Genomic DNA, 48,699 nt, shown 5'->3' on the forward strand with positions numbered 1-48,699 from the left:
TTGTGTTGCCACAAATAAACCCCTGTGGGGGGGGCCTAAAAAAACCAACCGGGGGTGGGCCCCCCCCCCCCGCCCCCGTCGCCTGGCCGGAGCACAGGCACTCGAGGCATGATGTGGCTCAGTGCTTGTCGTCCTTGACTTCCTCGAACTCGGCGTCGACCACATCATCGGTCTGCGCTTTCGCGCCCTCACTGGCACCAGCATCACCCGCCGGACCGGCGCCGGCCTCACCGCCCTGATCCTGGGCATAGAGCCGCTCGGCCATCTTACCGGAGGCCTCGCCCAGAGCCTTGGTCAGCGACTCGATCTTGTCCTTATCCTCGCCCTTCATGGCCTCCTCGAGTTCACTGATAGTGCTCTCGATGCGCTCCTTTTCGCCCTCTTCGAGCTTCTCGTCGCCGAGCTGCTCCATCGACTTGCGCGTGGCGTGGATGATCGAGTCGGCCTGATTGCGCGCGCCGACCAGCTCGTGGAACTTGCGATCGTCCTCGGCATGCGCCTCGGCATCCTTGACCATCCGCTCGACCTCGTCGTCCGAGAGGCCCGAGCTGGCCTTGATCACGATCGACTGCTCCTTGCCGGTCGCCTTGTCCTTGGCGTGCACGTTCAAGATGCCATTGGCGTCGATGTCGAACTTGACCTCGATCTGCGGCACGCCGCGCGGCGCCGGTGGGATGTCCGAGAGATCGAAGCGCCCGAGCGACTTGTTATCGACGGCCCGCTCGCGCTCGCCCTGCAGCACATGCACGGTGACCGCAGTCTGATGGTCGTCGGCGGTCGAGAACACCTGATTGGCCGAGGTCGGGATGGTGGTGTTCTTCTCGATCAGCTTGGTCATGACGCCGCCCAGCGTTTCGATGCCGAGCGACAGCGGGGTCACATCGAGCAGCAGCACATCCTTGACCCCACCGCCCAGCACACCGCCCTGGATCGCCGCGCCGACCGCCACGGCCTCGTCCGGGTTGACGTCCTTGCGCGGCGCCTTGCCGAAGAACTCCTCGACCTTGGCCTGCACCTTGGGCATGCGCGTCTGACCGCCAACCAGGATGACCTCGTTGATGTCACCAGCACCAATCCCGGCATCCTTCAGCGCCGTGCGGCAGGGCCCGATGGTGCGATCGACCAGATCCTCGACCAGCGACTCGAGCTTGGAGCGCGTCAGCTTGACGTTGAGATGCTTCGGCCCGGTCTGATCGGCGGTGATGTAGGGCAGATTGATGTCGGTCTGCTGGCTCGAAGACAGCTCGATCTTGGCCTTCTCGGCGGCCTCTTTCAGGCGCTGCAGCGCGAGCGGATCATTGTGCAGATCGACGCCCTGCTCCTTCTTGAAGGTCTCGGCGAGGAAGTCGATGATGCGCAGGTCGAAGTCCTCGCCGCCGAGGAAGGTGTCGCCATTGGTCGAGAGCACCTCGAACTGATGCTCGCCCTCGATCTCGGCGATTTCGATGATCGAGATGTCGAAGGTGCCGCCGCCGAGGTCATAGACCGCGAGCTTTTGATCGCCGCGCTTTTTGTCCATGCCGTAGGCGAGCGAGGCGGCCGTCGGCTCGTTGATGATGCGCTTGACATCGAGACCGGCGATGCGCCCGGCATCCTTGGTCGCCTGGCGCTGCGAGTCGTTGAAGTAGGCCGGCACGGTGATCACCGCCTCGGTGACCTTCTCGCCCAGGTAATCCTCGGCGGTCTTCTTCATCTTCTGCAGGATCTTGGCCGAGATCTCCGGCGGCGCCATCTTCTTGCCGTTGGCCTCGACCCAGGCGTCGCCATTGTCGGCCTTGACGATCTTGTACGGGACCATGTCCTTGTCCTTGCCGACCACCTGATCTTCGAAGCGGCGCCCGATCAGGCGCTTGATCGCGAACAGGGTGTTGGCCGGATTGGTGACCGCTTGACGCTTGGCCGATTGGCCCACCAAGACCTCATCATCATTGGTGAAGGCGACGATACTCGGGGTGGTGCGATCGCCCTCGGCGTTCTCGATCACTTTGGGTTTGTCGCCCTCCATGACGGCGACACAAGAATTCGTCGTACCGAGATCGATACCGATGATCTTTCCCATGGTTTCTCTCCAAATCTAGTTAAATTGCTTTGATGTTCGTGGTCGGTTGGCTCGCCCCAGCCCACTCATTGGCGCAGGATTTGGGGCAAAACCCTGTGATTCTCAAGCGTTCTCACGGTTCTGCCGCCGGCGCGGCATCAAGCCGCTCGCGACACCATGACCAACGCCGGGCGCACCAAACGGCCATTCAAGAGGTATCCGCTCTGTACGACGTTGACCACAGTATTCGGAGGCATATCGGAGCGCGGCTGCATCGACATCGCCTGATGATAGTTCGGGTCGAAGGGCTCACCCTCGGGGTCGATGCGCTCGACGCCGAACTTGACCATGACGTCGCGCAACAATTTCAGCGTCAGCTCGGTGCCTTCCCGCAGCTTAGCGACATCGGCATCCGGGGCCTCGGCGGCAGCTTGACCGAGTTCGAGACTGTCGCGGACCTGCAGCAATTCCTTGACGAAGCCCTCGAGCGCAAACTTGTGCGCGCTCTCGAGCTCCTTGGCCTGGCGCCGCGACATGTTTTCCATCTCGGCGCGCAGACGCAGCAGTTGGTTGTTGGCCTCATCGGCCTTCGCACGCGCGTCCTCCAGCAGCATGGTCAGCTCGGCCGGATCGCCCGGTGCGACACCGGCTGACTCGGGCTGACCCGAGTCGGACTGATGCACATCGGACGGGGACTGATCAAACGCGAGCGTCTCCTCGTCGAAGTCCGAGGCCTCGCGCTCACCGTCGACGTCCGCCACCACGTTTACCTCGGGTTGCGCTGCGTCGTCTTGCTCCTTCGTCATCTCTAACCTCTCCGGGCCACCAGGCGGATAGCGACCGCGCCGCAGACGCGCCCTTGGCCTCTCGCATTGAATGTAGGTTGTCGCCAATCAGCGCCCGCGCAAGGCTGCCGCGAGCAGCTTCGCTGTCACATCGACCACCGGAATCACTTGCTGGTAATTCATGCGCGTCGGGCCGATCACCCCGAGCACGCCCAACACCTGATCCTCGACGCGGTAGGTGGCGGTCACCACGCTACAGTCGTCGAGCAATTCGTAGCCCGACTCCTCGCCGATGAAGATCTGAACCCCCTCGGCCTCGATGCAGCGATCGAGCAGATCCAGGATCTGCCGCTTCTCGGTGAAGGCGTCGAACAACGCCTTGAGCCGATCCATGCTGGAGAGTTCGGTGAACTCCATCAGATTGGTCTGACCCGCGATCATCACATCGTCCTTGTGTTCGGCGGCCTCGATGACGCGCTGCGCCATCATCACCGCCCGCATCATCAGCTCGTCCATGTGCGCATGCGTCTGCTTGAGATCGGCCATCAACTGCCGGCGCACCTCGCGCATCTCATGGCCGTTGAACAATTGCGTCAGATAATTCGACGCCTGCTCAAGCTGCGAGGCCGGCAGTGGCTGCTCGGTCTCGAGGATCCGGTTGTGCACCTCGCCGTCACCAGTGACCAAGATCGCCAGCACCCGCCGCCCCGAGAGGCCGACGAATTCGATCTGGCGAAACACCTCGCGCTCGTGCCGGGGCACCATCACCAGCCCGGCCAGATGGGTCACGCCGGACAGTGCCCGCGAGGCGGTTTGGATCAGCGTCGCAGTATCCGTGCTGCGTGCGAACTGATCGCGCAGCATGGTCACATCCGACTCGGTCAGCGGCGCGACCTTGAGCAGGCTATCGATGAAGAGGCGATAACCCGACGCGGTCGGCACCCGCCCCGCCGAGGTGTGCGGCGAGGAGACCAGCCCCAAATCCTCGAGGTCCGACATCACATTGCGCACCGTCGCCGGGCTCAGATCGAGCCCGGTATCGCGCGCCAAGGTGCGCGACCCGACCGGCTGGCCATCGCGAATGTGGCGCTCGACGAGCACTTTCAAGAAGTGCAGCGCGCGCTCGCTGACCTGGCCTTCGGCAAAGCGACCACTGGCTCTGGAGTCCATCGACACGAGATTGTCACTCACTGGCGGCTAAACGAAACCCTTCACATCCGGGATCTCAGGCGGTCAATCGGTTGTTAGCACTCTTATCTGGCGAGTGCTAATGCGTTCAATCTAAGGGGCTCACCGGATGATGTCAAGAAGCGTCCCGGCGATCAGTCCAGCGATTTCCCCAGCAATCCCCCCAGCAATCCCCGTGGCGATCACCTGGCGATGATTGGCGTGCTCGGTGCCGCATGCTAACGTTGAGCCTGGTGCGGGTCCGCGCAGGCGGGCACTCGCCAGCCCCATTCTTCCTCATCCTCGTCTCCTAGGGAGTCGCGCGCCATCGATGGCCTGGTTCCAGCATATCGGCATCATCGCCAAACAGCATGACGACCCGCGCGTCGCAACCACGGTCGCCCGCGCCGTCAGTTACCTCGGCGCGCAAGGGGTGCGGACCTCCTTCGAGCAGGCCACCGCAGCCCTGCTGCAGCGCAACGATGGCGTCAGCATCGACAGCATCGGCGAACGCTGCGACCTGGTGCTGGTGGTCGGCGGCGACGGCACCTTCCTGCACGCGGCGCGGGTGCTGGCCGAGCACGATGTCGCGCTGGTCGGCATCAACCTCGGCCGCCTCGGCTTCCTGGTCGACATCTTGCCCGATGAGATCGAGCTGCGCCTGGAGCAGATCCTCAGCGGCGCCTACGAGGCCGACACCCGCATCCTGCTCGACGCGCGCATGGGCGAACAAGCCGCCCCCGAGCGGGCGCTCAACGATGTGGTGATCCACAAATGGAACTCGGTGCGCATGATCGAGTTCGAGACCTACATCGACGGCCAGTTCATCAATGCCCAGCGTTCCGACGGCATGATCATCGCCACCCCGACCGGCTCCACCGCCTATGCCCTCTCCGGCGGCGGCCCGCTGCTGCATCCACGGCTCGATGCCCTGCTGCTGGTGCCGATCTGTCCGCACACGCTGAGCAATCGGCCGCTGGTGGTGCCGGGCAGTAGCCGCATCGAGATCCGCATCTGCAACCTGGAGCCGGAGCAGGTGCGCCTGACCTGCGACGGCCAGGTCGACCTTCCCCTCGAGTCGGGCGCCACCATCCGCATCGAGCGAAGCCTGCGTCGCATCCGCCTGCTGCATCCGCACGATCACGATCATTACCGCATCCTGCGCGCCAAGCTCGGCTGGGGCGGCCATACCCATTCCGATCTACCGTGCTGAACCTCATTACCGTCCAGGACCTGGTCATCGTCAGCCGGCTCGAACTCGAGTTGGGGCCGGGCCTGACCGCGCTCACCGGCGAGACCGGCGCCGGCAAGTCGATCCTGATCGACGCGCTCGGGCTGGCCCTGGGCGACAAGGCCGACGCGAGCCTGATCCGCAACGGCCGCGAGCGGGCCGAGATCAGTGTCGATGTCGACATCGCCAACAACCCGCCGGCACGCGCCTGGCTCGCCGAACAGGCGCTCGACGACGGCGACGAGTGCCTGATCCGGCGCGTGCTAGTGTGCCGTGGACGCGCCCGCGCCTCCATCAATGGCCGTGCCGTCAGCAGCGCTCAGCTGCGCGCGCTCGGCGAGCGTCTGGTCGACATTCACGGCCAGCACGCGCATCAGTCCCTGCTGCGGCCAGCCGCGCAGCGCGCGCTGCTCGATGGCTATGCCGCGCATCAATCGCTGACCAGCGCGGTCGCCGAGCACTATCGGCAGTTTCGGACGCTCGATCAGCGCTGGAAGACCCTGACCGAGGCGCGCACCGAGCGCGAGGAACGCCTGGAGCTGCTGCGCTTCCAGCTCGAGGAGCTGGAGGCCCTCGAACTCGGCGAGCACGAACTCGATGAGCTGGACGCCGAGCAGCGCCGGCTCGCCAATCAAGGCGAGCTGCAGGCCACCGCAGCAACGCTGGTCGAACTGCTCTACGAAGGCGAGCAGTCATTGCGTGATCACCTCGGCCGCGCTAGCGCCGATCTCAGCGACCTGAGCACGATCGATCCCAGCTTGGGCGAGACCCGCGAGCTGATCGACGGCGCCACGGTTCAGATCGAGGAAGCAGCCGCGAACCTGCGCCATTACCTGGATGGGCTCGAGATGGACCCGACCCGCCTCGGGGTGGTCGAGCAGCGTATCGGCCATATCCATGACCTCGCCCGCAAGTACCGCGTCGCGCCCGAGCAGCTGCTCGCCTTCACCGCCGAACGCCGCGACGAGCTGCAACGTCTCGAGCAGGCCGATCAGTCGCTCGAGGCGCTGTCCGCTGAGCGCGAACAGGCCCGCGCGGCTCTGCTCGAACGCGCCAAAGCCCTGAGCGCCTCGCGCCGCGAGGCCGCTCGGCGCTTAAGCGAGACCGTGACCACTGCGATGCAGGAGCTGGGCATGGGCGGCGGTCGCTTCCAGGTCGAGGTCGATTCTGGCGATGCCGAGGCGATCAGCAGTCAAGGACTCGATCGCATTGCGTTTCTGGTCAGCGCCAACCCGGGCCAGCCGCTACAGCCGCTGGCCAAGGTCGCCTCCGGCGGTGAACTCTCGCGCATCAGCCTCGCGATTCAGGTCGCGACCGCCGAGGTTGGCGGTATCCCGACCCTGGTCTTCGATGAGGTCGATGTTGGCATCGGCGGCGGTGTCGCCGAGATCGTCGGCCGCTTGCTGCGTCGCCTCGGCGAGAACCGGCAGGTGCTCTGTGTCACCCATCTAGCGCAGGTCGCGGCGCAGGCGCATCAGCATCTACGGGTGCAGAAGTCCGCGCGCGAGGATCAGACCTTCACGCGTATCGATCCACTGAATGCCGAGCAGCGCATCGACGAGGTCGCGCGCATGCTTGGCGGCACCGAGATCACCGAGACCACGCGCGCGCACGCGGCGGAGATGCTGCGGCTCAGCGAGCGCGAGTGAGTCCGTCGCGCGGCAACCGTTCAGAGATCCAATTCGTGGCGATTAAGCGCCATGCTGCAATGGCGGCTCAGCAGCGCAATGCAGCCGCTCCAGATCGCGTCTCAGATGATCGGCGACCTGCTCCGGGGTCGGCTGCCTCAGCCAGGGGATCACACCCAAACAGGGCTCTGGCAACAGATCGCGGAGCGTGGCCAGATTGTCATCGGCGGCAGCCATCGCTGGATCGACGCGGTTGGCAATCCAGCCGGCCAGTTGCAAGTCCTCAGCTTGGATCGCCTCGGCACTCAGCAGCGCATGGTTCAGACAACCGAGCCGCAGGCCGACCACCAGCAGCACCGGCAGCCCGAGCGCTCGCGGCAAGTCCGCCAGGGTGAGTTCCGTCCCAAGCGGAACGCGCCAGCCGCCGACACCTTCGACGATCACCCAGTCGGCCCGCGCCGCCAGACTGTGATATGCGGTCTGGATCGGCGCGAGTTCGATCTCGACACCGGCTTGCGCGGCGGCGATGTGCGGCGCGATCGGCGGCGCGAAGGCGTAGGGATTGATCCGCGCATAGGCGACCGGCAACGAACCCTGAGCTTGGATGCGCAGCGCATCCTCGTTGCGCAGACCATCCGCCGTGACCGCACAACCAGCGGCAACCGGCTTCATCCCGAGCACGCGCTGGCCGCGCTGCTGCAAGGCGGACATCAGCCCGAGCGTGACTTCGGTCTTGCCGATCTCGGTATCGGTGCCAGTAATGAATAGTCCCTGCCCGTGCGCCTTTGCAGGCTCCGGCGCTGGTCTCGAGATCAATGCCATAGGACTGACAATCTCGTCATTCACGGCATGGATCTCATGGACATAGGCAACCGCTTAACCCACTCACCGCGCGGCCCGCCGTGGGATCGCCGACAGCGGGATCGCGACCCCGTCGGCGATCTGCCGCTGCGCCGGCGCCTTGACGCCAGCCGGCATCCAGGCCTGGCCATAGACCACCTCCCAGGTCGAGGGCAGGCGCCCGTCGCGCCGTGCCTGCTCATAGGCGGCTTCCATCGCCGCTAAGGTCGCACGGCCGGTCAGCGCGCGCGGGCGCTCGTGCAGCGCGTTGCGCCCGCCGATGGCCTTGAGGTCGCGCATCAGGTCGCGCACGCTGGCATAGGTCATGGTGATGCGCTCGGCGTCCATCACCGGATCGGCGAAACCAGCCTGGACCAACGCATCGCCGATATCGTGCATATCCAGAAACGGGCTGACATGCGCATGGGCACCGCCGTCGGCCGCAGCCCAGGCGCGGCGCAGCTCGATCAGGGTGTCCGGGCCGAAGGTGGTAAACATGAGCAACCCTTCGGGGCGCAACACGCGACGCAGCTCAGCGAAGGCGTGCGCGAGATCGCCGGCCCATTGCAGGGTGGCGTTAGAGATCACCAGATCGACCGAGTCGTCAGCCAGCGGCAGCGCCTCCAGGTCAGCGCAGAGTGGGCGCGGCCGGTTGCGCCAGGTGCCACGGCGACGGGCACGCTGGAGCATCGCCTCGGCGAGGTCGAGGGCGATGATCCGGGATTGGCGCCAGCGCTTGGCAAGGGCTTCGATGCCCTGCCCGGTGCCGCAGCCGAGTTCGAGGATGGTCTCTGGGCGCAGGCGCACATAGTCGAGCCGCTCGAGCATGCGCGTGCTGATCTCGCGCTGCAGCACGGCAGCCTCGTCATAGCTGGTCGCGGCGCGCTCGAAGGCACGGCGGGTGGCGCGTTTGTCGATCGGGCTCATGGGGCGGTCTCGTCGAGAAAAGCGGTGATCCTGCCGGCGACCTCATCGCCGTGCGAGAGCAACGGCGCATGGGCGGCACCGGCGATGGTTCGACACTGGGCCTGCGGCATCAAGAGCGCAATCCGCTCGGCCACCGCAGCCGGAACCAGGGTATCGCGCTCACCGAACAGCCAAAGGGCAGGTTGCTCGAGATCGGCGAGGCGCGCGCGCAGGTCTTCCTCGCGCAGCAGGTCAAGGCCGGCGAGCAGCGCCTCGGGTTGCGGCTGGGGTCGCTTGGCGATGCCAGCGCGCAGGCGACGCAGGGTCTCGCGGGCGTCCTGACTGCTGCGGACCTGGAGCGAGAGGAAACGCTCGAGGGTGGTGCCGGGGTCGTCGCGCAGCGTGCCGTGGAAGCCGTCGAAGGTGGCGGCGGGCATGGCGGCGCGCCAGTCGGCGGCTTGCACGAAGCGCGGCGTGGCGGCGACCAGGATCAGGGCGCGGATGCGGCTGGCGGGCGGGCGTGGGCTGGTGGCGAGGCTGCGGGCTGGTGTGTGCTGAGCGGGTGTGTGTTGGCCGGGGCCAAGGGGTCGGCCTGGACTGCGCGTCTGGAGCGCGGCCTGCAGCGCGACCAGGGCGCCGAGCGACCAGCCGAGCCAGATGGCTTGTTCGGGGGCTTGGGCGAGCACGGCGTCGGCCCAGTCCGGCAGGTCGCGCCAGTGCGGTTGGAAGGGCGCGTGGCCGTGGCCGGGGAGTTCGATGGGGTGCAGGTGGAAGCGCTCGCTGAGCGCCGCTGGGAGTGCTTCCCAGACGCCGTTGTTCATGCCCCAGCCGTGGAGCAGGACGAGAGTGGGTCGGTCGTGGTGCATCGTTGTTGGTGAGCTTGGTGCGTGTAGGTTGGCAGCGGTGTGCCGCTTGTTTCTGAGCCTTCTGAGCCGTTCCCTGCTGATTGTCTTGCTCGCGTTGGTCGAGTGTGTCGCGGTTTTGGTGCGATGGCCTAACTTGGCGCTCGTGCCGGCGTCGGCTGGCGGGCGCTGGGGGTGTGCACAGCAAGGATGCTGTGCGCAAGCCGTCCAAGGACGGATTCACGGCGTCCCCCGGCGCCCGCCAGCCGACACCAGCACCTCTGGGCTATTGCTACTCCTTGGGGGTGCTGTTTGGAAGTCTCGCCAGGGTGTCGAGGAGGCGATCGACATCGGCGTCTTCATGCATGGCCGAGAAGGTGATGCGCAGGCGCGCGGCGCCTTGGGGGACGGTCGGCGGGCGGATCGCGGTGACTAGGATGTCGTTGTCTTCGAGGAAGCGACTCCAGCGCAGGGCGGTGTCGACATCGCCGGCGATCAGCGGTTGGATCGGGGTCGGCGAATCGGCGAGGGCTAGCCCGAGCGTTTCGGCACCGGTGCGGAAGCGTTTGATCAGGCGCTGAAGATGATCGCGGCGCTCGTGCTCGTGCGCGGCGATTTTGAGTGCCGCAAGGCTGGCGCTGGCGAGCGCGGGCGGCAGCGCGGTGGTGTAGATGTAGCCGCGCGCGCGCTGGATCAAGAAATCGGTCAGCTCGGCGCTGCCGGCGACGAAAGCGCCGAAGGTGCCGAGGGCCTTGCCGAGGGTGCCGACGAGGATCGGGACTGCGGTGTGTGCCTCGTCGCCGTGAAGGCCGGCGTGTTCGAGGGTGCCGCGGCCGTTGGCGCCGAGGACGCCGATGCCGTGGGCGTCGTCGATCATGAGCACGGCGCCGGTTACGTTGGCGATGGCGGCTAGCGCGGGTATCGGTGCGAGATCACCGTCCATGCTGAACACGCCATCGGTGACGATCAGGCTGCCGCTGCCATCTTTGCGGGTGCTGCCGAGCAGGTCCGCTAGGCGCTCGGTATCGGCGTGTGGATAGCGGCGCAAGCGGGCTTGGCTGAGCTGGGCGCCGTCGAGCAGCGAGGCATGGTTGAGCCGGTCGGCAAGGATCTGGTCGCCACGTCCGCAGAGGGCCTGGATGACGCCGAGGTTGGCCATGTAGCCGGTCGAGAACAGCAGCGCGCGCTCGCGCCCGACGAAGACGGCAAGCGCTTCTTCGAGGGCTTCGTGGGCTTCGTGGTGGCCACTAATTAGATGCGAGGCACCGCTGCCGACACCGTCGCGCACAGCGCCCTCGCGCAGGGCTTCGATCACCGTCGGATGCGCGGCAAGGCCAAGATAGTCGTTGCTGCAGAAGGCAAGCAGCTCGCGGCCATCGATGCGCGGGCGCACGCCCTGCGGCCCGGCCAGCAACCGCCGCTGGCGATGCAGGCCGGCTTGGCGTAGACCGGCGAGTTCAGCGGCGAACTCGATCATGGGCGCGCGGTCTCGTGGGCCTGGCAAGGTGGTGCGTGGCGCCATCGGCATCGGGCGCCGTAACGCTTAGCCGCCGTGATCTCGCTCACGGTCTGGCGCCTGCTGCAGTGTCGCTCGCCGGAGCCTGACGGTCGATCGACTTGTGACAGGCGCCGGGCTGGTCGCGCCCCTCGAGTTCGGCGACCTCGGGCTGCAGCCCGAGGCGGGCGAACAGGTGCTGGTCGCGCGCGGCCTCGGCGTTATCGGTGGTCAGCAGCCGGTCGCCATAGAACACCGAGTTGGCCCCGGCGGCGAAGCAGAGCGCTTGCAGCTCGTCGGAGAGGCTGGCGCGACCGGCCGAGAGGCGCACATAGGAGGCCGGCATCATGATCCGGGCGGTGGCGATGGTGCGCACCAGTTCGAGCGGATCGAGGGCCTCGGTGCCGAACAGCGGGGTGCCCTCGACCTGCACCAGCAGGTTGATCGGCACCGATTCCGGATGCGCCGGCAGATTGGCGAGCTGACAGAGCATCGAGGCGCGATCGCGGCGCGATTCGCCCATGCCGAGGATGCCGCCGCTGCAGGTCTTGAGGCCGGCCTCGCGCACGTATTCCAGGGTCTGGAGTCGGTCTTGGTAGGTGCGGGTGCTGATGACCTGGCCGTAGAATTCGGGCGAGGTATCGAGGTTATGGTTGTAGTAGTCGAGCCCAGCCTCGCGCAGACGCCGGGCCTGGTCGTGCTCCAGCATCCCAAGCGTAACGCAGGTTTCCAGGCCCAGTGCCTTGACCCCGCGCACCATCTCGATGACCTGCTCTAGGTTCTTGTCGGTCGGGTTGCGCCAGGCCGCGCCCATGCAGAACCGGGTCGCGCCCTCCTCGCGCGCGGCGCGAGCGGCTTGCAGCACCTCGCCGACCGGCAGCAGGCGCTCGCGCTCGAGACCGGTGTCGTGCTTGGCGCTCTGCGAACAGTAGCCGCAGTCCTCGGGACAGGCGCCGGTCTTGATGCTGAGCAGAGTGCTGACCTGGATGCGGTTCGGATCGAAGTGCGCACGATGGGCCGATTGGGCCGCGAACAGCAGGTCATTGAATGGTTGTTTCAGGCACGCGCTCGCCTCGTCGATCGACCAGTCGTGACGGATGGGGACCGCGCCCTCGAGCGAGACGGGGGCGCACTGTAGGGATGGCGACATAACGGAGGTCCGGCAGCGGATTTCGGGAGTTGCGGCGCTGGAGTGCCGCCACGATCTAATCTGCTAGCCTAACCATCGGCTCGGCGCTGTCAACCAAATGCAGCACTCGCAGTTGACAAGCGATCGCTCCGAGCGACCGAGACTCGGCCATACAGCCAGGTGCGCCTTGCTCAAGCGAGGCTATACTCGGGCTCTGCCCGACTTGAGGATTCAGCATTTGGAACCCCGGATCGCTGGCGCTTTGCGACAAAATGCCCGCGTTCCTGCTTTGCATCATTGCGTGGAGCGGGCCTTGGCCCTCCTCTATCCGCCTACTTGCGTGCTCTGCGGCGCGCCCGGCGAGGCCGGTCGCGATCTCTGCGCGGGCTGTCATGCCGATCTGCCACTCATCGGCGCGCACTGCGCGCGCTGTGCCCAGCCGTTCTCGACCTCGGCTGCACCGACGCTCGCATCCGAGCGCATGGCGAATGTCATGGTCTCGAGCGCGAGCCCGAGTGCGGATATGAGTGCCGGGATGAGCGCGGGCACGGGTGGTATCTGTGGCCGCTGTCAGCAAGCCCCACCACCCTTCGCGCGCTGCACGGCGGCCTTTCGCTATGAAGAGCCCCTGTCCTCGCTGGTCGTCGAGATCAAGTTCCGCTCGAGACTGAACCTGATCCGCCTGCTCGGCGAGCTGTTGACCGAGACGCTGAGCGCCGACAGCGAGCATCCCGACTGGCAGCCTCCGGCGGCGATCGTGCCGGTGCCCCTGCATCCGCGACGCTTGCGAACGCGCGGTTACAACCAGGCGTTGGAGTTGGCGCGCGTGGTCGGGCGCCGCCTGGCCATCCCCGTCAACCACCGCTGTTGCCGGCGTACCCGGGCGACCCAAGCTCAAACTGAGTTGGACGAACGCTTGCGTCTCACCAACATCCGCGATGCCTTCGAGGTCACCGAGCCACTGCCTCAGCACCTGGCGATTCTCGACGACGTGGTCACCACCGGCGCCACGGTCTCCGAGTTGGCGCGGAGGCTGACACAGGCCGGTTGCGAGCGGGTCGATGTCTGGGCCTTGGCGCGCACCCCATGATAGAGCAGCAGGTGCTCGTGCTTGGCCGCTGGGCCTGTGCCCATATCCATATAGCCATATCCTCATTTGCCCGTCTGAGGGGAGTAGATTTCGCTACGGGCGTCTTGACTGTAGACTAGCCAACAGCATGAAGTGGACGCACCACTGGACTTCACCTAACCGAGAGGAAACGCAGCATGGCCATTAGCTTGCAAAAAGGCGGTAATGTCAGTCTCACCAAGACCGACCCGGGGCTCACCAATGTGCTCGTCGGCCTCGGCTGGGACGCCCGTTCCACCGATGGCGCCGATTTCGACCTCGACGCCAGCGTCTTCATCGTCGGCGATGACGACAAGGTCCTCTCCGACGCCCACTTCGTCTTCTACAACCAGAAGACCTCCCCCGACGGCGCCGTGGTGCATTCCGGGGACAACCTCACGGGCGAGGGCGAAGGCGACGACGAGTCGGTGTCGATCAATCTGCCCGGCGTCAGCGCCGATGCCAAACGCATCGTCTTTGCCGTCACCATCCACGAGGCCGAGAGCCGCAAGCAGAATTTCGGTATGGTGCGCAACGCCTTCATGCGCGTGCTCAACAAGGACTCCAACACCGAGCTGGCGCGCTACGACCTCTCCGAGGACTACTCGACCGAGACGGCGATGATCTTCGGTGACATCTACCGCCACGGCGAGGAGTGGAAGTTCAAGGCCGTCGGCCAGGGCTTCGAGGGCGGATTGCAGGCGTTGGCCAAGGATCACGGCGTCAACCTCGGCTGATCCGAGACTCAGTCCCATCCGCTGGAGGAGGCCCACATGCCCGCCTTTACGATCACTGGTGACATCGATCCGTTCTTGCATGTGAGTCTGCGCAAGGGCGAGAAGATCTTCTGCGAATCCGACGCCATGGTGATGATGGAAGCACCACTGCAGGTCAAGGGCCAGATGCGCGGCGGCCTCGGCAATGCGGTGATGCGGCGCTTTGCCACCGGCGAGTCGTTCTTCCAGCAGGAGATCGAGGCCGTCACCGGCGACGGTGACTGTCTGCTCTCGCCGGCCCTGCCCGGCTCCATTGAGCTGCTCGACGTCAGCCCGAGCATGTCCTATACCCTGTCGGACGGCAGCTTCGTCGCCGCCGAATCGGGCGTTCAGGTGCGCCCGAAGCTCAACACGGTTGGCGGCGGCTTCTTCGGCGGTACCGGCGGTTTCGTCATCATGGAGGCGGTCGGCACGGGCAAGCTCGCCGTGTCGGGCTTCGGCTCGATCTTCACGCTCGACATCACCCCCGGCCATGAGACGGTGATCGACAACAGCCATGCCGTCGCCTGGTCGTCGGACCTCTCGTTCGAGGTCGGCATGCCACAGACCGGGGGCGGCTTCTTCGGCAACATCGTCAATTCAGTCACCTCTGGCGAAGGGCTGGTGATCCGCTTCCGAGGCCAAGGCAAGGTTGTGATCTGCTCGCGCAACCGCAGCCTGTTCCAACCTCAGAAGGGCAACTGAAACCTCCACATCTCGATAGCGGCGCCCTCCAGTCACCACAACGACATCATCATTCACCCGAAACGAGGACAACCGAGATGGGCATCAGCCTTCAAAAGGGTCAGAAAATCTCCTTAGACAAGGAGGCCGGTGGCGGCTTGAGCCGGATCATCATGGGCCTTGGCTGGGACGCGGGAAACAGCAAGAAATCGGGCATGTTCGGCGGCCTATTCGGCGGCGGTGGCGCTAGTATCGACCTGGACGCCTCCTGCCTGCTGTTCGACGAGCAGGGCAATCAGCTCGACGCCATCTGGTTCCGCCAGCTACGCAGCAAGGACGGCAGCATCCAGCACACCGGCGACAATCGCACCGGCGAGGGCGAGGGTGACGACGAGCAGATCAAGGTCGATCTCGCCGCGCTGCCAGGCAACGTCAAAAGCCTGGTGTTCACCGTCAACAACTACACCGGCCAGGATTTCTCGCAGGTCGAGAACGCCTTCTGCCGCATCGTCAACGGTGCCAATAACAGCGAGATCGCGCGCTACGACCTCTCCTGCCAGGGCGGGCACTCGGCGATGATCATGGCCAAGGTCTATCGCCACAACGGCGAGTGGAAGATGCACGCGATTGGCGAGGTGGGTCGCGGGCGTACCTTCGAGGAACTGCTGCCGCAGATCAAGCCGCATCTGTGAGGTGACGACGGACGCGCCCGATCGCTGCTGTCGCCCTCTCGGGCCTCGATATCGGCCACCGGCGACTTCAGCATGCGCTCAGACAGCAGCCTGGACCTAAACCCACCCCGATGCATCGAGCTGGCCACCGGCAGGCTCGAGGTTCGGGTCACGCGCGCGGCATTCCCGCTCGACCAACTCTGCGGCTTTGCCGCGCGCGCCAATCCCAAGCGTGGCTTCCTGTTCGTTAGCAAGGTGTTGGGCAAGCATTGGCCGGCCCGACCAGCGACGATGGAGCAGATCCATCGCCATCTCGCCCACGCCCTCTCGCTGGGCCAGCAGGGGCCTTGGCTGCTCGTCGCCATGGCGGAGACCGCCACCGGGCTAGGTCAGGGCGTGTTCGAGGCCCTGCTCGAACAGCACCCGGACGCCGCCGCCCTCTTCCTGCACTCGACCCGCTATCGAGTGCCGGGCTATCGCGCGCTGGATTTCCAAGAGGCCCATTGTCATGCCCCGGATCAGATCCTCTACGAACCGCTCGACCCGGAGCACCAGCGGCGCTTCGCCTCGGCCCGCGAGCTGGTTCTGATCGACGACGAGATCAGCACCGGCTCCACGCTCTGCAATCTGGCCGCCGCCTACCGGGCACGCAATCCGCACTTGCAGCGTGTCCACTTCGTCTCCATCACCAATTTCAGTGGGGACAAGAGCGCCGCCGCCTTCAGCGACCGACTTGGTCTGCCGGTGACCCTGGTCAGCGCGCTGGATGCCGAGATCGACTTCAGGCCAGCACCTCGGCTCGCCGAGCAGCCAGCCCCGAGCGCGGTCGGCGACAATCGGCGGCAGCTGGATCAGCTCGCAGCTACTGGCGGGCGTTTCGGCATCAGCCAACGCTTGCCGCTCCGCGAATCAGAAGTGGCCGCGCTGGTGGACGATCTGCCTCTGGAGGCACCGCTCCTGGTGCTCGGCACCGGCGAGCTGATGCACCCGGCATTTCGGATGGGGCGTGTCTTGGAGCTTGAAGGACGTCATGTGCGTGTGCAGTCGACGACCCGCTCGCCCATCCTCCCTGGCAGGGACATCACCCAACGTCTGGTCTTTACGGACAATTATGGCGAGGGCATCCCGAACTATCTGTACAATGTCGATCCCAATGCCTATGCGCGTATCATCCTCTGCCACGAAACCCCGAGCGACAGCCTAAACGATGTGTGCGCGCGGCTCGGCGCACGCTGCGTGCCTTACCAGATGCTGCCCGCTGGGGTCTGTGTTTAGTCGTCTGCCCCAGGGTGTCTGCCCCCAGCGCAGCGTATCGAGCGTGACGCTGGCCATCGCCCTATCCTAGCTAGCCCTTAACCAACCCACACTCAACCCTAAGCGGAGGCACTAATGGCAATCAGCTTGAACAAAGGCGGTAACGTCAACCTGAGCAAGGAAGCACCCAATCTTGAGAATGTGCTCGTCGGCCTGGGCTGGGACGCGCGGGCGACCGACGGCCAAGATTTCGACCTTGATGCCAGCCTGTTCATGGTCAAAGAAGACGGTAAGGTGCCTGACGATAGCCACTTCATCTTCTATAACCAGACCACCTCGCCGGATAAATCCGTCGAGCACACCGGCGACAACCTCACCGGCGAGGGCGAAGGCGACGATGAAACCATCCATGTCACCCTGTCGAAGGTGCCGGCCACGATCCAGCGCTTGGTCATCGTCGTCACCATTCACGATGCCGAGGCCCGCCGCCAGAACTTCGGTCAGGTGAGCAACGCCTTCGTGCGCATCGTCAACCGTGACAACAACCAAGAGGTGGTGCGCTTCGATCTGTCCGAGGACTACTCGACCGAGACCGCGATGATCTTCGGCGAGATCTATCGCCACAGTGGCGACTGGAAGTTCAAGGCCGTCGGCCAAGGCTTCGCGGGCGGCCTCAAGGCACTCGCCCAGCAACATGGCGTCAACGTCGGCTAGCCGCAGATGGACCTGACACGCGGACAACGCGCCAAGATCACGGACCTGATCGCCAACGGCGAGCGCTTCAGGCTCGGCGTCGCCATTCAGGCGCCGGGCTTGGGCATCGACTATGCCTGCTTCGGACTGGACGCCGAAGGCAAGCTCGCCGACGAGCGCTATATGACCTTCTTCAACCAGCCCAGCTCGCCCTGCGGCGGGGTGCGGCTGAGCACGCCTGCGGGTGATCCTGCAGACGCTCTCTCGGGTGACACGGCCAGCTTCACCATCGATCTCGGCAAGCTGCCGCTGAGCATCGAGTGCTTGACCCTCACCGCAGCGATCGAAGGCACCGGCGCCATGTCGAACATCGGCCAAGGCCATGTGCGGCTCCTCGACGGCGCCACCGAGACCGGACGCTTCGCCTTTAGCGGGGCCGACTTCGCCGCCGAGCGGGCGCTGATGCTGCTCGAGGTCTACCGTAAGGGCGGTGTCTGGCGCACTCGCGCCATTGGCCAGGGCTTCAACGGTGGACTCTCTGCCCTGGTCGAGCATTTCGGCGGCACGGTCGCCGAGCCGACGCCGGCTGCCTCGCCGCCGTCAAGGTCTCGGGCGACACCGCCTCCACCGTCTCAATCACCACCGCCTCAGCCCAAGACGCCGCCGGTCAATCTCAGCAAGATCACGCTGGAGAAGAAGGGCAACCGCGTCTCACTCGAGAAGCCAAGCAACGCCGAGCATGGCGAGATCCTGATCAACCTGAGCTGGCGCCCAGCGGTATCCGGCCCGGCCAAGCGCGGCCTCTTTGGCGGCGGCAAGCGATCCAATCAGATCGATCTCGACATCGGCTGCCTCGTCGAGCTGCGCACGGGGGACAAAGGCGCGATCCAGGCGCTAGGCAATAATTTCGGTGATCTGCTCAATCCGCCCTACATCGCGCTGGATGCCGACGATCGCAGCGGCACCCGCAGCGAAGGCGAGAACCTGCGCATCAATGGCAAACATTGGGATGCCATCCGGCGCGTCCTCATCTATGCCTTCATCTACGAGGGTGCCCCCAACTGGGCCGAGGCCGATGCCAAGATCAGCCTGAAGACGCCAGGACAGCCCGAGATCGAGGTCCGTCTCGACTCTCGGAGCAACGACCAGCCCATGTGCGCCATCGCCCTGCTGGAGAACGACACCGGCGCGGTACGCATCACCAAGCTGGTGGATTACTATATCGCGGCCACCGCGAGGTCGACCAAGCCCATCAGTGGGGCTTGAAATGGGTTCGCGGCAGCAAGGACTGAATACCCAAAGCGCCCTGTCAGAACAACTCACCCCCTGAGGAAGACATCCCATGAGCTTTCAAAACTTTGTCAATAATCTCAAAAGCAAGGCCTCGGAGCTGAAGAACGAGGCCCTCAAGTTCAAAAACAAGGACTTCATGAACGCCGCCGTCAGCGGCTCGGTGCTGATCGCGATGGCCGACGGCCACATCTCATCGGATGAGAAGCAGAAGATGATGCGCTTCATCGAGAACTATGAGGCGCTGTCGGTGTTTTCGAGTAAGGAGCTGATCGACAGCTTCCAAAACGTCGTCAGCCAAATCGAGTTCGACAAGGATCTCGGCGAGACCAAGGCTTACGAGGCGGTGCGCAAGATGAAGAGCAATGACTCGGCGGCACGTCTGATCATGCGTCTGATCATCGCTATCGCTGGCGCCGACGGCGTCTTCGACGACGACGAAAAGCGCGTCGCCCGCAAGCTCGCGATGGAACTCAACCTCAATCCCGCCGACTTCGAGCTGGCCTAACCTGATGTAAATCGCTTTGACCACAGAAGAAAGCGCCTGTGTGAGTCCGTGTGAATCTGTGGTGAACGATCAAGGCCTTTGAACCCAAAGTGCGCAAGCTCGTGTTCCTGGATCTGGACGACACCCTGTTCCAGAGCCATCGCAAATGCCCGCCGGACGGCGCGCTGCACCCGGTGGCCAGACTCCGGGACGGCAGCGCGCACTCGTTCATGACCTGCAAGCAGCGTGCGTTCTGGGATTGGCTGGCGGCCGACGCCACACTGGTGCCGACTACGGCGCGCGACTGGGATGCGCTGCGCCGGGTCGATCTGCCGTTCGAGAGTTGGTCGATCCTTGTTTATGGCGGCGTTTTACTCGATCCGAGTGGCATGCCCGACCCTGAGTGGCTGGAACGCATGCGCGCGGTTTCCGAGGTCGCACGCGCCGATCTCTTGGATCTGCTCGAACGCGCGCAAGCGTACATTCAAGATGAGAACCTCGCGGCACGGGTGCGTCTAGTCAGCGAGTTGGATCTGCCCTTCTATTTCGTCGCCAAGCATCGCGACGGTCGTGACGAGGATCTGGCACGGCTCGACGCCGAGTTGATCCAGCCGTGGTTGAGCGCGCATGGCGACGCCTACCGCGTGCATCGCAATGACAACAATCTGGCAGTGATCCCGCGAGAGGTCGGCAAGGAGCACGCCGTGCGCCACCTGATCGACCGCTTCACCAACGGCGATGAAGAGTGGCTAACGATCGGCATCGGTGACAGCCTCATCGACGGTGCCTTCATCGCTGCTTGTGACTACTGCATCACACCGCGCGATACGCAACTCTTCGCCGCGACCTTTGGCCGCCCGCTGTTCTAGGCCTCGCGGCCCGGCCTTCTCATCTCATCCTTATCATCCCATCGCCGCGCACATCCCATGGACCGAGATCCGCTGGAACAACAACCCCAGCCGCTGCGGCCGCAGCCTGCTCAAGGTCGCTGCTTTCGCGGCAGCTATCGCCCCGAGGATGTGCGCTTCCTGCTCACGCCGATCCAGCTCGAGCCGACCCCGGTAGCCGAGAAGGAACGGTTGATCCAGAGCGGTCAGCGCCATTACAGCGAGATGCTCAGCCGCGAGTCGCTGCCCTCGCCGCGCTACATGGCCCTCTTCGAGCAGGCCTGGGCGATGAATCGTGCGCGCATGGCGCAGGGGCTGCTTGATCTCGCCGCCATCATCGCCGATCAGCGAGCCGATCAGATCACCCTACTCTCACTGGCGCGCGCCGGCACCCCGGTCGGCGTGGTGCTCAAGCACACCCTAACCGACCTCTTCGCGCGCTCGGCGACGCATTATTCGCTCTCGATCATTCGCGATCGCGGCATCGATCAGCAGGCGCTGCGCTATGTGCTCGAGGAGGCTGGTCATGATCCGGCCAGCGTCGTCTTTGTCGACGGCTGGACTGGCAAAGGCGTCATCGCGCGAGAATTGCGGCGCGCCATCACCGATTTCACTGAGCATCACTGCCAGGGCGAGAACGAGGGCGCTTTAGACCCAAACCTTTATGCCCTCACCGATCTCGCTGGCGTCGGCATCGCGCCCTCGGATGCCGACTATTTGATCCCCTCGAGCATCATGAACGCAACCCTCTCGGGGCTCGTCAGCCGCTCTATCCTCAATGAGCGGATCGGCCCTCGGGACTTCCATGGCTGCGTCTATTACGCCGACTTCGCGCCCCAGGATCGCTCCGTCTGGTTCGTCGACGCCCTGCGCGATGCTATTCGCGAGCAGCTGGCCGCAGGCTACCGGCCTAACCCCAACCCGATTGACCCAACCCCGGCGAGGACTCGCTCACAACGCCTCATCGCCGAACTCAAGACCCGTTTCGCCATCCGCGACGAGAACCTGATCAAGCCCGGCATCGGCGAAGCCACCCGCGTGCTGCTGCGGCGCGTGCCCGACCTGCTGATCCTGCGTGATGCCGAGATCCCCGAGGTTGCGCATCTGCGCCAGCTCGCCGACGAAAAGGCCGTCCGCTGGGAGGTCGACCCCAGCCTGCCCTATCAAGCCGTTGCGTTGATTAAGGGGGTCACCGATGCTTGAAGCCTATCGCCTGGGCGGTTCCCTGTATGTCCCCGTGACTCATAAGGACTGCCTACAGATCGCCAATGGCAGCAAATGGCCTGAGCTGCGTTCGGTCATCTTCTGCACTGAGGACGCGGTCGCTGCCGAGGCCCTCGGCCCGGCGCTCGATAACCTGCGCTACTGCCTCGGCACGATGCGCCCGAACAGTGAGACACTCCGCTTCGTGCGGGTGCGCAACCCCGAGATTCTGAGTTGGCTGCTTAATCTACCCGGCGTCGACAAGCTCGACGGCTTCGTCCTACCCAAGCTCGACATGGGCAGCATCGACGCCTACATGGACCAGCTCGACGGCAGCCGGCGCCACTACTACTGCATGCCAACCCTCGAGACCCACGACGTATTCGATCCCGCGCGCATGACCGAGCTGCGCGACTACATGCTCGAACGCGACTATCAAGACAAGATCCTCGCGCTACGCATCGGCGGCAACGATCTCCTCGCGCTCCTCGGTATCCGACGCCCACGCGACCGCACCCTCTATCGCACCCCACTCGGGCTGACCATCGCCAACCTGGTCACGGTCTTCAAGCCGCATGGCTTCCAGCTCACCGCACCCGTGTTCGAGCATCTAGACTGCCCTGAGATGCTCGAAGAAGAGCTCGGCGAAGACCTCGCCCATGGCCTCTGCGGCAAGACCGCGATCCATCCCGATCAGCTGCCACTGATCGATAGCCGCTTCCGGGTCTCACCCAGCGATCTCGAGGTGGCCCAGCGCATCCTCGACGAAGACCGCGCCGTGTTCAAATTCGGCGGCTCCATGTGTGAGCTTGCCACCCACAGCACCTGGGCCGAGCACATCGTCGGGCGCGCAGCGAGCGAGAAGCACTGGCATGGGACGCTCACCCGGTGATGATGGCTGAGTCATCTGGTGGTGGGTGATTGCGAAGGTAGTCTCTGACCTCGGTGATGATCTGTTCCGCCGTCTCCTCGCGAGATTGACACCGATCCGCCCACGAACGCCCTGGATGCAGCATGTCCGCACTATCGAGGTTGATGGCCTCTTCAATACTTCGCTTGTGCTGCAGGAGGCGATTGGAGAGTACCTTTCCGGGGGCTGCGTCAAGATCGCCGCCCTTTCTCGCACCTTTCGGCACCGCTTTGCCCACGTAAATGGGCACAACGAAATTCTCTCTCTGGTTTTTTTCGCTGATTGCTGCGTAAGCGGGAAAATCGCCCTGATAGTAAATCGCGTAGATGCCAGCGCCATCGAAACTTGCCAAGTCGGTCATGGGGATGACCGACTGCCGTAGCATCGCCTGGCCAACGCTCTCGCCAAGATGACGTTTGTCTAACGGATTGAAGGGTATGACCCTAACGCCCGTCATGCGATCTTTCGCATGCGCAGATTCGCAAGCTTGCGAAATTCGCTTTCAGCGAGACGCATGGCCACGGACGCCGCCACCTGACGTCCAAGCACCACAGGCACGGCATTGCCGAGTTGCCGCATGGTTTCCGTCCAAGAGCCATGGAACACATAGCCGTCGGGAAAGGTCTGTAACCGCGCTGACTCTCTAACGCTAAAGTACCGCACCTGTCCATCGTCGAGAACCATCATATTTTCGCCACCAGGAACACCGTGATCACCGGCCTTTAGCGTCTTGGCAGGCATATCCAGCAGACTGCCCGTATGCCCTGGATACATTTTCGCTCCGTCCTGAAAGGCGTGATTCAAAAATCCGCTTGCTTCACGCTGGCGTGGGTCTGGCAGATCTACCAAGGCATCACGAACTGTTCGCCATGGCTTTCCGTGGAACAAAGGGAAACTAGACGATAATTGACGAATTCTAGCTTCCGATTTTCTGGGAACCTCTGGGCGCCGGTGTTTGGCCACACCATGACGTTCCCAATAGTCACCCGTGACCCACTGGGAATAAAGCAAGGCATCCAAGCCATGAGTCGGACGGGGGAAGGACCATTCGATACCAAGATCGGAACGGAAGCCCACCATGAAAACGCGCTCCCGTTTTTGCGGCACCCCGTAATCCGCTGCATTGACCAAGGTGGAAACAACATTGTAGGCGAGTCCCGATGCACGAAGCGCGCCAGAGGTCTTTTCAATCTGCAGACGCTTGAGATGATCGAGCCAGCTTTCATGATTCCTGTGGGTGACCTCTGGAAATTCCAGTTGTAGCAGGATGTACTGGTAGTAATTGGCGAAACTCGAGCGAGTCAATCCTTTCACATTCTCGATAATGAAGGATTTCGGCCGCAAGGCTCGGACGACATCAACGGTTGCGGGAAACATGTCGCGCTTGTCGCCATACGCCTTGTGCTTCCCGCCCATCGAAAAAGGCTGGCATGGCGGCCCGCCGGCCAGAAGATCAATGCCCTCGGGAATGGGCGACCAGTCGAACTCACGGACGTCACCCTCCCATAGGGGCCAATCGGCAACCACCGGATAACCGCGTTTTTGATTCTCCCTGATGGTGTCGCAAGCCCAGCGATCCCACTCGATCACTGCTAGAGATTCAAAACCCGCAAGGGACACGCCCATGGCGAGTCCCCCACCCCCGGCGAAGAGTTCAACCGATTTCATTTCTAATGGAGGCTAGCGCTTCTCAAACGTCTCCACTGGATGCAGGCCCAGCTTATCGCGAATCGTCTTGCGCGCCAGGTCGATCGGAATGATCAACACTGAGAACAGCAACACCCAGATCCACTCACCCAGGCTCAGCCCGACGGTACGCAGCACTTCGCCACCGAAGTAGGTGAAGATGATCTGCAGGGTGAAGATCAGCGCGACGACGATCATGAATAAGCGGTTCTCCGTCAGATGCTCGAACAGATCGACGTTCTCGGTGCGCGCGTTGAACTTGTTGAAGTTGTTGATGAATACGAAGAAGGCGAAGAAGCCGGTCAGGAAGGCCGCCTGGTCGAACTCACCAACGTCATCACGGAACAACGACTTGATGGGATCGAAGGTCAAAAAGATGATACTCAACGCGGCGATCGCAAAGCCGTTGATCAGGATCGAGGACCACATATCGCCGCTGATGATCGGCGTATCGCGCGGGATCGGCTTCTCGCGCATGTAGCGCTCCAACGCGGCTTCTCCCGAGAAGGCCAACGCCGCGAGCGTGTCCATGATCAGGTTGATCCACAGCAGCTGCACCATGGTCAGCGGCAGATCGAAGCCGAAGAACGGCCCGAGGAAGGCGACCAGGATCGCCGAGATATTGACCGTGAGCTGGAAGATCAAGAACTTCCGGATCGACTTGAACAGCGTCCGTCCATAGAGCACCGCGCGCGTCAGCGACGAGAAGTTGTCGTTGAGGAGGACGATATCCCCGGCCTCCTTGGCCACCTCGGTGCCGCTACCCATCGAGAAACCGACATCGGAGCGCTTCAAGGCACCGGCGTCATTGACCCCATCGCCGGTCATCCCGCCGACCAGGCCGATCTCCTGCGCGGCCTGGACCAATCGGCTCTTGGTGTGCGGATAGGCGCGCGAGACCACCTGCAGGCGCGGCAGCACCGCCTTCAGCTCCTCATCCGAGAGATCCTCGATCTCCTTCGAGGTCATGGCCACCCCAGTCCCGGCGTCGAGCAGACCGACATCGGTCGCGATCGCGCGCGCAGTCTCGTGTCGGTCACCGGTGACCATGACCACATGCACCCCGGCCTCGCGCGCCACGCGCACCGCATCGCGGGATTCCGGTCGCAGCTCGTCACGCAGGCCGACCACCGCCACCAGCGTCATCTGCTCGGGCAGCGCCTTATGCTCGCCGATCGGCGCATCCGAGACGGCCAACGCAAGCAAGCGCATCGAGCGCTCAGCCAGCGCGTTTAGGGTCGGCTCCAGCTCGGCCGGCGTTAGCGGCTGCGGCTGACCATCGGCATCGAGCATCTGCGTGCAGCGGGCCAGGATCAGCTCGGGCGCGCCCTTGATCAGGGTGGTTGCCGGACCACCCTCGAGCTGCACTGCCGAGAACTTCCGCGCGGTACTAAAGGCCACCATGTCGACCACGGAGGCCGGGTCCGGCTCGCGCAACACCGGCTCGACAAAGCGCAACAGGGCCTGCTCGGTGCGATCCGCGCCGATGATGTTGACCGCATCGGGCTTACTGACATCGAGCACGGCCATGGTATTCAGCCGGATCGAGGTGCCGACCGTCGCGCGAATCGGCTCCGGCAGCGTCGCGAAATCCGACCACTGTTGGCCATCGCCAAGCACCACCGTCGAGACCTGCAGATGGCCGCGAGTGAGCGTGCCGGTCTTATCGGTGAACAGCACATTGAGGCTGCCGGCCGCTTCGATACCGAGCAGCTTGCGCACCAACACCCGGTCCTGCAGCAGCTTGCGCATATTGATCGACAACACGATCGCGACCATCATCGGCAGCCCCTCGGGCACGGCGACGACGATGATCACCGCCGCCAGGATGATCGCGGTGACGAAATCGCTCACCAAGGCGCCCCAATTCGCCCAATCGGCAAGGAAGGGGCCAATGGTCCCTAGCGTCAGACCGCGCTCCATGAACAGCTTCTGGCCCATGAACGCAAACGCGATCGCGACGCCGCCGAAGAGGCCGAACTTGCCGATCTGACCGGCGAGGATCGACAATTTCGCCTGCAGCGGGGTCTCCCGCGCCTCGCTACTCATCTCCTGCGCCAGACGCCCGTAGAAGGTCTTATCGCCCACCGCAGCCAGCTCGACGACGGCCTCCCCGTCCTCGATCACCGAGCCTCGGAAGACCCAATGCGGATCATGCAGATCCGCCACCTCGGCGGCGACCTCCTGATTCGGCACCGCGTTCTTGTTCACCGGCTCGGACTCGCCGGTCATCGAGGCCTGATCGACCGTCAGCTCACCGGCGAGGACGATGCCATCCGCAGGCACCTTATCGCCCGGCTGCAACAACACCATATCGCCGACGACCAGGTCGTCGATCGGGATCTCCAGGCTCGAGCCATCGCGGAACACCTTGACCTGGATCTGCGAGGCGTCGGTCAACAGCCGCTGAAAGGCGCCCTCGTTCTTGTACTCCGACCAGGTCGCCACGCCCACGGCGACGAGCACCGCGATGGCGATGCCGACCCCTTCGTACCACTCGGCATAGCCGAACAGCGCCAGCGCTGTAATCATCACCAGGGCGACCATTAGCACGATGATCGTCGGGTCCTTGAAATTCGCCGTCAGTTTCTCCCAAAAGCCTTCGCTCTCCTGCGGGGTCAGCGCATTGCTCCCCCACTGCGAGCGCGAGGCCTTGACCTCGTCGGTGGTCAGGCCCGGATAGTTATTTTTCATGAGTGATTCCTGTTCTTAAAAAGCGGGGCGTCACGGATGTTAGACGGACGATTGCCTAGCCGCAGGAGCCGATGAGCGCTGCTCGCGCAGATCCGCGAGACACAGCGCGAGCGACTGCCGCCAATCCGGCAGGGCCAGCCCAAAGGTCTTGCGGAAACGCCCGGTGTCGAGCACCGAATAGGCTGGACGCGGCGCGGGTGCCGGGTATTCGCTGGTTGGGATCGGCGTGAGCCGGCACTGACTGCCGGTGGCCTCGCGAATCGCCTCGGCGAAACCGAACCAGGAGGTCGCCCCACCCCCGGTCACATGATAGAGCCCCTTGATCTGCTCGATATCGAGGCTGCCATGGAAGACGCGATAGGTGATCTGAGCGGTCACCTCGGCCAGCATGCGGCTCCAGGTCGGGGTGCCGATCTGGTCATCGACGATGCGCAGCTCGGTCCGTTCGCGAAAGAGATTCAACATGGTCAGCAGAAAATTACTGCCGCGCACGCCATACACCCAAGCGGTGCGAAACACCAAGGCCGGCGCGCCGGAGTGCAGCAGCGCCTGCTCGCCAGCGAGCTTGGTGCGGCCGTAGACACTCCTGGGCTCGGCCGGATCCTCCTCGCGATAGGGGTGATTGGTGATGCCGGAGAAGACGAAGTCGGTCGAATAATGAATCACCGGGATGCGGGGCGCGGTGCAGAGTTCCGCCATCAGTGCCAGCGCATCGGCATTGATGGCCTGCGCGCGCTCGGGCTCGCTCTCGGCCCTGTCGACAGCCGTGTAGGCGGCGGCATTGACCACGGCATCCGGCGCGGTCTCGTGGAACAGCCGGCGCAGCGATGCCGAATCGGTCAGATCCACCGCTGGCCCGTCCGCACCATCGAACGAGGCGGCAATGACCTGACCAACGGGCGCGAGGGTCCGGCGCAGTTCCCAGCCGACTTGTCCGTCGGAGCCAATGAGGAGGATGCGGGGGGTATCGGTCATGGCTCAAAACGGAATATCGTCATCGAAATCGGTGTCTGAGCCGGTCGGGGCTCGACTGCTGGGGGCTTGACCGGCGGAGGCTTGATTGTCGAAGCTCGGACTGGCGGCGGGCGCATCCTCACCGCGCTCAGGGGCCGACGCACTGGATGCCGCAGTGGGCGCTGCGGCACGACCATAGCTGGCTTCGCCGCCACCAGCGCCGCCACGCCCATCGAGCATCTGCATCGAGCCGTTGATATCCACCACGATTTCCGTGGTGTAGCGGTCTTGGCCATCCTGCCCTTGCCATTTGCGCGTGCGCAGCTTGCCCTCGATATAGACCTTGGAGCCCTTGCGCAGATACTGCCCGGCAATCTCGGCGAGTTTGCCGAAGAGGGCGACCCGGTGCCATTCGGTGCGCTCCTGCGGCTCGCCGGTCGTCTTGTCGCGCCAGCTCTCGCTGGTTGCGATGCGTAGGTTAGCGACCGCGCTGCCACTGGGCATATAGCGCACCTCGGGGTCCACGCCCAGGTTGCCGATCAGGATCACCTTATTGACGCCGCCACCTGCCATCGCATTCACTCCAAAAGGGTCGAGCTATCGAGTCTTCAATCGAAGCTTCAATGGTGCCCAAAGGGGCGCGGGCTTGTCCACCGCGCCAGTTGGTCCACTGCACTTACCGCACTCCAGCAACACGTGCGCCTGTTTGCCGCTCGTCTCCGTCTGCAGGCGCGCCGCACTGTGCTAGCATCCGGTGGCACGATAACACCCGGAGCGCGATGTGAAGCAGTGCGTTTACTATGGTCTCCTTGTTTGCGCCAGTCTGCTCATCGGCGGCTGCGCCTCGCAGCCCCCTCGCCAGAGCAGCGAGGCCAGCGTCGGAGCGGTTGGGCCGGAGATCCAGCTACCAGGCCCTGGCGTCGAGGAAGCGCGGCTGCTGGCGATGGGCATGGCGCGCAGTAAAGGTTGGCGGATCATCGAGGCCGGCGAGCGCCGTTTTTTGCTCGAACGCCCTCTGCCGCCGGACTCACCACAGACCCGCATGCTCAACCCCGAGGGCCATCCCAGCACACCCAGACTGCAAGTCGAGACCCGGCTGAGCGAGCGCGGCCGCGATGTGCTCGTCGGCTTGAGCGCTTATGTAGTGGTCAATCCCGGCACCGAAACCGAACGCCGCATCGACTACACCAGCGACTACGAAGACGCCCTGCTGATCTCGCTGAACGCCCTCGCCAACGCCTGGCTCGAGAATCGCACCCGTATCGCCTCCGAGATCCCGCTGCCGCCCGATCCCGATGCCGTGGTCATCGCCGAGGCCAGCACCAATGCGCTGCCCGAGATTCCCACCGAGCCCACACAGGATGCGCCCACCGGAGCCGGAGCCAGTGCCGAAACCGGAGAAACCGGCGCTCATACGCGTACTGATGCACCAGCTGCCGCGCCCGCGCCAGCCTCCTCGGTGACGCTCGAGCAGCCCGCCTTGCGACGCCCGGCCGGCCGGATTCGAGACGAGTTCGCAGCCGCCGAGACCAGCGAACCCAACGAGATGCTGGTGCTCGACAACCCCTCCCCGCGCGGACTCTGGACCTTCTATGCCGAGGCCTCGGCCCGCGAGCGCGGCTGTGAGCCCGATGAACGCGGCGCCGTGATGCTCAGGGCCACGCCGGCCTTCGAGTTCTACGAGATCCAATGCACCGACGGCGGCAGACTGATACTCAGCTGTCAGGGCGGCGTCTGCCGGGCTCGTCCCTAACCTGGCCTCCAGGGCCCAAGCATCGCTCCCAGCCCCCAGCCACAAACCCTGCGGCATGAAAGCGCTCAGTCCCCTGCTCCTGGCCCTCCTGCTTATCGCCCCCAGCGCGGCCACAGCCGCGAGCGCCGGCCCCAGCGTCCTGATCGGCAACTCCACCGTAGCCCGCGTCAAGGCCCTCGCCCTCGACACCGCCCTCGCGCGCGGCTGGACGCTCATCGAGAGCACGGCTGACCGCATCATCTTCGAGACCCCGTTGGAACAACCCGCCAGCGACGGCCCGCCCGGAGCCGCGCCCCCCGAGACCACCCACTTGCGCATCCGCACCGACCTCGAGCAACTGGCCGGCGGAACCCGGGTCTCGATCCAGGCCGAGGAACGCTGGTGGCGCGGCAGCGCGCGTGAATGGCGCGCCGACGTCACCCGCCTCTACCACGACAACCTGCAAGACGCCCTGCGCTCGCTGCAGCAACGCTGGCAACGCTATCTCCAGACCAGCCCAACCTTTCCGGAGGCCGCGCTCACTGCCCCCGCCATCGAACCGAGCTTCAACGAGACCCCGGTCGGACTCTGGGCCTACTATGCCGAGCGCTACGCAAGAGCCGCTGGCTGCATGCTCGACGATCAGGGCGCCACCCTGGTCAGCAGCAACCGCCGCGAAGAACTCCATCGCGTCTTTTGCACCAACCAGACCCCTATCATGGTGCGCTGCAGCAATCAGGGCTGCGGCCGGTCGCGTTGAACAGCGTCCGGCAAGGCCAAATAATGCAGGCGTTTCAGCTCCCGCCGACCCTGCGCCACCGAGTCGAGCACCAAGCCGCTGGTGAGCAGTAAGAACCCGAGCAGCATCATCCCCGTGGCCAGAATCGCAGTCGGGAAACGCGGCACCAATCCCGTCTGCATGAACTCGATCACGATCGGCACCGCGAGCAGGATCGAGCCGCTCGCGAGCAGTGCGAACAGGACCGAAAAGAACCACAGCGGCCGTTCTTCCTTCACCAGCAGGCCAATCGTGCGCAAGATGCGCAGCCCATCGCGAACAGTGCGCAATTTACTCGGTGAATGCGCCGGGCGCGCGTAATAGGGCGTCTCCAGCTCGGCCACCCGCAGGCGCATCTGCAACGCATGCACACTGAGCTGGGTCTCGATCTCGAAACCGTCCGACAGCGCGGGAAACGACTTCACGAACCGCCGCGTAAAGACCCGATAGCCGGTCAGCAGGTCGCGGAAGCGATTACCGAAGAGCGCCGCGATCAACCCCGTCAACACCTGATTGCCCAAACGATGCCCGCGCCGATAGGCATCCTCGCCACGCTCGACGCGGGCGCCGCAGACCATATCCAGCCGTTCTGCGATCAGCTGCTCGATCAGCATTGGCGCGCTCGCCGCATCATAGGTGCCATCGCCGTCGACCAAGAGATAGAGATCCGCCTCGATCTCACTGAACATCCGGCAGACCACATGCCCCTTCCCCCGGCGCTCCTCGTGGCGGACGATCGCCCCCGCCTCGGCTGCGACCGCTGCGGTCCGATCCGAGGACTGATTGTCATAGACATAGACGCTCGCCGCCGGCAACAGAGCGCGAAAATCACGCACAACAGTTGTAATCGAAGCCTCTTCATTCAGGCACGGGATCAACACCGCCACCCGCAGGTCGGGCCGCAGTGACGACGCCATGACAGTAGAATCAGGCTCAGTGGGATCAGACATGGACTCAACCTTAGATGTTCGGGACAGAAGCGACGGACCGCATCATCCAGAATGAACGTGATACGCTCATTAACACTGATTTGGGATCAGGATGCAGCAGTGACACTGTCGGCAAATCGCATTTCGCGGCTGAGGCTCCTCGGGCTGGGACTCATGCTCGCCCTTCCACCCGCTGGGCTAGTCCGCGCCGCCACCGCCGAAGAGACCGCCGAGGCGCGCCAGTTGATCGCGCAAGGCAAACGCTTCGAGCACGGCGTCGGCGCCCCGCAACAGCTCGACCAAGCCCTGACCTTCTATTGCCAGGCTGCCGATCTCGGCCTGGGCGAGGCGGGTTTTCATCTCGGCTGGCTCTATGCCAGCGGGCGCCTTGGCGCCGTCGACGAAGTCATGGCCGCCGCCTGGTTCCAAAGCGCGCACGCCGCTGGATATCCACAAGCGGAATCGCAACTGCGCCGGCTCAGGGCGCTCGATCGCCCACTAACCGAGCAGCCGCGCTGTCTGCTCACCGACGCGCTCGTGGAACGCCGCCTGCCACCTCCGGGCAACACCGATAGCGCCAACGCGTCCCCGGCAACCCAAACACCGGCCGGGTTTCAGGTCCGCAAGCTCGCCCGCGCCGATATCATCGCACTGGTCCGCCAACTCGCGCCCAACTTCCGGCTCGATCCCGAGCTGGTGCTAGCGTTGATCCAGGCCGAGTCCAATTTCGACCCCACCGCCCACTCACCCAAGGATGCGCGCGGGCTCATGCAACTGATTCCAGCCACCGCCGAGCGGTTCGGCGTCCAGGACATCTGGGACCCGGTGCAGAACATGCGCGGCGGCATGGCCTACCTGCGCTGGCTGCTGGATCATTTCGACGGCGACCGCGAGCTGGCCCTCGCCGGCTACAATGCGGGCGAAGGTGCCGTCCGCCGCCATGGCGGCATCCCGCCCTATCCCGAGACCCAAGCCTACGTCAAGCGCATCACCGCGCGGCTCGACGCCACTCCTGTCACTGCCGAGGCCCGCGACCGGGCACAACGCTGATCTTGAAACTCATCATCCAGATCCCCTGCTACAACGAGGCCGAGACCCTTGGCCTCACCCTCGACGCCCTGCCGCGCCAAGTGCCCGGCTTCGAACACGTCGAATGGCTCATCATCGACGACGGCAGCCAGGACCAGACCGTGCAGGTCGCACAGCGCTGCGGCGTCGACCACATCGTGCGCCACAGCCGTAACCTTGGCCTCGCGCGCGCCTTCAGCAGCGGCCTCAGCGCCTGCCTGCGCCAAGGCGCCGACGTCATCGTCAACACCGACGCCGATAACCAATACGATGCCCGCGATATCCCCGCCCTCACCGCCCCAGTGCTCGCCGGCGAGGCCGAGCTAGTCATCGGCAGCCGACCAATCGAGCAGATCGCCCACTTCTCGCCGCTGAAAAAACGCCTGCAACGGCTCGGTAGCTTGATCGTGCGCCTGGCCAGCGGCACCCAAGTGGACGATGCCACCAGCGGCTTTCGCGCCATCAGCCGCACCGCCGCCCAGCGTCTGATCGTGTTCAACAACTACACTTATACCCTCGAGACCATCGTCCAGGCCGGCCATCGCCAGATGGCCATCGCCACGGTGCCAGTGCGCGTCAATCCCGACCTGCGCCCCTCGCGGCTGCTGCGCAGCATCCCCTCCTACGTTTGGCGCAGCATGGTCACCATCGTCCGCATCTTCGTCATCTACCGGCCGTTTCGGTTCTTCGCCAGCATTGGGGCTTTGCTCTTCGGCCTCGGTTTCCTGATCGGGTTGCGCTTTCTCGGGTTCTACCTCAGCGGCAGCGGCTCCGGGCATGTGCAGTCGCTGATCCTCGCCGCCGTGCTGCTTGGGATGGGCTTTCAGACACTCTTGGTCGCCTTTCTCGCCGATTTGCTGGCGGCGAATCGGAAGTTATTGGAGGATATTCGTTTTCGTGCTGGGGTCTGGCAACTGCGCAACAGGGGTTATTAGGCATGACCAGCTTTAATCTTATACGTTTTTGCTGAAATCCAAGACGCGGTCACAAAGAACAGCAGATCACCAACAACTGTTACTAAACGACCGAGCAGGATAGCTAGGATTAAATCAGCCTCAGCCACAAGCCCCTTAAGCAATAGTAGCAGTATCAATTCACGAACACCTAAACCTGCTGGAGCCCCAGGGGTCAGCAAACCAACCAACCAGGCAGCAATGTAAGCAGATCCGATTATCAGCCAGTAACGAAATGACAAACCCTCAGCGTCGGCAATCAGATCAAGCGAGGCAACAAATATGGCTCCAGAAATAACTAAAAAGAGCATTTGCCACCCAAACGTCCACACAGGCTGGCGACCAACGCAATTTATTGATAGAGCCGTTATCAATGTGACAGAGCCAACGAGAAGGAACACAACTTCCAACTCTAGAAAATCTGGCAACACAACTGGCAGTAGCAACAGGCTAAGCAAGCTTCCAGCAACGGCCAATGTGCCAAGTTCCAAAATGATAGATTTAGCCAGAACCCCAGCCGCCATGCCGGTAGCCATGCCAAGCGCCTGCCTCCCGGCAAGGTGAAAAATATTCCCTGGTATGTACTTGGCCAGCTGTGAAATGCCATAGATTCTGAACGCGTTGATGCGCGTCACCGAAGCACCTAAGTGGACTAACAGATGCCACCAAGCCAAGGCAAGCAAAAAATTAGCTAACCCAGAGATCAGAGCAAATCCAGAAATTTGACCCCACGCTGACGACCCAAACCTGGAAAAATCGAGGTCGAGCCAGTAAGACTGAAGCCGAAATGCGACGAACACGAGGCTTATTAACGCCAAGCCACTCCCAACCCAATGCAAAGCACGCCGTAACGACTGGGTCTCGATCAGTGGTGCGGACGACATAACAGCATCGTCCAGGGCAGTGGACTTCTTGCTTCAATAACATCGAAATACTGTGAAACCAGCTCAAAAAAACCCTTTCTAGTCCAATGTTGTATATGTCCGGGGGTATTACCCAAACGCCTGATATATTTGCCTCTCGCAAGATTGAGTGCACACCAGAGAGGCTCTTGCGGCACACTGAGAATCAAATACTTTCTCGCGACTCGCTGCAATGCCTTCAACCCAGCTTCCGGATGCTCCAAATGCTCAATTACCTCGCAACAAACTATCAGGTCTGCTGCATCTTTGGCTGTATCAAGATCGTAGATGCTGGCAACTTTAAAAATCGATGGCGGAAAACCACAGCTCTCTGCATTAGTGCGTGCAATCTCGATAACACTGATTGAGAAGTCGCTGCCTCTGGATGACAAACCTTGATCATTCCATCGCAATACCCAATAACCTTCGCCACAGCCAATTTCATGTATCGATTCAGGCGAAGCTTTGGCTACAAATTCGGACAAGGTGTCCTCAAAGCCTTTCATTATCCATTTGACTATGGGATTACTTGTGCTGTATTTGTCATAGGTATTACCAATTGCGATGCCACTTTCTTCGATGCCACCGGCAATCTTTATGTTCACAAGTAAGCCCTTTTAGTTCAACTAACGATCAAAAAAATGTGGCTCTTTTCCGATCCCTGTGGGTGGCCTCAGAAGATCGACCGATCCACTAACCTCAAAATCCGTACTTGCTGATCAACCATCAGCGCGTGGGGCTTGACGTTTTTGCTGAGCACAGCGCCGGTACCGCCGAAAGCAGATCACGCTACTTAGCCATTAACGAGCTTGCGAACAAATCGGCGCGCGTCCTTGAGCAGCAAGATCAGTTGCCGATCTTGCAATGGCGTCGGCTCGAAACCAAAACGGCGATAAAACGCATCGGCCGAGCATCGACAGGGTGTGTCAGTAGCGCTCGAATTCCGGCGTGTTCGGCAACGGCGATCGTACGCATGATGGCGTCCTGCAGCAGACTGTAACCCAGACCCCGCTTCTGGTCATCCAAATCCACCGCGAGCCTCGCTAGAATAACCAGCGGTATCGGGTACTGCCCCATCCCGCGACGAATGCGCTCTGAGGCTTCCAGCGTATCGATCTGACCAAAGGTCAGACTGTAGTAGCCAGCCACCCGATCCTGATCACAAGCCACAAAGGTTCTCGCCGAACCGCTACCTTGCGCCTGGCGCGCATGCTGCAGCAGCCAATGCGTGAGGGCGGGCTGACCGCAATCGAATGCCGCCAGCCGATGCGTTGCACTCAACGGCTGAGGCGCCGACACATTCAAGTGTCGACCCAGACCGGACGGCGAGAAAACAGATCCTCCAGGCCCGGATTGTCCGTCTCGGGGCGATCCAACATTTGCAAGAGTGCCTGGTATTGACTGCCCGAAACCATGAACAGACGTTGATCCAGCAAGGTCTGCTCTGCGGCCTGGTAGGCAGCATCGAGAATAAAATCCGTCAGCGATTTGTGGGCCACTTCGGCAGCACGGCGCAGCACTGTCTCCTGCTCGGGGTTGGCACTCAGGCCTAGACGGGAAGATCGGTCAGCTAGACACTTCTTCGGGCTCGCCGTAAGTTTCGATTCCCAGGCGCCGGGCGACATCTTGAGCGCGGCTGTCGATCATCGGTGAGATGACGATGAGACGGTTGGCCTGACGCTCGTGCCGCCGCTCGTAGAACCGGGCCTTGCGCTCGAAAATATACATCCCGGCTTTGTCGATAGAGGATTTAAGCTCACACAGGATAAGCAGACCATTTTTGATGAGGACATCGATCTCGATTTGGTCCGGACGACCGAAAACCTCGCCGTTGTCATCGTATTCGCTCACATTGAGCACCTCGACACCAAAGGTCTTTTCCAGGATGCCGGCCAGTGCGTCGCGAAAGGCTTTCTCCGAGCGCAATCCCCAGCGCGCGCCTAGGGCACCGATGCTGCGGTCGATGCGTTTACCCAGCGCAAGGCTTTCCTCATGGAGACCTTTTAGCTCCGCTTGGTTGACTTCCCACTTGCGGTTCTGCTCTTCCCACTTGCGGTTCTGCTCTTCCCACTTGCGGTTCTGTTCCTCTCGCAACGCTTGCAGCTCTGCCTGGCTCGCTTCCCACTTGCGGTTCTGCTCCTCTCGCAACGCTTGCAGCTCTGCCTGCTTGGCTTCCCACTTGCGTTCGGCTTCCTGGCGCTCGCGCTCGAGGCGTTCGTCGTTCTTTCGCCAGAGTGCGTCTTGGCGTTCACGCTCTCGGCGCATTTCCTCCAGCGTTTGATGGAACCAATCGTTGGTCTCGTCGCGGCGGCTGTAAAGGTTGGCGGTCAGACTGAGGATGGCTTCGCGAAATGCAGGATCGGATTCGAGCCATGTGGGCAACTCGCGCTTGACGGTCTCCTTGAGTGATTCGAGCGTCGTCATCGGCTACTCCAGGTTGATCCAGAATCAGACAATGGCCCTAGGGTAGCACCGGCGGATGCCTGCAAGTAGGGGAGAACGGTGAGCGCTTCGCGATGAGCAGCGGGACAGCCGAGCCTCATACCCGTTACCGAGCATCGGCTGTGAGTTGGTGCTGGCTGAAGTCTATGACCGGATCGACTTCGCGGTTGTTGGCTGAGCTGACTCTCACCTCAGGGCTCAGAATAGCCAAATCGCTATGCCTTGTAGCCCAACCGCCATCAAGACAGTTATCTTGAATATGAATCGCAACACTGGCCGCTGCCATAGATCCTTCAGCCAGTAGAGATAAGCCGCGAACCACAGCGGCGCCGAGGCAGTCCGTGCAGCCGCGAGGCCGCTCCACAGCCGCCCTAGGCGCGACCGCGCGCCGCCAGCCAAAGCCCTCGCAACCCAGCGGGCGCAAAGGCCAGGCTCAGTGCGATCAAGGGCGCGGAAAGGATACCCCAGTAGTCGTTATCGGGTCGCCCGGCAATCATGAAGGCCAGCGTGTAGAGCGCGACCGTCAACCTCAACCGGTTGCCCAGCGGATGCCGCCAAGCGCCCGCTCCAAGCAGCGCCAGCGGCAGTGCAATCACCGCCAGCCAAGGGCCGAGTATCAGCACAACGACATTCCATTGCGCGGTTTCCAGCACGAACCGCCAACCGCCGAACACCAGCCAGCCACTACTCGCCAGCGCATCCGGCCCGACATGCTCGGAGACTTCCCAAGCATGGACGACAAGATAAAGCATAAAGGCCAGGATCGCCGCGCCCCAGGCGAGCGTTTCGCGGCGCTGTCCCTCAAGCAACGCACAAAATCCCATCACCGCCACGAATGCCAAGGCATGCTCGCGAAAAGCCAGCGCCGCGAACCCGCTCAGCACCGCTAGCGGCCATGCGGAGTGGCGCAACGCCAAGGACAACGCGATCAAAACCCCGGCCCAGGTCTCGTGCAGATACAGCGAAGGTGCCGGCATGGGCAAGGCCATGGTCACGCCCGTGCCGAGCAACAAGCCAGCTGCGAGCACTGTCCAACGCTGAAAGCCGGCACGAATCAACACCCAGAGCCAGAGCAGCACCGTGATCACCGCCAGCGCTTGCAGCAGCTTGCCCGCCCACTGCTCTCCCAGCGTCGCGATCACCGTTGCGGTCGTTGGCAAACGCCAAGTGACGAAGGGGGTGGTTGGATACCGACGCACGGGCTGTTCGGCGCCCGTCGCCGAATAGAAAGAGTCCCCGGTTTGCATCCGTTCAACCACCGCGCGGTAGAGCGCAACATCGCCGCGATCGGCCTCGAGCATTTGGCCGCCATCATCGCTTTCCGCCACCGAGGGAACATCGATGACAAAGCCATAGGCAATCGCCAATAGCAGGGTTAGTAGCACCGCTCGCGCAAGACGCGATGGCCAGGAGGCATAGCGAATTGCTAGATTCGACTTGGTTCGTTGCTGATGGCTTAAAACAGCCAAACCGCCACGCCCTGTATTCCGATTGCAAGCACCACCGCCTTAGGCCAAAGTCGGTGCAAGATCGAGCTGGAGTCTTTCAGCCAATAGCGATAAGCCGCAAACCACAGTGGCGCCGAAGCAGTAAGAGCCTCTAGCGGATAACGATAGGGAATAAAATCAGGCAAGTAGCGATTCATTTTGTATTGTAATAAAAGATAGATTAAGCCGCCGACCGAAGCCCCACGTACCCAAGGATCACTGTTTTGCCATGCCGCACGCAAACCAGGTAGAAGAACGACCAAAAAAGGAGACCATATCAGAAAGCCCACGCGAGGATCAAGCAATCCACCTATGATATTAAAAAATAAAACCTGCCAATCAAACGAGACAAGTCTATCCTGAAAAGAATTACCATACCCCCCTGATATAGAAAAGCCATCAAATATTAACGCATTATAAAAAAGAAGCAAACAGAGACCTAAAGCCGACCCAAAACCAATGCCGACAATCGGACGAACCGAACGTTTCGAGATACCGCAGGCGATACCAAGACACGCTGGAATAAATGCTGTATGGGGTCTTGTCAACAGAGCTGCACCAAAGGAAAACCCCGAAGCCCAATAATTCTTTCGACTGCTGAAAAAAACGCCTAAAGCAATCCAAAACATTGCTGGCCCATGCTGCCAAAGCGCATCCGAAGCAACTGACCATGCACTTGTTCCGAGGCCAGCGATCCAAGCACCACTCCAAGCTTCTTGCGGCTGACCTTGGATACGAAATATCAAACCAAGGATCGCAATAGCAGCTGCGACTGAAAGCACTGCTGTTAGTGTTGCAGGCCACAAAGGAGGCAAGAGTAAAGAAACGCCTTCAATTTCAGGCCAAGAAGGATTCTTCAAATTGAATTCTTGCAATTCTCCTTGTGCTATTATATATGCTGGAAAGGCTAATAAAGCGGCGCCTGGAGGATACTGAGACACTGTCCCTTTAGGTGCTTTTACATAGTAACCAAAAGGCCCATGAAAGGGCTGCTTAGTCAAATGCTCATAACCAGAAAGATAAACAGTCCCCCTGTTCCCTATATGCCAAGCCGTGACTGTATTTGTCAAGGCATCCCCGTTGACCGGCAATTGCCAACTTGCTGTTAGTCCGTAAATAATTATTAGCGGAAAAAAAATCGAAAGAAAAAATCGCAGGGATGAAGCCTTGGAAACCCAAGCTAGCAGGTTAAATCGCTTTTCCAGCGGTAGTTTACGACGCATGGTGGACATTACGCTCTGCTTCGTGGCGAATGTCGCTATACTGTTCGCCTTGCAAGTAAGTATCGACATCTTCCACGAGCGTAAACTCGAATAGCCAGAGCGCAGCAGACATTGACTCTAACCCCAGCCCTTTTAAGGTGCATAAAAACAACATTTAAGATCAGCCGGTTACGATATCAGAGTGGATCTTACAGCCATCGAATCCAGCGATCTCCTACAAGCACTTCGAAGAAAAATCAGGGGCTTGCAGCTGGACACATTTCGCCACCTTAAAAGGGCTGACTCTAACCCCTATCCTCAATCATCCGACGAAAAGCCAGCACCGCATCGTACTGGTCCGGAATCGCAAGACAGCGATCAATGACTTCAGCATCAAGGCCGGGCAACAATTGACTGCTTGCCGCCACGGCGTATCCCTCAGCGGTCAAGACATGGATCTGCAGATGGCCATCACGACAGATCCATACCTCCGCGATGCCCTTGGCCCGATACAGAGGGAGTTTGCTCAGTGCATCGCTGGTGATCACCACCTCGATCACCAGGTCGGGTACGGGTTTGTCCTGCCCGAAGCAGTAGGACTCATCCGGCTCTCCAGCGGCAAACGCTGGCTGCTCCAGCGTAAATCCACCGCGTCCGTAGTAGCGCTGGCCTTTGCGCTGACAGTAGGCTTCGACAAAGTAACCGAGCGTTGTCTTATGGCGCTCATGGCGCTCGCCAACCGGCGACATGATTTCGAGCACTCCGTCGACATAGGTCAGGCGCACGGACTTGTTGTCTGGAAACAGGGCCGAGAGCTGCTGGTAGCGCTCCCAAGAACAGGGCTTGATCAGCACGCGACGCTCGTCGGCTTCGAAACGCGGAGGAACGGACCGGTCTAGCAGGGCCTGTGCTTGCGGCATGGAACACCTGTGACTTGCTCAGATATTGGCTTTTGGAGGCCGAGCCTCGCAGCCTTAGCGGTAAGGCGGCTATTCTAGCAGCCCGCTACCAATCCCCTGGCAAATTCTCAGTGCTTCGAGCCTCCATGTCTTCCATATCTGCCGCCTCGACCCGCCTTCACCGCATCCTCCTGCTGATCCTAGCCGTCCTGGTCTTCGCCCTCTGCCTCTGGCGCGCCGGGGCGGCGCCGATCATCGAGGGGCTACCGTTCAAGGATTCCGACGACATCATGCGGATGTTGCAGGTGCAGCGCTGGCTGGAGACCAGCGCTTGGTACGATCTGCATCAGCCCCGGCTGAATCCGCCCGCCGGGGTCGACATGCACTGGTCGCGGTTGCCGGATCTACCGCTGGCTGCGGTCATCAGGTTGAGCGAACCGCTGCTCGGCGCCGAGCGTGCCGCATTGCTTGCGGCCCATCTGGTGCCGGCGCTGCTCGGGGTCGCCTTCTTTGCCGCTTTCGTCTGGGCCGCGCGGCCGTTTACCGGACGCAAGGAGCTGCTGTTTGCTGGGCTGGTCGCGATCGCGCTCAATATACCGCTGGCGGATTTCGCCGCCGGGCGTGTCGATCATCATGGCTGGCAACTGCTGTTGGCAACGCTCAGCGCCGGCGCCTTGCTGCGCATCCTCGCTCTGCTCGATGCGCGGCTTGGCACGCGGCTCGGTAGGCAACCGGACGCGCAAACGGGCACACATCAGGACATGCACCAGGACATGCAATCGGGTGCGCAATCGACCCATCGACTGGCCCAGCGCACGCCAGCGCCCTGGTTGGCACCGCTGGCCGGGGTCGCCGGCGCGCTCGGGCTCTGGATCGGCGCCGAGGCGATCCCGCCAGTCGCCTTCGGTGCCGCCCTGCTCGGCCTTGGCTGGCTGCGGCATGGACGCCGTGGTGCCGAACAGCTGGCGCGCTATGGGCTGGCGCTCACCGCGACCACACTCGCGCTCATCCCGCTGGCGCTGGCGCCGGGGGCGCGCGACTCAACCGCCTGCGATGCCTTCTCCTGGGTCAGCGTCGCGCTGGCGGCGGCGGTGGCCTTGTTCGGCCTCGGCGCACTCGCCGTCGAACACTGGCTGGCGCGCAGCAGACACAGATTCAAACACCTCGGCCTCATGCAGACACGGCTGCTCCTCGCCGTCCCCCTCGCCCTGCTCCTGCTCGGCCTGCTCTACGCGCTGATCCCGCATTGCGCCAGCGGACCCTATGCCGGTCTCGCCGAGCCGTCGGCGCAACTGGTCGCGCGCGTCAGCGAGGCGCAGCCGCTGCTGAAGGCACTCCGGGAACGACCCGCCACCGCCAGCTCGTTCATCGTCCTGCCGCTGCTGGCGCTGCTACTGAGCGCCTGGCGCAGTCGGGTCGGCCCGCGTCGCACCCGCACGCGCTGGCTCGGGCTCACGCTGTTGATTGCCGGCGGACTGCTGCTGATGGGCTGGCAACTGCGCGGTGCCGCGCTCGCCAACCTCTATGCCGGGCTGGCGCTGACCTGGTGGGCAGCGGCGGTGGGCGCGCGCATCGGCGAGACGCGGCGCCTGCTGCCGCGCCTGCTGCGCCGGGCCGGGCCGGCGGTGGTGGTCGCACTGCTGCCGCTCGCCGTCACGCTGACGGTGACCAGGATCAGCGACTCATCCGCCGACAGCGCCGACAGCGCGGCGCTGACCAAGGCCGGCGGCTCCGGCGGTGAGGCTGACGCAAACGGCGAGACGGGCCCAAGCGCCGATGAAACCTGCGACCTGCGCGCCATCGCCGAGCAACTGAATCAGCCGCCGTGGCAAACACAAGCGCCCCTGCTGATCGCCGCGCCGGTCAACCTGGGCGCGCCGCTCCTCTGGCTGACCCCGCATCAGGTCTTGGCCGCGCCCTATCACCGCAACGACAGCGGCATCGAGGCCGGCACACAGATCTTCTTTCGCGACGCCGAGACGGCCCGAAAGGTCATCGAGCGGCGCGGCGTCGACCTGCTACTGGTCTGCCCGCACGACCCGGTCGCCACCCATGAACGGCGCGACGGCATCACTCTGTTCTACGACCAACTGCGCGCCGGCGAGACCCCGGATTGGCTGGTCGAGATCCCGCATGCAGGCACTGCGCGGCTGCTGCATGAGGGTCTCGACGCAGCAGCCCTCCTTGAGGACCAAAAACAACAGCTCAATCTCCCAGCGCGCACGGTACCCATCGATCAACTCGGCGGCCTGCTCGGCCATGGCCCGGCCGCAGTCCGCCCTGCAAGACATTGTCCAGACCAGGGATGCCAGAGGGGATCAACGTAGTCGACGTTGACATCGATAGCGCTCCTTGATGGGGTGAGCCAGCGTCGCTCCGCCGGGTCGCCATGATATGTTCAGCCTGATCGGCAACCACCGTGCAGATCGCGGTCTGGTCCGATCTATGCTTCACTTGCTCAAGCAGCATCGCGGCAGCGTCGCAGCTCTCAGGCGCAGCCGATGACTGCCAGAACCAGACTCGGAGGAGGAACCCTATGGTCGAGATCGGATCGGTGGCTAGACTGTGGCTGTTTACGGCGGTTCTGTCGCTGCCTCTGGGCGCGGCGGTCGCTGCGGATGCGCCTTGGGGAAAAGCGAGTCCCAGCGATGCAAGCTATGCGCCGCAGAAGGTGGTCTACGACATTGCGGTCGCCGAGCGCACGGCACTCGAGGGCGTCCTCGACCGCGTCAGCTATCTGAACACTCTGTACGGCGCCGACCCGTTTCGCGCCTCGATCGTGGTCGTGCTGCACGGCGGCGAAATCCCGTTCTTTGCAATCGCCAACCTGGGCGACAACGAGGAGCTGATGCGACGGGCGCAGAGCCTCACCCTGGCTGGACCGATCGAGTTCCGGATGTGCACGCAGGCCGCGCAGGCGCACGGGTTCGAGCCCGACGATATTCACGGCTTCGTGAAGATGGTGCCAATGGCCGACGCCGAACTGATCGAGCTGCAGCGGGAGGAAGGTTATGCGTACATGCGTTGATGCGATGCGGATCATTGCCTTCGCGCTCGGCACCGCCGGCGCTGCCGGTCCGCTGATCGCGGCCGAGCCGGTGGAAACGCCCTACGGCCCGGTGAGCCTGCCGTTCGAGCTGCGGCAGGTCCCTGACAGCCCGGTCTACTACGTCGTCGGGCACTCGGGTGTACCGGACGCCGTCAACGAAGGCCACACCTCGAATGCCGGATTTGTAGTCACGAACGAAGGCGTGGTGGTGTTTGACGCACTCGGGACGCCGGCGCTTGGCTATCGGCTGCTGCAGCGAATCCGGGAGGTGACTGACCAGCCTGTCGTGCGCATCGTCATCAGCCATTACCACGCGGACCACATCTACGGGCTCCAGGCCTTCGAGGAGCACGGCAGCGACCCCGAGGTCTGGGCGCAAACGAATGCGCTCGACTACATCGGCGGCACCCGTGCGAGCCAAGGCGAGGCCGCCCAGCAGCGGCTCACACAGCGCCGTGAGGCGCTGTTCCCCTGGGTGGACGAGGACACCTATATCGTTCCGCCCGACGTCGTGTTCGAGCGGGCGGTTCGCTTCCAACGAGGCGGGATCAACTTCGAGGTCAGGCACATGGGCCCGGCCCACGCGCCCGGCGACTCGGCGATGACCGTCGAGGACTATGGCGTGGTGTTCAGCGGTGACGTGATCTACTCCGGCCGCATCCCGTTCCTCGACAGTCCGGAGACCGATATCGAGCAATGGCTGAACGGCCTCGACGCCATTGCTGCGATGGACGACGAGATCCGCACCATTATTCCTGGTCACGGTGCCGCCTCCGACCAACCGCAACAGGCGGTGGCATTCACCCGAGGCTACATTGCCGATCTCAAGGACCAGATGTCTGCGGCTGTGGAGGACTTTGTGCCCTTCGAGCAGGCCTACGCCGACGCGGATTGGTCCAAATACGCGAACATGCCCGCGTTCGACGCCAGTCACCGCAGCAACGCCTATCGCGTCTACCTGGAACAGGAGTCCAGGTCGCTGCAGTGACGGCCGAGGGAATCCCTGCTCGCGCAGCCGCGCGCTCGCCTCCAGGGCGGTGTGGACCGTGCGCATCTCGTGGAAGAACAAGGCCGCGTCACCAGATCGGCGCAGGACAGCGACGAGGTCGCGTGGCCAGAACTGGCGCGGCTGGTCATGCGCAGCACTGCGGCACGCAGACGGTTCGCCTCGCCGACCAGCGGCGTGGCGCGCTCGTTCTCTTGGGTGCATTCCGCATGACATCCAGCCGTCAGACCCGCCGCAAACCCTCCCCCCTGCCTGACCTGGCCGCAACCACCTCCCACAACGATTGCTTATATCCACCATTGACAGGTGGTTTTGCCCCACGACCGATCAGCCGCCAGATGAGACGACAGGACGGTCGGCCATGCTGGCTAGGACGTCTCGCAATTGCCGGCCGCTGACTTTCCGACGCTGGCCCGGTAATTGCTCGCTTGCTTAGCAAGTTCCGCTAAACGGAGATCCCTCAAGTGGAAGACTTCACACCGGTCCTGTCGACCATCGGCGGGGTGCTCATCGGTTTCGCCGCCATCGCACTGCTGTACTTCAACGGCCGCATCTGCGGCATCAGCGGCATCATGGGCGGCGTGCTCAGGCCGCAAAAGGACGACACCCTCTGGCGGGCAATCTTTCTGGCTGGGCTCATCACCGGGGCAACCCTGATTCTGCTGCTGCACCCGGCCGCGATGGATCTGCGCTTCGACGTCTCCGATTCCACCATCATCCTCGGTGGCTTTCTGGTCGGCATCGGCACGCGCATCGGCACCGGCTGCACCAGCGGGCATGGCGTCTGCGGAGTGGGTCGGCTAGCACCAAGATCGCTGGTGGCGAGCACGGTCTTCATCGGCTTCGCGATCACGACCGCTACGCTGGTGCGACATGTCTGGGAGGGATTCTGATGCTCGGCTATCTCGCGGTCTTCCTCTCCGGCACCCTGTTCGCAATCGGCCTCGGCGTATCGGGCATGACGCTGCCGCAAAAGGTCATCGGCTTCCTCGATCTCGGCGGCGACTGGGATCCGAGCCTTATCCTCGTCATGGCCGGCTCTGCGGGCGTCTACCTGCTCTGCTACCGGTGGATCCAGCGGCTCTCGAGCCCGCTCTTCGATACCAAGTTCCACATCCCGACCCGCACCGACATCGATCAACGGCTTCTTCTCGGCGCCGGCCTGTTCGGCATCGGTTGGGGGCTGGTCGGCCTGTGCCCCGGCCCGGCCATGACCGCGCTGGTCAGCGGCCATCCCGAGGCGCTGATCTTCTTCACCGCCATGGTGACCGGGATGTATGCCCATCGCACGGTGGATCTGCTCGCCGAGATCCGGACACCCACGGGGGCCATAAGCGATGGATGACCGGCGCCCGTTGCTGCCGCGCAGTGCCGTCCCCGAGGAGCGCCGCTCCGGCGCGTGCCACCAGGTCCAGAGCCTGCGGCTCGGCCCGATGCAGAACCTGGTCCATGTCATCGCTGATCGCGAGAGCGGCCGCGCTGCGGTCGTCGACCCCGGATGGGATGCGGAGCCGATCATGCAGGTGCTTTGCGAGGCCGAGCTATGTCTGACCGACATCCTGATCACTCATGGCCATGACGACCATGTTAACGGCCTAGGGGCGCTACTCGGCCGTGCGACGATGCCTGGCTACCAGCCCTTGATTCACGTGCTGGCAGAGGAGGCCGATGCAACATCGTCGAGATGACGGTCTCCGGCTCCTTAACGGCGCAGGAGTTCGACGATGCCCTCGCCGCCTTCGAGCGCTCCATCGAGCGCCATGGCCGCATCCGCGTGCTGGAGAACATCGGCGAGCTGGATACGCCACCGATCCCATGGAACAAGCTTTGGGACGACGTGAAATTCGGCTTCGAGCACCTGAGCGACATCACCCATGTCGCCGTGGTCGCCGATCAGGGTTGGATTGGCGCCTATGTCAACATGCTGAACCCGCTGCTAAAGGCCGAGATCAAGCACTTCAAACGTCCCGAGCTGGAGGTTGCTCGGACCTGGCTGGCCCAAGCTCGCCCTTGATGCGAATCTGGTGCGGGCGTTCCAGCACCGCGTCGGTACGAAACCGCCAGACAAAGGCGTGGACGCCTACGGCCTGCTCCACAGAGCGGCGGTTCTCTTGCTCCCACAGGATGCGCGCCTCCTTCCAACCCGGGACGAATTCCGGGTAGCGTTCGATGTCCGCCACGAGATCAAAGACAGCCGGACGCGGGTGGCACAGGGTCTCTCGGACAGTAAAGCTTGGCATGATGTTGGCCTCGCCCGGTGCAGTGGAGCAAGTGCAGTAGAGTGACAGACTTAGACCGCTTGCCGTTCCATGTCCGCCGCGTACTCGCCGATGCTCGCGAGCGAGTTGAGCTTGGCCCGCTGCAGCAAGGCCTGGCTGGCCTGCTCGGCCTTCGCGGCATCGCCCCGCCAGGTCTCGAGCACCTGGTTCTGCAGTGCCCGTGCATACGAGAAGGTCAGATGCCAAGGCAGCGATCGCTTGGTGGCCATCTGATTCATCGCGTTGAGGTGCTGGGTCGCTTGCTCGTCGCCCTGGCCACCGGACAGGAAGGCGATGCCGGGCACCGCAGCTGGTACTGTCTGCTGCAGGCAGCGCAAGGTCTCTTCGGCGACCTGCTGGACGCCCGCACGCTGCGGACAATCGGTCCCGGAGATGACCATGCTCGGCTTCAGGATCATGCCCTCGAACTGGACGCCTTGCCGGTAGAGCTGCTCGAACACCTGGCGCTGGGTCTCGACCGTGACCTCGTAGCTGGTCTCAATGGTATGAGCGCCGGTGATCAGCACCTCCGGTTCAACGATCGGCACCAATCCGGCCTCCTGGCACAAGGCCGCATAGCGCGCCAGCGCATGGGCATTGGCCTCGACGCAAGCGCGGCTCGGCTTGCCCTCGTCGATGGTGATCACGGCGCGCCACTTACAGAACTTCGCGCCGAATCCAACGTACTCCTCCAGGCGCTCGCGCAGCCCGTCCAAGCCTTCGGTCACCTTCTCGCCGGCGTTCAGTGCGAGCTCCTTGGCGCCGGTATCGACCTTGATCCCGGCCATGATGCCTTGGCGTTGCATCAGGGACCGAAACGGCTCGCCGTCGGTCGTCGACTGACGGATGGTCTCGTCGTAGAGGATGGCGCCGCTGATGTACTCGCCGAGTCCGGGGGTGCCAAGCAGGAGCGTGCGGTAGGCGATCCGGTTGTCCTCGCTGTTGTCGACGCCAACCGCCTTTAGCCGCTTGCCGACGGTGGGCGTGCTCTCGTCCATGGCCAGGATGCCCTGACCGGGCTTGACCATCGCTTCAGCGGTCTGACGTAGGGCGTTCAAAGTCATCGTTGAACCTCCGAAGGGGTTTGCGAGAAATGAAATCGAGAGCCTGCAAGTTCCCGACCACAACGACCCTGAGGAAGCGGACCGGGAATTCAACCGCAGAAGGTCTCAAGCGGCTGCTTGCCGGCAAGGCGATAGGCTGTGCCGAGACGGTCCAAGCCTGCGGGGGTGATGGGGCCTGGTGGTTTTGGCCCGGCTGCCGGTGCCAATGCCCCGGCCGGAAGCTTGATATCCTTGATGAGCTGATAGAAGCCGCGCGAGGGCTTCGGTGCCTTGGAGAGCTTGAGCCGATCCTTCGCCGAGGAGACCATCGAGGTCGCCTTCAAGGTCATCCGCGATCAGTTCATCTTCACCAATGCGCGGTTGCTGCTGATCGACAAGCAGGGGCTAATGGGTAAGAAGGTCGAGTACCTGTCGATCCCCTATAAGGCGATCACCCGCTTCTCGGTCGAGACTGCCGGGCATTTCGATCTGGATGCCGAATTGAAGGTCTGGGCCTCGGGGGCCAGCGAGCTGGTCTCTGCTTGCTCTTGCTCGGCCTGCTCGGCAACGATAATCGCACGAAGTTCATCAAGCGCGCTGTTGACCACACTCGACGCTGGCTCAGAATCAAGGTCTCGTTGACTGGTCTTCCCAATCGAACTGCGGCAGTTGCTCAAAGGCCCTGCGCAGACCCGCATTCCAGCTCTGAGAAACCTGGGCGAGCAGCGGCGAGTCCTGTGGCAGCTTGAGCCGATAACTCAGCGCAAGGCTATCCCGAGGATAGAGCGCGATCTCGAACGGCGGGCCAACCGTGACGTTGGAGCGGGAGGTGCCTTCGAGTGAGACCAGGCAAAGCCGCGCGGCATCCTCTAGTGACAGCTCTGGTCGGGCAATGCGGTCTAAAGCGGGCTTGCCGTACTTGTTCTCACCGATCTGCAGATAGGGGGTCTCGGGCGAGGCGGCAAAGTAGTTGCCCTGAGGGTAGATCAGGAACAGCCCCGGCGGCTGCCCGGCGATCTGCCCCCCCAGGATCAGCGTCGTCTCAGCGCTGACACCATGGGCGGCAAGCGCTGGGCCGCGGTCGCACTGCACCGCGAGGTTGACCTTACCCACATAGTCGGCGGCCTCGAACAGATAATTGGCCGACATCAGATTGAGCCCAGACGGCGGCTGATCGAGATCGCGGCGGATAAGGTTCAACACCTCCTGGGTCGAGGCCAGGTTGCCGGCGGAGAGCAAAACAAACAGTCGGTCTGGAGCCGGCTGGAACACATGCAGTTTGCTCACACTGGTCACATAATCGACGCCCGCGTTGGTGCGCGAGTCGGAGGCCAGCACCAAGCCGGCGTTGACGGCGAGTCCGAGGCAGTAGGTCATGTTGGTGCAATCTCAATCGTCGAAGGTGCCATCAGCGGTAGTTTAGGCCATTCGGACTTCCGCTCGACGTCAAGCGTCGGCGGATGATCTATGATCGTCATCCCGTGGCAGTCGCGATGATCGCTCCAGTCTCCCGTCAGTGCATGGTCTCGATAGCGATCTGGCGGCACTTCGTCGCAAAGCGGCACCTGATTAGCAAGCTTCTTCAGCCAAGCCCCTTTTCCGCCGAGGAAAGGC

51 protein-coding genes and 1 pseudogene are annotated in these 48,699 nt (G+C 63.0%); 25 read left to right on the top strand and 27 right to left on the bottom strand.

All coding sequences use genetic code 11. The features are described 5' to 3' along the window. Nucleotides 1–118: 118 nt before the first annotated feature. The 3 genes from dnaK to hrcA form a co-directional block, all read right to left on the bottom strand. On the bottom strand, nt 119–2,059 hold the full coding sequence (gene dnaK, locus AC54T3_RS11920) for a molecular chaperone DnaK (protein ID WP_496624991.1): 1,941 nt from the start codon (nt 2,057–2,059) through the stop codon (nt 119–121). Between the two features lie 137 nt (nt 2,060–2,196). Further along, nucleotides 2,197–2,844 carry a nucleotide exchange factor GrpE gene (gene grpE / locus AC54T3_RS11925; protein ID WP_496624992.1) on the bottom strand — a complete coding sequence of 216 codons (648 nt, stop codon included), beginning with the start codon at nt 2,842–2,844 and terminating at the stop codon, nt 2,197–2,199. Nucleotides 2,845–2,931: 87 nt separating this feature from the next. Beyond that, complete coding sequence (gene hrcA, locus AC54T3_RS11930) at nt 2,932–3,993, bottom strand: heat-inducible transcriptional repressor HrcA (protein WP_496625076.1); 1,062 nt, start codon at nt 3,991–3,993, stop codon at nt 2,932–2,934. Nucleotides 3,994–4,321: 328 nt separating this feature from the next. On the opposite strand from hrcA, the gene AC54T3_RS11935 reads away from it, so the two are divergent. Together AC54T3_RS11935 and recN are read left to right on the top strand one after the other, a co-directional pair. Further along, nucleotides 4,322–5,203: an NAD(+) kinase gene (locus AC54T3_RS11935; RefSeq protein WP_496624993.1), complete on the top strand. Its 882-nt coding sequence runs from the start codon at nt 4,322–4,324 to the stop codon at nt 5,201–5,203. Beyond that, nucleotides 5,197–6,870, top strand: a complete 1,674-nt coding sequence (gene recN, locus AC54T3_RS11940; protein WP_496624995.1) for a DNA repair protein RecN — start codon at nt 5,197–5,199, stop codon at nt 6,868–6,870. Before AC54T3_RS11935 ends, recN begins: the two co-directional genes overlap by 7 nt. Before the next feature lie 42 nt (nt 6,871–6,912). Here recN and bioD read toward each other — a convergent pair whose 3' ends face one another. From bioD to bioB, 5 genes are all read right to left on the bottom strand, one after another. Next, a complete protein-coding gene (gene bioD / locus AC54T3_RS11945; RefSeq protein WP_496624997.1) occupies nt 6,913–7,695 on the bottom strand; it encodes a dethiobiotin synthase in 783 nt (260 codons plus the stop codon). A gap of 39 nt (nt 7,696–7,734) precedes the next feature. After that, complete coding sequence (gene bioC / locus AC54T3_RS11950) at nt 7,735–8,616, bottom strand: malonyl-ACP O-methyltransferase BioC (RefSeq protein ID WP_496624999.1); 882 nt, start codon at nt 8,614–8,616, stop codon at nt 7,735–7,737. Next, nucleotides 8,613–9,461, bottom strand: coding sequence for an alpha/beta fold hydrolase (locus AC54T3_RS11955; RefSeq protein ID WP_496625001.1), 849 nt, complete (start codon nt 9,459–9,461; stop codon nt 8,613–8,615). The genes bioC and AC54T3_RS11955 overlap by 4 nt, the downstream gene beginning before the upstream one ends. 268 nt (nt 9,462–9,729) lie before the next feature. After that, complete coding sequence (bioF, locus tag AC54T3_RS11960) at nt 9,730–10,914, bottom strand: 8-amino-7-oxononanoate synthase (RefSeq protein ID WP_496625003.1); 1,185 nt, start codon at nt 10,912–10,914, stop codon at nt 9,730–9,732. Between the two features lie 85 nt (nt 10,915–10,999). Then, a complete protein-coding gene (gene bioB, locus AC54T3_RS11965; protein ID WP_496625004.1) occupies nt 11,000–12,082 on the bottom strand; it encodes a biotin synthase BioB in 1,083 nt (360 codons plus the stop codon). 292 nt (nt 12,083–12,374) lie between these two features. Between bioB and AC54T3_RS11970 the strand changes: the two genes are divergently transcribed. From AC54T3_RS11970 to AC54T3_RS12020, 11 genes are all read left to right on the top strand, one after another. After that, complete coding sequence (locus AC54T3_RS11970; RefSeq protein ID WP_496625006.1) at nt 12,375–13,151, top strand: ComFC family protein; 777 nt, start codon at nt 12,375–12,377, stop codon at nt 13,149–13,151. 176 nt (nt 13,152–13,327) lie between these two features. Next, the gene (locus AC54T3_RS11975) at nt 13,328–13,906 is read left to right on the top strand and encodes a TerD family protein (RefSeq protein ID WP_496625008.1); all 579 of its coding nucleotides are present in this window, start codon (nt 13,328–13,330) and stop codon (nt 13,904–13,906) included. Between the two features lie 36 nt (nt 13,907–13,942). Continuing rightward, a complete protein-coding gene (locus AC54T3_RS11980; protein ID WP_496625009.1) occupies nt 13,943–14,629 on the top strand; it encodes a TIGR00266 family protein in 687 nt (228 codons plus the stop codon). Between the two features lie 77 nt (nt 14,630–14,706). Then, nucleotides 14,707–15,300, top strand: coding sequence for a TerD family protein (locus tag AC54T3_RS11985; RefSeq protein WP_496625011.1), 594 nt, complete (start codon nt 14,707–14,709; stop codon nt 15,298–15,300). A gap of 72 nt (nt 15,301–15,372) precedes the next feature. Beyond that, a complete protein-coding gene (locus tag AC54T3_RS11990; protein ID WP_496625013.1) occupies nt 15,373–16,554 on the top strand; it encodes a phosphoribosyltransferase domain-containing protein in 1,182 nt (393 codons plus the stop codon). 114 nt (nt 16,555–16,668) lie between these two features. Continuing rightward, complete coding sequence (locus AC54T3_RS11995; protein ID WP_496625014.1) at nt 16,669–17,247, top strand: TerD family protein; 579 nt, start codon at nt 16,669–16,671, stop codon at nt 17,245–17,247. Between the two features lie 6 nt (nt 17,248–17,253). Then, complete coding sequence (locus AC54T3_RS12000; RefSeq protein ID WP_496625016.1) at nt 17,254–18,492, top strand: TerD family protein; 1,239 nt, start codon at nt 17,254–17,256, stop codon at nt 18,490–18,492. A 76-nt stretch (nt 18,493–18,568) separates the two neighbouring features. Further along, the gene (locus AC54T3_RS12005) at nt 18,569–19,024 is read left to right on the top strand and encodes a tellurite resistance TerB family protein (protein ID WP_496625018.1); all 456 of its coding nucleotides are present in this window, start codon (nt 18,569–18,571) and stop codon (nt 19,022–19,024) included. Nucleotides 19,025–19,113: 89 nt separating this feature from the next. Continuing rightward, on the top strand, nt 19,114–19,872 hold the full coding sequence (locus AC54T3_RS12010) for an HAD family hydrolase (protein ID WP_496625020.1): 759 nt from the start codon (nt 19,114–19,116) through the stop codon (nt 19,870–19,872). A gap of 57 nt (nt 19,873–19,929) precedes the next feature. Beyond that, nucleotides 19,930–21,093, top strand: a complete 1,164-nt coding sequence (locus tag AC54T3_RS12015) for a cysteine protease StiP family protein (RefSeq protein WP_496625022.1) — start codon at nt 19,930–19,932, stop codon at nt 21,091–21,093. After that, nucleotides 21,086–21,985 carry an HpcH/HpaI aldolase/citrate lyase family protein gene (locus AC54T3_RS12020; RefSeq protein ID WP_496625023.1) on the top strand — a complete coding sequence of 300 codons (900 nt, stop codon included), beginning with the start codon at nt 21,086–21,088 and terminating at the stop codon, nt 21,983–21,985. Before AC54T3_RS12015 ends, AC54T3_RS12020 begins: the two co-directional genes overlap by 8 nt. Here AC54T3_RS12020 and AC54T3_RS12025 read toward each other — a convergent pair. The 5 genes from AC54T3_RS12025 to ssb form a co-directional block, all read right to left on the bottom strand. After that, complete coding sequence (locus AC54T3_RS12025; RefSeq protein WP_496625025.1) at nt 21,975–22,364, bottom strand: Eco29kI family restriction endonuclease; 390 nt, start codon at nt 22,362–22,364, stop codon at nt 21,975–21,977. The two genes, AC54T3_RS12020 and AC54T3_RS12025, sit on opposite strands and share 11 nt — an antisense overlap. 92 nt (nt 22,365–22,456) lie before the next feature. After that, nucleotides 22,457–23,671: a DNA cytosine methyltransferase gene (locus tag AC54T3_RS12030; protein ID WP_496625027.1), complete on the bottom strand. Its 1,215-nt coding sequence runs from the start codon at nt 23,669–23,671 to the stop codon at nt 22,457–22,459. Between the two features lie 12 nt (nt 23,672–23,683). Then, nucleotides 23,684–26,383: a calcium-translocating P-type ATPase, PMCA-type gene (locus AC54T3_RS12035; RefSeq protein WP_496625029.1), complete on the bottom strand. Its 2,700-nt coding sequence runs from the start codon at nt 26,381–26,383 to the stop codon at nt 23,684–23,686. A 39-nt stretch (nt 26,384–26,422) separates the two neighbouring features. After that, entirely contained in the window at nt 26,423–27,358 is a 936-nt protein-coding gene (gene rfbD, locus AC54T3_RS12040) for a dTDP-4-dehydrorhamnose reductase (RefSeq protein ID WP_496625030.1), read from the bottom strand. Nucleotides 27,359–27,361: 3 nt separating this feature from the next. After that, a complete protein-coding gene (gene ssb / locus AC54T3_RS12045; protein WP_496625032.1) occupies nt 27,362–27,910 on the bottom strand; it encodes a single-stranded DNA-binding protein in 549 nt (182 codons plus the stop codon). Between the two features lie 208 nt (nt 27,911–28,118). Here ssb and AC54T3_RS12050 point away from each other — a divergent pair, with 208 nt between their 5' ends. After that, nucleotides 28,119–29,090 carry a hypothetical protein gene (locus AC54T3_RS12050; RefSeq protein WP_496625034.1) on the top strand — a complete coding sequence of 324 codons (972 nt, stop codon included), beginning with the start codon at nt 28,119–28,121 and terminating at the stop codon, nt 29,088–29,090. A 55-nt stretch (nt 29,091–29,145) separates the two neighbouring features. Beyond that, a complete protein-coding gene (locus AC54T3_RS12055) occupies nt 29,146–29,829 on the top strand; it encodes a hypothetical protein (RefSeq protein ID WP_496625036.1) in 684 nt (227 codons plus the stop codon). Here AC54T3_RS12055 and AC54T3_RS12060 read toward each other — a convergent pair. Then, the gene (locus AC54T3_RS12060; RefSeq protein ID WP_496625037.1) at nt 29,805–30,764 is read right to left on the bottom strand and encodes a glycosyltransferase; all 960 of its coding nucleotides are present in this window, start codon (nt 30,762–30,764) and stop codon (nt 29,805–29,807) included. The two genes, AC54T3_RS12055 and AC54T3_RS12060, sit on opposite strands and share 25 nt — an antisense overlap. Before the next feature lie 186 nt (nt 30,765–30,950). On the opposite strand from AC54T3_RS12060, the gene AC54T3_RS12065 reads away from it, so the two are divergent. Together AC54T3_RS12065 and AC54T3_RS12070 are read left to right on the top strand one after the other, a co-directional pair. After that, on the top strand, nt 30,951–31,826 hold the full coding sequence (locus tag AC54T3_RS12065; RefSeq protein ID WP_496625039.1) for a transglycosylase SLT domain-containing protein: 876 nt from the start codon (nt 30,951–30,953) through the stop codon (nt 31,824–31,826). A 2-nt stretch (nt 31,827–31,828) separates the two neighbouring features. After that, nucleotides 31,829–32,779, top strand: a complete 951-nt coding sequence (locus tag AC54T3_RS12070) for a glycosyltransferase family 2 protein (RefSeq protein ID WP_496625040.1) — start codon at nt 31,829–31,831, stop codon at nt 32,777–32,779. Here the strand turns inward: AC54T3_RS12070 and AC54T3_RS12075 are convergent. The 8 genes from AC54T3_RS12075 to AC54T3_RS12110 all read right to left on the bottom strand — a co-directional run bounded on the left by AC54T3_RS12075 (nt 32,776) and on the right by AC54T3_RS12110 (nt 39,684). Continuing rightward, nucleotides 32,776–33,681 carry a hypothetical protein gene (locus AC54T3_RS12075; protein WP_496625042.1) on the bottom strand — a complete coding sequence of 302 codons (906 nt, stop codon included), beginning with the start codon at nt 33,679–33,681 and terminating at the stop codon, nt 32,776–32,778. The two genes, AC54T3_RS12070 and AC54T3_RS12075, sit on opposite strands and share 4 nt — an antisense overlap. Beyond that, complete coding sequence (locus AC54T3_RS12080) at nt 33,663–34,304, bottom strand: class I SAM-dependent methyltransferase (RefSeq protein ID WP_496625043.1); 642 nt, start codon at nt 34,302–34,304, stop codon at nt 33,663–33,665. The genes AC54T3_RS12075 and AC54T3_RS12080 overlap by 19 nt, the downstream gene beginning before the upstream one ends. Before the next feature lie 241 nt (nt 34,305–34,545). Further along, nucleotides 34,546–34,980 (bottom strand): GNAT family N-acetyltransferase, encoded by a 435-nt coding sequence (locus AC54T3_RS12085; RefSeq protein ID WP_496625045.1) that lies wholly within the window; start codon nt 34,978–34,980, stop codon nt 34,546–34,548. A gap of 20 nt (nt 34,981–35,000) precedes the next feature. After that, complete coding sequence (locus AC54T3_RS12090; RefSeq protein ID WP_496625047.1) at nt 35,001–35,324, bottom strand: type II toxin-antitoxin system TacA family antitoxin; 324 nt, start codon at nt 35,322–35,324, stop codon at nt 35,001–35,003. Further along, the gene (locus tag AC54T3_RS12095; RefSeq protein ID WP_496625049.1) at nt 35,266–36,123 is read right to left on the bottom strand and encodes a PD-(D/E)XK nuclease family protein; all 858 of its coding nucleotides are present in this window, start codon (nt 36,121–36,123) and stop codon (nt 35,266–35,268) included. The genes AC54T3_RS12090 and AC54T3_RS12095 overlap by 59 nt, the downstream gene beginning before the upstream one ends. Nucleotides 36,124–36,512: 389 nt before the next feature. After that, nucleotides 36,513–37,526, bottom strand: a complete 1,014-nt coding sequence (locus tag AC54T3_RS12100; RefSeq protein ID WP_496625051.1) for a hypothetical protein — start codon at nt 37,524–37,526, stop codon at nt 36,513–36,515. A 71-nt stretch (nt 37,527–37,597) separates the two neighbouring features. After that, nucleotides 37,598–38,860 carry a hypothetical protein gene (locus tag AC54T3_RS12105; RefSeq protein ID WP_496625052.1) on the bottom strand — a complete coding sequence of 421 codons (1,263 nt, stop codon included), beginning with the start codon at nt 38,858–38,860 and terminating at the stop codon, nt 37,598–37,600. A 275-nt stretch (nt 38,861–39,135) separates the two neighbouring features. After that, entirely contained in the window at nt 39,136–39,684 is a 549-nt protein-coding gene (locus AC54T3_RS12110) for a Uma2 family endonuclease (protein ID WP_496625054.1), read from the bottom strand. A gap of 191 nt (nt 39,685–39,875) precedes the next feature. Here AC54T3_RS12110 and AC54T3_RS12115 point away from each other — a divergent pair, with 191 nt between their 5' ends. The 7 genes from AC54T3_RS12115 to AC54T3_RS12145 all read left to right on the top strand — a co-directional run bounded on the left by AC54T3_RS12115 (nt 39,876) and on the right by AC54T3_RS12145 (nt 45,798). Then, a complete protein-coding gene (locus tag AC54T3_RS12115; RefSeq protein ID WP_496625056.1) occupies nt 39,876–42,056 on the top strand; it encodes a hypothetical protein in 2,181 nt (726 codons plus the stop codon). A gap of 209 nt (nt 42,057–42,265) precedes the next feature. After that, on the top strand, nt 42,266–42,757 hold the full coding sequence (locus AC54T3_RS12120; protein WP_496625057.1) for a DsrE family protein: 492 nt from the start codon (nt 42,266–42,268) through the stop codon (nt 42,755–42,757). Further along, on the top strand, nt 42,741–43,766 hold the full coding sequence (locus AC54T3_RS12125) for an MBL fold metallo-hydrolase (protein WP_496625058.1): 1,026 nt from the start codon (nt 42,741–42,743) through the stop codon (nt 43,764–43,766). The genes AC54T3_RS12120 and AC54T3_RS12125 overlap by 17 nt, the downstream gene beginning before the upstream one ends. A gap of 482 nt (nt 43,767–44,248) precedes the next feature. Further along, complete coding sequence (locus AC54T3_RS12130) at nt 44,249–44,677, top strand: YeeE/YedE family protein (protein WP_496625060.1); 429 nt, start codon at nt 44,249–44,251, stop codon at nt 44,675–44,677. Continuing rightward, the gene (locus AC54T3_RS12135) at nt 44,677–45,129 is read left to right on the top strand and encodes a DUF6691 family protein (RefSeq protein ID WP_496625062.1); all 453 of its coding nucleotides are present in this window, start codon (nt 44,677–44,679) and stop codon (nt 45,127–45,129) included. The genes AC54T3_RS12130 and AC54T3_RS12135 overlap by 1 nt, the downstream gene beginning before the upstream one ends. Next, on the top strand, nt 45,122–45,472 hold the full coding sequence (locus AC54T3_RS12140; protein WP_496625064.1) for an MBL fold metallo-hydrolase: 351 nt from the start codon (nt 45,122–45,124) through the stop codon (nt 45,470–45,472). Before AC54T3_RS12135 ends, AC54T3_RS12140 begins: the two co-directional genes overlap by 8 nt. Beyond that, nucleotides 45,469–45,798 (top strand): SpoIIAA family protein, encoded by a 330-nt coding sequence (locus AC54T3_RS12145; protein WP_496625066.1) that lies wholly within the window; start codon nt 45,469–45,471, stop codon nt 45,796–45,798. Before AC54T3_RS12140 ends, AC54T3_RS12145 begins: the two co-directional genes overlap by 4 nt. Here the strand turns inward: AC54T3_RS12145 and AC54T3_RS12150 are convergent. The 3 genes from AC54T3_RS12150 to AC54T3_RS12160 all read right to left on the bottom strand — a co-directional run bounded on the left by AC54T3_RS12150 (nt 45,743) and on the right by AC54T3_RS12160 (nt 47,414). Continuing rightward, entirely contained in the window at nt 45,743–46,024 is a 282-nt protein-coding gene (locus AC54T3_RS12150; RefSeq protein WP_496625068.1) for a type II toxin-antitoxin system RatA family toxin, read from the bottom strand. The two genes, AC54T3_RS12145 and AC54T3_RS12150, sit on opposite strands and share 56 nt — an antisense overlap. Nucleotides 46,025–46,074: 50 nt before the next feature. Then, nucleotides 46,075–47,106, bottom strand: a complete 1,032-nt coding sequence (locus AC54T3_RS12155; RefSeq protein WP_496625069.1) for a class I fructose-bisphosphate aldolase — start codon at nt 47,104–47,106, stop codon at nt 46,075–46,077. 89 nt (nt 47,107–47,195) lie between these two features. Next, a complete protein-coding gene (locus tag AC54T3_RS12160) occupies nt 47,196–47,414 on the bottom strand; it encodes a hypothetical protein (protein ID WP_496625070.1) in 219 nt (72 codons plus the stop codon). On the opposite strand from AC54T3_RS12160, the gene AC54T3_RS12165 reads away from it, so the two are divergent. Further along, a complete protein-coding gene (locus tag AC54T3_RS12165) occupies nt 47,386–47,727 on the top strand; it encodes a PH domain-containing protein (protein ID WP_496625072.1) in 342 nt (113 codons plus the stop codon). The genes AC54T3_RS12160 and AC54T3_RS12165 overlap by 29 nt on opposite strands. Here the strand turns inward: AC54T3_RS12165 and AC54T3_RS12170 are convergent. Further along, nucleotides 47,713–48,462 carry a proteasome-type protease gene (locus AC54T3_RS12170; protein WP_496625074.1) on the bottom strand — a complete coding sequence of 250 codons (750 nt, stop codon included), beginning with the start codon at nt 48,460–48,462 and terminating at the stop codon, nt 47,713–47,715. The two genes, AC54T3_RS12165 and AC54T3_RS12170, sit on opposite strands and share 15 nt — an antisense overlap. Beyond that, nucleotides 48,459–48,699, bottom strand: a pseudogene (locus tag AC54T3_RS12175) (hypothetical protein); the annotation flags it as partial. The gene AC54T3_RS12170 and the pseudogene AC54T3_RS12175, both read right to left, overlap by 4 nt.

The sequence above is a fragment of the Halochromatium sp. NSM3 genome, assembly GCF_059621085.1.

Bases quoted from the DNA above. Each gene is read 5' to 3' on its own strand.
- dnaK (WP_496624991.1), bottom strand. From the start codon at position 2,059: ATGGGAAAGATCATCGGTATCGATCTCGGTACGACGAATTCTTGTGTC.
- grpE (WP_496624992.1), bottom strand. From the start codon at position 2,844: ATGACGAAGGAGCAAGACGACGCAGCGCAACCCGAGGTAAACGTGGTG.
- hrcA (WP_496625076.1), bottom strand. From the start codon at position 3,993: ATGGACTCCAGAGCCAGTGGTCGCTTTGCCGAAGGCCAGGTCAGCGAG.
- AC54T3_RS11935 (WP_496624993.1), top strand. From the start codon at position 4,322: ATGGCCTGGTTCCAGCATATCGGCATCATCGCCAAACAGCATGACGAC.
- bioC (WP_496624999.1), bottom strand. From the start codon at position 8,616: ATGAGCCCGATCGACAAACGCGCCACCCGCCGTGCCTTCGAGCGCGCC.
- AC54T3_RS11955 (WP_496625001.1), bottom strand. From the start codon at position 9,461: ATGCACCACGACCGACCCACTCTCGTCCTGCTCCACGGCTGGGGCATG.
- bioF (WP_496625003.1), bottom strand. From the start codon at position 10,914: ATGATCGAGTTCGCCGCTGAACTCGCCGGTCTACGCCAAGCCGGCCTG.
- bioB (WP_496625004.1), bottom strand. From the start codon at position 12,082: ATGTCGCCATCCCTACAGTGCGCCCCCGTCTCGCTCGAGGGCGCGGTC.
- AC54T3_RS11975 (WP_496625008.1), top strand. From the start codon at position 13,328: ATGGCCATTAGCTTGCAAAAAGGCGGTAATGTCAGTCTCACCAAGACC.
- AC54T3_RS11980 (WP_496625009.1), top strand. From the start codon at position 13,943: ATGCCCGCCTTTACGATCACTGGTGACATCGATCCGTTCTTGCATGTG.
- AC54T3_RS11985 (WP_496625011.1), top strand. From the start codon at position 14,707: ATGGGCATCAGCCTTCAAAAGGGTCAGAAAATCTCCTTAGACAAGGAG.
- AC54T3_RS11990 (WP_496625013.1), top strand. From the start codon at position 15,373: ATGCGCTCAGACAGCAGCCTGGACCTAAACCCACCCCGATGCATCGAG.
- AC54T3_RS11995 (WP_496625014.1), top strand. From the start codon at position 16,669: ATGGCAATCAGCTTGAACAAAGGCGGTAACGTCAACCTGAGCAAGGAA.
- AC54T3_RS12000 (WP_496625016.1), top strand. From the start codon at position 17,254: ATGGACCTGACACGCGGACAACGCGCCAAGATCACGGACCTGATCGCC.
- AC54T3_RS12005 (WP_496625018.1), top strand. From the start codon at position 18,569: ATGAGCTTTCAAAACTTTGTCAATAATCTCAAAAGCAAGGCCTCGGAG.
- AC54T3_RS12015 (WP_496625022.1), top strand. From the start codon at position 19,930: ATGGACCGAGATCCGCTGGAACAACAACCCCAGCCGCTGCGGCCGCAG.
- AC54T3_RS12020 (WP_496625023.1), top strand. From the start codon at position 21,086: ATGCTTGAAGCCTATCGCCTGGGCGGTTCCCTGTATGTCCCCGTGACT.
- AC54T3_RS12025 (WP_496625025.1), bottom strand. From the start codon at position 22,364: ATGACCGACTTGGCAAGTTTCGATGGCGCTGGCATCTACGCGATTTAC.
- AC54T3_RS12030 (WP_496625027.1), bottom strand. From the start codon at position 23,671: ATGAAATCGGTTGAACTCTTCGCCGGGGGTGGGGGACTCGCCATGGGC.
- AC54T3_RS12035 (WP_496625029.1), bottom strand. From the start codon at position 26,383: ATGAAAAATAACTATCCGGGCCTGACCACCGACGAGGTCAAGGCCTCG.
- rfbD (WP_496625030.1), bottom strand. From the start codon at position 27,358: ATGACCGATACCCCCCGCATCCTCCTCATTGGCTCCGACGGACAAGTC.
- ssb (WP_496625032.1), bottom strand. From the start codon at position 27,910: ATGGCAGGTGGCGGCGTCAATAAGGTGATCCTGATCGGCAACCTGGGC.
- AC54T3_RS12055 (WP_496625036.1), top strand. From the start codon at position 29,146: ATGAAAGCGCTCAGTCCCCTGCTCCTGGCCCTCCTGCTTATCGCCCCC.
- AC54T3_RS12060 (WP_496625037.1), bottom strand. From the start codon at position 30,764: ATGGCGTCGTCACTGCGGCCCGACCTGCGGGTGGCGGTGTTGATCCCG.
- AC54T3_RS12065 (WP_496625039.1), top strand. From the start codon at position 30,951: ATGCTCGCCCTTCCACCCGCTGGGCTAGTCCGCGCCGCCACCGCCGAA.
- AC54T3_RS12075 (WP_496625042.1), bottom strand. From the start codon at position 33,681: ATGTCGTCCGCACCACTGATCGAGACCCAGTCGTTACGGCGTGCTTTG.
- AC54T3_RS12090 (WP_496625047.1), bottom strand. From the start codon at position 35,324: ATGTCGCCCGGCGCCTGGGAATCGAAACTTACGGCGAGCCCGAAGAAG.
- AC54T3_RS12095 (WP_496625049.1), bottom strand. From the start codon at position 36,123: ATGACGACGCTCGAATCACTCAAGGAGACCGTCAAGCGCGAGTTGCCC.
- AC54T3_RS12105 (WP_496625052.1), bottom strand. From the start codon at position 38,860: ATGTCCACCATGCGTCGTAAACTACCGCTGGAAAAGCGATTTAACCTG.
- AC54T3_RS12115 (WP_496625056.1), top strand. From the start codon at position 39,876: ATGTCTTCCATATCTGCCGCCTCGACCCGCCTTCACCGCATCCTCCTG.
- AC54T3_RS12120 (WP_496625057.1), top strand. From the start codon at position 42,266: ATGGTCGAGATCGGATCGGTGGCTAGACTGTGGCTGTTTACGGCGGTT.
- AC54T3_RS12125 (WP_496625058.1), top strand. From the start codon at position 42,741: ATGCGTACATGCGTTGATGCGATGCGGATCATTGCCTTCGCGCTCGGC.
- AC54T3_RS12135 (WP_496625062.1), top strand. From the start codon at position 44,677: ATGCTCGGCTATCTCGCGGTCTTCCTCTCCGGCACCCTGTTCGCAATC.
- AC54T3_RS12140 (WP_496625064.1), top strand. From the start codon at position 45,122: ATGGATGACCGGCGCCCGTTGCTGCCGCGCAGTGCCGTCCCCGAGGAG.
- AC54T3_RS12145 (WP_496625066.1), top strand. From the start codon at position 45,469: ATGACGGTCTCCGGCTCCTTAACGGCGCAGGAGTTCGACGATGCCCTC.
- AC54T3_RS12150 (WP_496625068.1), bottom strand. From the start codon at position 46,024: ATGCCAAGCTTTACTGTCCGAGAGACCCTGTGCCACCCGCGTCCGGCT.
- AC54T3_RS12155 (WP_496625069.1), bottom strand. From the start codon at position 47,106: ATGACTTTGAACGCCCTACGTCAGACCGCTGAAGCGATGGTCAAGCCC.
- AC54T3_RS12160 (WP_496625070.1), bottom strand. From the start codon at position 47,414: ATGGTCTCCTCGGCGAAGGATCGGCTCAAGCTCTCCAAGGCACCGAAG.
- AC54T3_RS12170 (WP_496625074.1), bottom strand. From the start codon at position 48,462: ATGACCTACTGCCTCGGACTCGCCGTCAACGCCGGCTTGGTGCTGGCC.